Origin of the sequence: Amycolatopsis sp. NBRC 101858, from assembly GCF_030269325.1 — a bacterium.
Classification (GTDB): domain Bacteria; phylum Actinomycetota; class Actinomycetes; order Mycobacteriales; family Pseudonocardiaceae; genus Amycolatopsis; species Amycolatopsis ponsaeliensis.
On record NZ_BSTD01000002.1, the window covers coordinates 397384 to 452481 of the forward strand.

Below are 55098 nucleotides of genomic sequence, written 5' to 3' on the forward strand. Positions count from 1 at the left end.
GCGACCAGCGCGATCTTGAGCAGCAGGAACCGGCCGTAGGGCGTCTCCCACAGCTGGGCGGGCGAGCCGACGGACTTCCAGCCGAGCCAGAGGCCCGAGACGATCACGACGCCGACGCAGACCTCGGCCGCCACGCTGAAGCGCCGCCAGATCCGGCCCCAGACCGGCCCGGCCGCCTCGCTCAGCCGCGCGCGGGCCCCGGCGAGCAGGACCAGCGCGACGATGCCGCCCACCCACGTGCAGCCCGCGATCGGGTGCGCGTAGCTCAGCACGGTCATCGTCCACGTGTCGGCGGTCTGCCCGTCGAGCGTGCCGGGGATCGCGGTGACCAGCTGGGCCACGACCAGCAGCGGGAAGGTGACCGCGGCGATCGTCCCGGCGCGGTCACGCAGCGACCGCCGGAACAGCAGCATCGGCAGGATCGCCGACACCGCGAACAGCACGTACGTGACGAGCACCAGGAAGCCGGCGGAGACCCACACACCGTGCTTCCCGGGGGCCGTGAGGTACGCCCAGATCGCCGATGGCGAGAGCCCCTCACCGAAGGACATCCCGTCGGTCGCGCGGGCCGCCTTGCCCGCCAGCTGCGGGTAGAGCGCGACCAGCAGCACCAGCCCCGACCACGCCATGACCAGGGTGGATCGTCCGGTGAGGACGGACCGGTCGGCCGGGTCGGCGTCGCCCAGGGCGGGCCGGACCGCCGCCCAGTGGACGAGCGTCGACCCCATGACGGCGGCCAGCCCGGCGAAGTAGCCGAACTTCGTGACCAGGCGCCACAGCGGCGGGACGACGTCGGTGTCGACGGCCGCGGCGAGGATCGCGCTCATGCGCCCTCACCTCGACGGGCCGCGATCAGCTCACCGAAGAACTCGCGGACCACCGGGAGCACCGGCGACGCCTGGTGCGCGACCCCCGGAACGAGCACGAACCGCACCTCGACGCCGTGGGCGAGGAAGTCGCGTTCGAGCGTCCGCAGCCGCTCGACCCGGGTGGCGCCGGTCTTCTCGGCACCGTCCATCCAGTTCGGCTCGCCCGGGTTGGTGATCTCCCACGTCTCGACGTCGTCCTCACCGGCGACCATCAGGACCGGCACCCGCCGCAGCGCGTCGAGGTCGATCGCCCGGCCGAAGCGCTTCTCGAAGCCGGCCGTGCCCAGCCACCACGGCAGCGTGTCGTCGAGCCGCGTGATCCGCCCGGGCGCGCCGATGGACAGCCCGGCCAGCCGCTCCGGGTGCAGGTAGCCGAAACGGTGCGCGAACTGGCCGCCGCCGGAGAAGCCGTGCAGGTAGAACCGCTCGGGGTCGATCGGGTAGCGCTGCGCGACCTCCTCGGCCATCGCCAGCAGCACCCGGTCGAACCGGATGCCCCGGTACTCGAGGAACTTGAAGTTGTGCAGGTCGGCCGGATCGTCGATACCGGCCGGGAACAGCGGGGCGAGCACGAGGGCGCCGTGCTCGTCGGCGAAGGACCGGAGGTGGTCGCGGTAGAGCAGGAAGTTGCGTTCGGTCCCGTGCTGGACGACGACCAGCGGCGCCCGCGGGCCCAGGTCCTCCGGCACGTAGAGGCAGTAGCTGAAGCGCTGGTCGTACTGCGAGGCGAACACGGGCGTGCGGCCCCGGCTCCAGAAGGCGGCGGTGGATGGTCTGTCGGTGCTCATGCGAGCGCACTCCTCTGCTCGAAGGCGGCTCGCAGCTCGGCGACCCGCTCGGGCTGCCAGTCGGGCCCGGGAGCCGACGACAGCAGCATTTCGGTGTAGGGATGGCGGGGCCGGCGCAGGACCTCGGCGGTGTCGCCGTGCTCGACGGCCTCGCCCCGGTACATCACGAGCGTCCGGTCGGTCACCTCGGCGACGACGGCCAGGTCGTGGCTGACGAACACCAGGCTCACGCCCGAGTCACGGCGGATCTCGTTCAGCAGCGCCAGGATCTGCGCCTGAACGGAAACGTCCAAAGCGGACACGGCCTCGTCCAGGACCAGCACGGCCGGGTCGACGGCCAGTGCCTTGGCGATCGCGACCCGCTGCCGCTGGCCGCCGCTGAGCTGGTGCGGCCGCGAACCGGCCAGCTCGTCACCGAGCCCGACCCGCTCCAGCAGCCCCCGGACGCGCTCGGCCGTCGCGGCCCGCGGCATCCCCGGCCGGTGCCGGCGCACGACGTCCCGCAGGGCGTGCTCGACCGTCAGCCGGCGATCGAGTGAGCCGTACGGGTCCTGGAACACCATCTGCGCCTCGCGCGCCCGGGCCAGCCGCGCCTTGCCGCCGCGAGCCGTCCAGCTCCGGTCACGCCCCCCGAAGGTGACGGCGCCGGCGTCGGGACGCGCCAGGCCGACGATCATCCGGGCGAGCGTCGTCTTGCCCGACCCCGACTCGCCGACCAGCCCGAGCGAACTCCCCGCGGGCAGGGAGAACCCGATGTCCCGGACGGCCGCGACCGGCTTCCCGCCGCGGCGGGCCGGGAACGTCTTGGTGAGGCCGTTCACCACGAGTGCGTCAGGCATGGCCGTGCTCCCGTTCCGGCAGGCGCGGCGTCGCGTCGGCCAATGCCCTGGTGTAGGGGTTGGCGGGGTCGACGAACACCGTCTTCCCCGGCTGCTCGTCGACGATCGAGCCCTCCCGCATCACGTAGACGCGGTCGCAGCACGCGCCGGCGAGCAGCAGATCGTGCGTGATGAACAGGACGGCCAGCCCCCGCTCGCGCCGCAGCCGCCGCAGCAGGGCCAGCACCTCCGCCTGGGTCGTCACGTCCAGGGCGCTGGTCGCCTCGTCGGCCAGCAGCAGCCGCGGGTTCGTGCTCAGCGCCGCGGCGATCGAGACGCGCTGCAGCATCCCGCCGGAGAGCTGGTGCGGGTACTTGCGCAGCAGCAGGTCCGGCTCACGCAGGCCCACCTCGGCCATCAAGTCGAGCAGCCGCCGGCTCGCCTCGGCGCGGGCGATCCCGTGCACGTGGACCAGCCGTTCGGTCGCCGAGTCCCCGATCCGCCGGACCGGGTTCAGCGACGAGCGCGGGTCCTGGAAGATCATCGCCGCGTGCTCGGTGCGGATCGCCCGGACGTCGGCCGGGCCAGCGGGGGAGACGCCGCCGACGGAGATCGACCCCGTCGTGTGCGCGCCCTCGGGCACCAGCCGCAGTACCGCACGCGCGGTGGTCGACTTGCCGGATCCCGACTCGCCGACCAGGCCGACGGTTTCGCCGGCGTCGACGTCGAGCGAGACACCCCGCAGGATCCGGCGCGGGCCGTGGGGGAGCGGCACCGTGAGACCGAGGTCCCGGATGGACAGCAGCACGGCCTACCTCCTCACCGCGAGCTTGTCGGACAGCCGGACACCGACGACGTTGGTCGCCACCACGACGATCGCGATCGTCAGCCCCGGCACCAGCGCCGGCCCGAGCACGCCCTGGATCACGCCGGCGCGGCTCTCCTCGACCATCAGCCCCCAGTCCGACTTGGGCGGCTGCGAACCGAACCCGAGGAAGTTCAACGTCGCCAGGCTCATCAGGCCGTCGCCGAACAACACGACGAGGTAGCCGAGCAGCGTCGGCACCAGGTTCGGCAGCACGTACCGCAGGCACAGCTCGAACCCGCCCGCACCCTGCAGCCGGTAGGAGTCGACGTAGGGCCGCGCCAGCTCCTCCAGCGCGATGGCCCGGGTGAACTTCGCGATCACCGGCGCGTAGGCCAGGCCCATGCCGAGCACCGCGGTGACCGTCCCACTGTCGAACACCGCGATGATCATGATCACGAACAGCAGACCGGGGAACGCGAACATGACGTCGGTGACGCGGGCCAGCAGCACGTCGACCCAGCCGCGGTGCCAGGCCGCGGTCAGTCCGATGAGGACACCCAGCGCCGTGGCCAGCGCCAGCAGCGCGATGGCACCCAGCAACGTCGGGCGCGCACCGTCGATCACCCGCGAGAGCAGGTCCCGCCCGAGCTGGTCGGTGCCGAGCCAGTGCGCCGGCCCCGGCGGCACCCAGATCGCGTCGAAGCTCGTCGCGGCCGGGTCGTACGGCGTCACCCACGGCGAAAGCACCGCGGCCACGACCGCCAGCGCCAGGATCGCCAAGCAGGGGTAGAAGGCCCAGTCCCGGCGCCGGCGCGGCACCGCCAGAACGGGCGCGGCGAGCGTCATGCCGCCTCACTCCTCTCCCGCGTGCGCGGGTCGATCAGCGGGTACACGACGTCGACGACGATCGTCACGACCATGTACGCCAGCACCATGTAGAGCAGGATCGCCTGCACCACCGGGAAGTCGTGCGCGTTGATGGAGTCGACGAGCATGCTGCCGACACCGCTGAGGCCGAACACCGACTCGATCACCACGGTGCCCGCGAGCATGCTCGCGATGATCAGCCCGCACATCGTCACGACCGGGCCCAGCGAGTTGCGCAGCACGTGCCGCCGGACGACCTTGCGCCGCGGCAACCCGAAGCTGCGTGCCACCTCGACGTGCTCCAGGCTCTGCTGCTCCACCATCGTCTGCCGGGTCACCCGCGACACGACCGCGAGCGCCCCCAGCGCCAGCGCGATCGCCGGCAGCGTCAGGTGGTACAGCCGGTCGGCGAACCCGTCACCGCTGCCGGACACGTCGAACCAGCCCAGCTGCACCGCGAACACCGACACCAGCACCAGCGCGACCACGAAGTGCGGCACCGACGTGAGGAACGTCGTGACCCCGGTGATCACCGAGTCGGCCACACCGCCACGCCGCAGCGCCGACACCACCCCGAGCAGCACGCCGACCACCACGAACAGCAGCGCGGCCATCGCCACCAGCAGCACCGTGACCGGCAGCCGGCTGCTCATCAGGTCCGCCACCGGCTGCTTGTAGACGAACGACGTACCCAGGTCACCGTGCAGGACACCCTTCACCCACAGGAAGTACTGCTGCGGGAACGAGTCGTCCAGGTGATAGGCCGCCCGCACCGCCGCGATCCGGTCCGGCGTCCGGTCTTCGGGGTTCTTGATCAGGAAGGTCAGCGGATCACCCGGGGCGGCGAACATCCCCGCGAAGATCACGAACGAGCTGACGGCCAAGGTGAGCAGCAGGGCCCCGAGCCGCCGGGCCAGAGTCACCACGGCTCAGCCCTTCGTGCCCAGGTCGGCCGCCCACGGGTAGTAGCGGTACGCACCGGACGCCGGCACCCCGGTCACCTTCCCGGACAACGCCACCGTGCTGGGGCTGAGGATCGCGCTGATCCACGGCTTCGCGTCCGACCACCGCCGCGCGAGCTGGACGGCGATCTTCGCGCGCGCCGCGTCGTCGAGCGCGGCCCGGCCGTCGAGCACCAGCTGGTCGTAGGCCGGATCCTTGAACACCCACTGCACCTTCGAGCTCGAGGCACCGTTCTTGTAGAACCCCACCGGGTCGCTCTTGGACACGAAGTAGTCGTCCATGTAGACGTCGGCGCGGGCACGCAGGTCGGTGTTGTCGTAGAAGTCGCCGTACTGCACCGTCGGGATCTGCGTGATCGACGCCTGCAGCCCGATCCGCTGCGCCGCGGCGACCAGGGCGTTGGCCAGCGTGTCGCGGATCGACGACCCGTCACTGGCCACCACGATCGGCTGATGACTGCCTGCACCGAGCAGCTTCTTCGCCTCGGCGATGTCGGCGTCGGACGGCTTGGCGGGGGAGCCGGCCAGCTGGTCGTAGGCCGACTGGAACGCGGCCTTCTCATAACCCCACGCCCCCGAACCGACCGGTTCCTTCCACGGCTGCCCGAGCCCGGCGAAGGCCGCCCGGTTGACGCCGTCGCGGTCGACGGCCAGCGAGAGCGCTTTCCGGACCGCCGGATCGGCCAGCCCGCCGCGCCCGGTGACCAGGTAGCTCCACACGCGGGTGTCGGGACCCTGGCTCACGGTGATCCCCGGCGTCTTGACCAGCCGCGACGCCGAGGCGATGTTGTCGATGTAGGCGCCCTGCGCGGACCCCGTGACCAGCGAGTTGACGATCGCGTCGTCGGCCGCCCACTTGAACGTGACCTCTTCGACCTTCGACGCCCTCGCCGGATCCCAGTAGTGCTCGGCCCGGGTCAGCACGATGCTCGTGCCCGGCTTCCACTCCTTCAGCTGCAACGGCCCCGAGCACGCGTCCGGGCTCGACGGCGTCCCGAACGCCTTGCCCTGCGCCTCGACGACCTTGCGCTCCTGGATCAGCCCGGCGTCGCCGGCCAGCGCCTCCACGAACACGGCGTCGGGCTGCTTCATCGTGAAGGTCAGCTCGTGCGGCCCGGTCTGGGCGAAGGAGGCGACGTTCGGGAACTCGTCGGCCTCGGCGTTGCCGTCGGTGGCGTTGCGCCGCATGCTCCACACGACGTCGTCCATGGTCACCGGGGCACCGTCGTGGAAAGTGGCGTTGTCCCGGAGTGTGAAGACGAGCTGGGTCGGCGTCTTCCACTCGTACTTCGCCGCCAGGCCCGGACCGACGCTCATGTCCGGCCGCAGCTGGTTCAGCCGTTCGCAGACGTTCGCCATAACGAGGTCGGACTGGTCGTTGGCGTCCGCATTGGACAGATCGAGGTTGGTCGGTTCCTTGGCCACCAGCCAGGTGGCCCGGTCGAGCTGCCCGGCCGCGACCGGGGTCGCGTCGACCAGCTTCACGTTCGCCTTGGCGTCGGCGGCCGCGCCGGACGGACCGGAGCCACCGCACGCGGCGCAGAGCGCGGCGACCGCGCACAAGGCGGCAGCGGCCGGAATCCGGTGTCTGGGGGAGGATGCGGACATCGTGGTGCTCCTCATCGGTACAGGTTGAACGGAACGAGCTCGTACGGGTGCTCACAGGGGGAGCCCGGCGCGAGGTAGTAGTCGCCGGTGGTGAGGTCGACGCAGCTGGACAGGGTGGTCGACCACTGATCCAGCTCCGGGACCCGCTCGTCGGGGTGCGTGCAGACCGAGTCGGGCCGGCCGAGGTGGTCCGACATCGCCGTGTGGATCGCGGTGCGCACGTCCACCGACTTCTCCGCACCGGCCGCCTTCCGCAGGCCACGGCGAGCCCGGGGGACCCGCACGAGCGAGTCCGGCGACATCAGCCGGCGGTCCGCCTCGGGCGGGTCGATGGCCTCGTAGTGGTTGCCGTGCACCAGAAGCCCGTCCTCCGGGTACACCCAGCCGTGCCCCGCCGGGGTCGTCTCGACGTCGATCGAGAACCCGTCCCGATGGGTCAGCAGCGCGTTGCTGGGGATGTGGGCCTTGGTCCACGTGAGCGTCTTCAGCGCGTCGGCGATGGTGTCCGAATCGAGGACCGCGCGCCGGATCACGGTCTGGGGGACACCGATGGAATCGTCGATGCGGCCACCCAGCCCGTTGGCGTTCAGCGCGAGACCCCGCGAATTGGCGCCGTGGCGGCCGATCTGGCCGGCCTCCAGCTGCATGACCAGCGTCGGCTTGGGCGGCTGGACGACCTTCAGCACCACGACCGTGTCGCGGATGGCGTGGCGCCAGTCCCAGTTCTGCCCGGCGTAGACGTGACCGTCGCCGGCCGCGCCGTCGGTGAGGGAGAAGGAGGTACACCCGTCGACCTCCGGCCGAGCACCGGGCTGGGCGAACCAGTTGTCGTAGGCGATCTCACCGCGGCAGTTGAGGGCGACGACCTCGGCCAGGTCGACGCCCGCACCCTCGGCGACACCCGCCATCTCCTCGAGGATCTCGGGGAAGTCCCGCTCGATCAGCAGCTGCCACGGCGCGCTGTGCGCCAGCGCTTCGGGCCAGCTCAGGCCGGCCTGGCGGGCGAAGCTTGCGCGGTAATAGGCGATGGCGGCCGCGATGAGGTCGGCGGCCTCGGCACCGTACTGCTTGCCGCGGTCGAGCGCGGAGGCGCTCGAGACCTCGATGACTCTGGGACTCGGCATCGGCTTGCTCCTGGCGTGTAGATCCCGTTACGGAACGCGGTAATGATGTACGATTACGTTCGTGATGGAACGAGACCATACGTCAAGCGGGCCCGTTGTAACAGAGTTAACGCGAAATCAGGGCATCACCGATCTCCGCGCCCGCATCCGCGAACACTGGGACCACCTGTCCCCGGCAGCCCAAGAGGTCTGCCGCCTCCTCGGCGAAATGACCCCCGAACAGCTGCTCTACCGATCCGCCGTCGAACTGGGGACCGAAACCCGCACCAGCAACGCCACCGTCGTCCGCACCCTGCAAACCCTCGGCTACGCCGGCCTCGCCGAACTCAAATCCGCCATCGCCCGGCCCTTCACCGACCAGACCGCACCCGAAGTCCGCGCCCGCAGCCGCGTCGAAGCGACCAAGGGGGACCTGCCGAACGTCTGGGAGATGGTCACCGCCGAATGGCTCGACCGGATCAAGCTCATGCGGGACGGCTTCTCCGCGGACGCCTACCGCCAAGCCGTCGAACTCATGCTCGGCGCCCGCGAAATCGTGCCGTTCGGCTTCGGCGCGTCCTTCGTCGTCGCCGAACACCTCACCTTCAAGCTCCGCCGCCTCGGCCGCCGCGCCCGCACCATCCGCTCGTCCGGCTTCGGCCTGCCCGACGACCTGCTCGGTCTCGAACGCGGCGACGTCGTCATCGCCTTCGACCCCGGCCGGATGCTGATCGACCTCGACGTGCTCCTGGACCGCGTGCGCACGGTCGGCGCACAGTGCGTGCTCGTCACGGCCGAACTGGCCGACCAGCTCAAGGACGCGGTCTCGGTCGTGCTCATCGCGCCGCACTCACCGACAGGACTGACCGGTGACGCGGCGACGGCGATGGTGGTCGCGGACGCGCTCATCCAGGGGGTCGCGGTGTCGGACGTGGAGAGCACGGTCGAGTCCTCGCACACGCTCACGACCTTGCGTCAGCAGATGGGGTTCTGAGAGAGAGGCCGCCCAGCCGACTACTTGACATAATGTACATTATCGGCACTTCGGGACGTGCTGAGACAGAGAGCCAGGAGGGGTGCTGAAGGCAGGTTCCCGGGAGGTGCGTCGAGTTCGCCAGGACGGCTCCTGCTGAGGTTTTCACCCGGACGTTCTCCCGCATCGGGCCCCGGACGGCCCTGAGGGCGACCTCGGGAGGCCGCAGAAGCATCCCCTGAAGCCGCGGAGCCGATGCGCCGCCACCCGACCTCAAAACGTCACGGTGACGAAACTACGGAAGTCAGATACGGCGCAGTCAGGCGGCAGTCAGTGAAGTTGACTGTCTTGGCGACCTCCGGGCCGGCCCGCCTGAGGTGCCGCCTTAGGCAGCCTCGCGACGAGTCGAACATATGTGCGCATCCCCGCCGTGCGTGTCGGAAGGGCGGATCCGGGCTTGGAATCGTCTCCGAGAGAGTCCGGGATCCCCCGGGAGGTCGTTCCGGACTAAACCGACATTTCATGCATAATTGCCATTATGCATGAAATGTGAGGTGACCCGGAGGCCGAAACTGTCGGTGGTGTGCTGTACAAGATCCACATGAAGGTTTCCGAGGCCCAGCAAGCCTTCTTCGCGGCCCGCCGGCCCCGCAAGGACTCCCCGCACACCACCGACGCCTACCGCCGTGACCTCGCCGGGATCACCACTCTCCTGGTTTCGGAGCTCGGCCGCCCGGCCGAAGACCTGGAGGTCGCCGATCTGACCGGGCCGGCCCTGCGGTCGGTGTTCGGCGCGTTCGCCGACGGGCACGCGAAGAGCTCGGTGCTGCGGGCCTGGTCGACGTGGAACCAGTTCCTGACGTTCTGCGTGGCGGACGGGCTGCTGGAGGGCAACCCGATGGGTGCGGTGGCGCGGCCGCGAACGCCGGCGTTGACGCCGAAACCGTTGCGGGGTGAGGAAACCCCGGAGCAGTTGCTGTCGGCGGCGGCCGCGGGTTCGCGGCGCGCGCGGGATCCGTGGCCGGAGCGGGACGTGCTGGTGATCGCGCTGGGGCTGGTGGCGGGGTTGCGGGCGGCGGAGATGCGGGCGCTGACGGCGCGGTCGCTGGTGGGGCGCGCGGGTGAGCTGCGGTTGCACGTGAAGGGGAAGGGCAGCCGGGATCGGTCGATTCCGGTGCAGCCGGTGCTGGCGGAGCTGATCGAGCGGTACCGGGAGTCGTGCCGAGTGCGGTTTTCGAGTGTGCGGTTCTCCCCTGGTTCGCCGTTGCTGCTGGACCGGGCGGGTGAGCCGATCGGGCGGGGTGCGCTGGAGTACCTGGTGAAGTCGTGTTATCGGGGGGCGGGGTTGCACGACCGGGTGCCGGTGGGGGCGAATCTGCACGCGTTGCGGCACACGTTCGCGACGCGGTTGGCGGAGGACGGGGCGACGGCTTCGGAGATCATGGCGTTGCTGGGGCACGCGAGTTTGGCGACGAGCCAGAACTACATCGAGGCGACGGGGCGGGAGCAGCGGGCGGCGGCGGCGAGCAACCGGACTTACCGGGCGTTGGACGGGTTGGGTCCTGGGGGTGATCCGTCGAGGCCGGCGTAGATGGTGACGACGGGGTCGTCGGGTTGTTTGTAGCTGAGCCAGCTGAGCCGGCGGCCTCGGGTGAGGTCGGGTCCGGAGATCGCGGTGGCGAGGGCGTGGAAGCGGTCGGGGGCGATGCCGGAGATCTCCAGGAGGTCCAGGACGCGCGTGGCGGCTTCGGCGTCGTTGGCGACGTTCGGGTCGAGCGGGCAGTACAGGGTGGCGGAGGTGGGGTGGGGTCGGTTCCCCTGGAACGCCAGGCAGGTCATGGGGGCTTTCGCGAGGGTCGAGTCGCCGTAGACGCGGGTGAGGATCTTGGTGAAGAGGTCGGGCTGGTGGTCCTCGGCCAGGGCTGCGATCCGCTCGAGTTCGGCCGGTTCGCAGCCGGTGTGGCGGAGGTAGAGCTTCACCCTGGCTTCGGGTGACGCGCTGAGGTCGAGCGCGAAGACGGCGATCTCGCGGTGCGGCGAGGCGGACCAGCCGGTGCCCAGGTGTTCGTCGAGCTGGGCCCAGGGTTCGCTCAGCCCGAGGCGGTGCATGGCTTCTCCGACGGTCTGGTGCGGCTGTCCCCCGGCGGCGGGGTTCAGGTAGACCTTGAACAACGGCCCGGCCGGGCGGAACGCGGTCGCGCAGAACATCGAGAACAGGCCGCCTGCGGGCGCGAAGAGGTCCTCGATGAGGCGCAGCCTGGTCGTGTCGCCGGGGAGCCGCCGCACGAAGTGGTGTTCGGTCAGGCGCGCGGGGGTGTCCTGTGGTTCGAAGCCCATTCGCGGTTCCACGCCGGTTCGGGTCATCGCGAAGGAGAATTCGACGGGTGAGCCGTCGTTCGCGGCGAACGAGTGGTGGTCGTCGAACTCGGTGACGGGCCGGCTCGCCCAGTCGCCCATCAGGGAGGTCGCGAAGCCGGCGTGGTGCACGCCGAGGGCCTGGAGGTGCGCGGTGACGACGTCCCGGTAGGTGGGCGTGCCGGCATTGTCGACGCTCGCCCATGCCCTCGCGCGTTCCGCCATTCGCCTTCTCCCCCACGTTCAGCTCGTCAACGGACACCGAGCGTCAGGGTTTCAGGCGTGGGTGGCCGGGGGTGATCCTTTGCGTACAGGCAAGGTGACGGGGTGTGCAAGATCTGCACGAATGTGCTCGGTGGTGCCGGTCAGCGGAGCTGTTCGAGATCCTTCGCGGCGCGGGCGATTTCGGCGGCGAGTCCGCGCAGTTCGCGGGTGTCGGCGCCGTCGTCGGCCGCGGTGACGATGTCTTCGGCGGCGCACCGGAGCTGGAAGAGCCGGTCCTGGAGGGCGGCGACCTCGGTGTCGGACAGCACGACGGCGTCTTCGGGCAGGCCGCTGCGCTGCAGTGCGGTCCGTCGCTCGTAGGCGCGCTGGCGGCAGGACTGGCCGCAGTAGCGGCGCCGGCGGCCGACGTTGCCGCCTTCGGGGAGACGCCGGCCACACCAGCCGCAGTGGCGGGGCGCGCCGCGGCGTCCCGGAACGAGCTCTACCGGGGCGGGCTGGGTCAGTTCGGCGGCTTCCCTCACCCCGGAGACCCTAGCTGGCCATCGATTGCTCATGCCGGGGTCATGGCGGAAGGGCACACTTGGGGGATGCAGGCGTCGTTTCCGTACCTGGCCGATCCGCTCCCCCGTGCTTTCGCGCACCGGGGGTGGCACCTCGACGAGCTCGACGGGCTCGAGAACTCGCTGCCGGCGTTCCGGCGGGCGTGCGAGGAGGGGTACCGGTACCTCGAGACGGACGTGCACGCGACGGCGGACGGTGTGGTGGTCGTGCACCACGACGCGCGGTTGGACCGGACGACGGACGGGTCGGGGCCGATCGCGACGCAGACGTGGGAGCAGCTGAAGAACGTCAAGGTCGGCGGGAAGGCTCCGCTGTCGCGGCTGGAGGACGTGCTGGAGGAGCTGCCGAACGCGCGGTTCAACATCGATGTGAAGGCGGATCAGGCGGTGACGCCGTTCGTGGAGGTGCTGGAGCGGACGAAGGCGCACGACCGGGTGGCCGCGGCGGCGTTTTCGGACGCGCGGCTGGTGCGGTTGCGGAAGCTGGCGGGGCCGAAGCTGGTGACGGCGATGGGACCGCGGTCGGCGTTCGCGCTGTGGGCGCGGGGGAAGCTGCCGCTGCTCCCCCTCGGGCGGCTGGTGCTGGGGGCGATGGCGCAGGTGCCGGTGCGCCAGGGTGCGTTGCGGGTGGTGGACAAGGCGTTCCTGTCGATCGCCGGCCGGTCCGGGATCGAGGTGCACACGTGGACCATCGACGATCCGGCGGAGATGCGGATGTTGCTGGACCTGGGGGTGCACGGGATCGTGACGGACCGGCCGGACCTGCTGCGCGAGGTGCTGATCGAGCGTGGCTCCTGGCCGCGGTCGCAGGAGCCGTGAGGGTCAGCGGGGTGGTTTGCCGTTCCAGGCGGCGTCCCAGGTCTTGGGGCCGAGCAGGCCGCTGTCCTTGATGCCGTTGGCGCGCTGGAGGTCGAGGACCGCGGTGCGGGTCTTCTCGTAGTAGCAGCCGGTGCCGGTGAAGCCGTAGCCGAAGGCGTTCATGCGCAGCTGGAAGGTCTTGAGCGGGGCGGCGCAGTCGCCGTACTGGTAGACGACGCCGGGCCACGCCGGTTTGCCGCTCGGGGGCGGTGGGGTGGGTGCGGGGGAGGGTCCGCCGCCGATGTAGGCGGAGTCGGCGTAGGTGGGGACGCGCTTGCTGCGGGCGTCGGCGTCGCCGGCGAGCTTGAGCATGCCGGCGCACTGCCAGGGTTGCCAGCCGCGCATGCGGTAGAGGTAGAGGGCCCGGTAGTCCTGTTCGGACGGTGCGGCCTGGTCGGGACGGCCGGCGCCGCCGACGCTGCGCCAGGTGGGCAGGTCGAACTGGTAGGCGCCGTAGTAGCCGTTGCCGGTGTTGGTGGCGTAGCGGCCGCTCGACTCGCACATGCGGAGCTTGGCCCAGGCCGTGGTCGCGGGGTCCGCGGAGGCGACGGCGGGAACGGTGAGCTGCAGACCCAAGGCGGCGATGGCGAGAAGGACGATTCTCGCGGTGGTGCGTCTCCGGTTCTGGATCATGGGAGCACAGTAGGAGCGTGTCCCACTGACCACAAGGGACACACTGCCCGCCTGAGTCTCACACGAAACACTGTTCACACGAGTCAGCGACACGCGGTCACGCGCGGTCGGTGATTGCCCCGGAAGTGGCGGATGAGCACGAAGCGACAAAGCGGACACGGTTCGGGTGGTCTGGTCCCCCGGGTCGCGATGCCCCCAGTAGTCTCCGCGCTGACCTGCTGGTTTTCGAGGTGAAGGAGCCGTGGATGACGCTGGCCGGGACGCGCTCGAGCAAGCGCGAGCGGTGGGGCTGGTATTTCTACGACTGGGCTAATTCGCCGTTCTATTCGTCGACGACGACGGTGTTCGGCGCCCTCTCGATGAGCACGATCGCGGCCGCGGACGCGAAGTCGAACTTCACCCTTAACGGGGACCGCGCCTGCCTCGACGCGGCCGGCAAGACCGACACGCTCCACAACTGCGACGTGACGTTGTTCGGGCTGCACTTCCCCGCCGGTTCGGTGTGGGGTTACCTGCTGTCGGTGGCGACGGTGGTGCAGGTGCTGGTGCTGCCGATCGCGGGTGCGGTGGCCGACCGCAGCCACAACAAGCGCCGGATCCTGGCCGGGTTCGCGTTCCTGGGGGCGGCGGCCGCGGCGGCGATGTTCTTCTTCGCCGGTTCGGACTGGCAGCTGGGCGTGGTGCTGTTCATCATCGCGAACATCGGCTACGGCGGTTCGCTGGTCGTCTACTACTCGTTCCTGGTCGACATCGGCGGGCCGGACGAGCGGGACGACATCTCGGCGAAGGGCTGGGCGTTCGGGTACCTGGGCGGCGGGCTGGCGCTGGCGTTGCAGCTGGGGTTCTACCTCGGGCACGACACGTTCGGGGTCAGCAAGGACCTCGCGGTGCAGATCTGTTTCCTGACCTCGGGGTTGTGGTGGGCGTTGTTCACGGTGCCGGCGGTGCGGGCGCTCCCCCGCCGGCACACGCCGGTCGACGTCGCGCCGGGGGCGTCGGTGCTGCGCGCGGGTTTCACGGAGCTGCGGCAGACGATCGTGGCGGCGAAGGCGTACCCGTTGACGCTGGCGTTCCTGGGCAGCTACCTGGTCTTCACCGACGGGATCAACACCGTGGTCACGGTGTCGGCGCAGTACGGGAAGGACGAGCTGGGGTTCGGCAACGAGGTCCTGATCGTGACGATCCTGGTGATCCAGTTCGTGGCGTACTTGGGTGGCACGCTGCACGGGCTGGTGGCGCGGCGGGTCGGGGCGAAGCGGACGATCCTGGGCAGCCTGGTGCTGTGGGTGGTGGTGCTGGCCGGGGCGTACTTCGTGCAGCCGAAGCAGCTGGTGCAGTTCCTCGCGGTGGCGGTGGGGATCGGGCTGGTGCTGGGGGGAACGAACGCGTTGTCGCGGTCGTTGTTCAGCCAGATGATCCCGGCGGGCAAGGACGCGCAGTACTACTCGCTCTACGTCGTGGGCGAGCGGGGGACGTCGTGGCTGGGTCCGCTGCTGTTCGCCGGGGTCGGGCAGGCGACGGGGTCGTTCCGGCTGGCGATCATCGCGCTGGTGATCTTCTTCGCGGCGGGGCTGGTGCTGGTGTGGCTGGTGCCGGTGCGGCGGGCGATCGTGGCGGCGGGCAACACCCCGCCGGAGGTCCTGTGACGGCCTTCGTTCGACTGTCACGCGGAGTGCTGTGACAGTCTCACGCCGTGTTGTACCGGGCTGTCCTGGACGAGTGTCCAGTCACCGATAGGGTCGGGTGTCGTGACCTTGTTGAACGACCGGGCCGCCGGCCCCGATCCGACCGACGCCCTCTCGTCGGTTCCCGCGGCCGGCTCGCGCCGCGGGACACCGCCGGTGGGCAGATTGAAGTTCTGCTACGGGCCGATGGACTGCGGGAAGTCGACCCTGGCGCTGCAGATCGACCACAACCACGCGCGGCAGGGCAGACGCGGGCTGGTGCTGGTGCGGCACGACCGGTCGGGCGCGCCGCAGATCTCGAGCCGGATCGGGCTGAGCCGGCAGGCGGTGGAGGTCGGCGAGGACACGGACGTGCGGGACCTGGTGCGGCAGGAGTGGGCGCGCGGGCAGCACGTGGACTACGTCGTGGTGGACGAGGCGCAGTTCCTCTCCCCCGGGCAGGTCGACCAGCTGGCGGAGCTGGCCGACGAGGTCGAGATCGACGTGTACTGCTTCGGGATCGCGACGGACTTCCGGAGCCGGTTGTTCCCGGGGGCCGCTCGCCTGTTCGAACTGGCGGACGAGCTGCAGCCGGTTCAGGTGGAGGTGCTGTGCTGGTGCGGGCTGCCCGGACGGTTCAACGCGCGGGTGCTCGACGGCGAGGTCGTGCGGGAGGGCGACACCGTTGTGGTGGCAGATACCGAACAATCCGTAGTTGAATCTTCAGCTTTGGCCGGTTTTGAGGTCGAAAACGCTACTGTGCGTTATCAGGTATTGTGTCGCCGCCACTTTCGATCGGGTGACTTGGGGCCCGTTACTGGTCATCACGGTCAGTTACGGTTGACCTGACATGGGCGCCAGTAGCCCATCCGGGGGATATCAGCACTAAGAAGGCCGTATTGACGTCACGCCGAAGCGCGAAATGCCTCCTACTAGAGGAAGCTGATGCCGTTGGGTGACGCAGCTCATCGTGAGCAACGACATGGCATCCCGGGAATCCTCGGGGGCCCCAAGTCGTTGCATAGGGTGAGCATCACCCAGGCTCCACCCGGAGCTGACTGAAAGGACCCCCATCATGGCCGACCGTGTTCTTCGTGGAAGCCGGCTGGGAGCGGTCAGCTACGAGACCGACCGCAACCACGACCTCGCACCACGTCGCACCGTGCGCTACGCCTGCCCGAAGAACCACGAGTTCGAGGTGCCGTTCTCCGACGACGCCGAGATCCCGACGGTCTGGGAATGCCGCCTGCACGGCAGCGAGTCGGAGATCGTGGACGGCGGGCAGCCCGAGCAGAAGAAGGTCAAGCCGCCGCGCACGCATTGGGACATGCTGCTCGAGCGGCGCACGATCCCCGAGCTCGAGGACCTGTTGAACGAACGTCTCGCCGAGCTGAAGGGCAGGCGGACCTCCCGGTCCGCGTAAGCCCCGAGAGCGTCGGCCCGTAGCCACCGCTCCCACCACAACGGAAAGGCCCCCGCGACCTCCCCCCGCGGGGGCCTTTCGCATGCCCGGAGGGTCGGCCCACGTACCCAGGGAGTCGGCTCGCGTACCTGGAGGGTCGGCTCACGAACCGACCGTCCGGGTACGCGAGCCGACCCTCTGGGTACGGCCTAGTCCGCCGTCCTGCGGAACGGGCCGTGCAGGGCTGCCCACTGCAGGAGCATGATCGTCTTCGCGTCGGCTATCTCGCCGGTCTCGATCATCTTCAGGGCGTCGTCGAAGCGCAGCTCGAGCACCTCGATGTCCTCCCCCTCCTCGGCGATGCCGCCGCCCTCGCCGCGGTCGGCCGGGTCGTACGGCGCCGCGTAGCAGTGCAGGCGCTCGGTCACCGAGCCCGGGCTCGTGTACACGTCGAACACGTGCTCCAGCTCGCCGATGCGGACGCCGGTCTCCTCCTGTGCCTCGCGGCGGATCGCCGTCTCCGGGTCGTCGGCGTCCAGCAGGCCCGCGGCCGCCTCGATGAACATCCCGTCCGGGTGGTCGTTGACGTAGACCGGGTAGCGGAACTGGCGGGTCAGCAGCACCGTCCCGCCGGCCGCGTCGTAGAGCAGCACGGTCGCCCCGTTGCCGCGGTCGTAGGTCTCGCGCTGCTCGGTCGTCCAGCGGCCGTCGCCGTGCCGGTAGTCGAACGTCGTGCGGCGCAGCACGTACCAGGCCGACGACAGCAGCTCCACGTCGGTGACCCGGACACGCGGGTTGCGGGACAGGCTTGTCGAAGAGGTCATGACCCGACCATAATGTGCATGATTCGGCAGAAACAAGGAGGACTGTGCATGCTGGTCGGGGAACGTCGTGACCTGCTGCTCGCCCGGCTCGCGGCCGAGGGCAAGGTGCTGGCGAAGGACGTGGCGGCCGAGCTCGGCGTGTCGGAGGACAGCATCCGCCGCGACCTGCGCGACCTCGCCGCCGCCGGGCTCTGCCAGCGCGTCTACGGCGGCGCGCTGCCCGTCTCCCCCGCCGTCGCCGACTACGCGAGCCGCACGGCCATCGCCGTCGACGGCAAGGACCGGGTCGCCGCCATCGCCGCCGGCCTGGTCCGGCCCGGCTCGACGGTCATCCTCGACGGCGGCACCACCACCCTCGCCGTCGCCCACGCCCTGCCGAAAGACCTCGAGGCCACCGTCGTCACCCACAGCCCGACCGTCGCCGTCGCCCTGCTCGGCCACCCGGGAATCGAGGTCTTCCTGCTGGGCGGGCGGCTCTTCCGGCATTCCGCGGTCACCTGCGGTGCCGCCGCGGCCGAGGCCGCCCAGGCGATCAGCGCCGACGTCTTCCTGCTCGGCGTCACCGGCGTCCACCCCGACGCCGGGCTCACCACCGGCGACGCCGACGAAGCCGCCATGAAGCGCACCCTGGCCCGGCGCGCCGCCGACACCTACGTACTGGCCAGCGCCGAGAAGCTCGGGGCCGCCTCGCGGTTCACCGTGCTGCCGTTCGCCGACATCGCCGGGGTCATCACCGACGCGGACGACTCCGACCAGAACGTGCAGAAACTTGCAGCGCTCGGGATCGCGTTTCCGTGACCTCGACGTACCACTCGCGGCCCGCCACGAGCGCGAACACCGGCGCCGGCAGCCACACGAGCACCCGCAGCACCGCCGAGAACCGCCCGCTGCCGCGCACGTCGGACACGTGCGCGGCCAGCGCCGCCTGCTTGCGCCCGGCGAACCGCCGCACGTCGAACCGGTGGGTGATGGCCGAAGCCGGGCTGTAGAGCCGGCCGAAGGCAGCGTGGTCGTACCGGAACGGGATGCGCAGCGCGCGAACGACCCGGACGAGCCGGACGACGGTGTCGCGCGGCAGCGTGGCCTCCAGCAGCCGCGTCCCGGTCAGCCGGGCCGCCCGCCGGGCGACCTCGTGCACCTTGACGTGGTCGCGGTGGCCGTAGCCGCCGTTCGGGTCGTAGCCGAGCAGGAGATCCGCCTTCTCCTCGTGCAGCACCGCGGCGAGCCGGTGCGCGGCCTCCTCGGTGTCCGCGCGGGCGAAGCGCTGCCGGCCGGGTGGATCCGGGTACAGCTCGGGCCCGTGCCCGCTGTCGGCGTAACCGAGGTGCACGACGCGCCGGACGCCGAGGATGGCCGCGCTCGCCTCCAGCTCCCGCCAGCGCTGCGTCGGAACCGAGTCGTCCAGACCGTCGGTGGCCACGACGACCACCACCCGGTGCCCGTCGGCCGCCGCGCGGGCGAGGGTGCCGCCGCTCAGCAGGACGGGGTCGTCGGCGTGGGCGTGGAAGGCCACGATGGTCGTCATCGGCCCCATGATGGCCGATGACGGGAGAAGACGACGTGAATGAGCACCGGGTCCGGTTCGCGGCGCTGTTCGACGCCGAGGTCCGGCCGCACAACGAGCGGTTCCGCGCCGCGGCCGCCGTCCGGCCGGGCGAGGACGTCCTCGACGTCGGCTGCGGCACCGGCGAGTCCACCCGCGAAGCCGCTCAGGCGGGCGCGAACGCGCTGGGCGTCGACGTCTCGGAGCAGGCGATCGCCAAGGCCCGCGAGCTCGGCGGGGCGAGCTTCGAGGTCGCCGACGTGCAGGCCCGCGAGTTCCCGGCCGCGTCGTTCGACGTCGTGCTCAGCCGCTTCGGGGCGATGTTCTTCACCGACCCGCCCGCGGCGTTCGCCACCCTCGCCCGCGCGCTGCGGCCCGGCGGGCGCCTGGTGCTGCTGGTGTGGCAGGAGCGGACCCGCAACGAGTGGTACTCCGTGCTGCACGACGCCGTCGCGCCCGGCACCACCCCGCCACCGGCCGGGCCGCACTTCTCCCTCGGCGACCGGGACCACACCGACGCCCTGCTGCGGGCCGCGGGCTTCGGCGACGTCGAGTTCACCGAGCTGCGCGACCCCGTCTGCTACGGGCCCGACGCCGCGACGGCGTGCGAGTTCGCCCTCGGTCTCAAGGACGTCCAGGAGCTGCTGCCCACCGAAGAGGCCGCGAACCGCCTGCGGGAGGCGTTCGCGGCGTACGAGACCCCGGACGGCGTGCTGCTGGGCGCCCGGACGTGGATCGTGACCGCGCGGGTCAGCTCCGCTTGACCAGGCGGCGCAGCTGCTGCCAGCGGCGCTCGGCGCCCCACGTGGCCACCCGCAGGAACGCCTCGCGGATGATCGAGCCGCTCATCTTCGACTCGCCGATCTCGCGCTCGGTGAAGGTGATCGGCACCTCGACGATCTCGAACCCGGCGTCGGCCGTGCGGACGGTCAGGTCGATCTGGAAGCAGTAGCCGTGCGAGTTGACCTCGTCCAGGGCCAGCTTCTCCAGCACCGGGCGGCGGTAGGCGCGGAAGCCCGCGGTGATGTCGCGGGTGCGCATGCCCAGCGCGACCTGCGAGTAGATGTTGGCGCCGCGCGAGAGGATCTGGCGGTTGAGCGGCCAGTTCACCACCGCGCCACCCGGCACGTACCGCGACCCGATGGCCAGGTCGGCGTCGCCCACCGCGTCCAGCAGCCGGGGCAGATCCTCCGGCGCGTGCGAGCCGTCGGCGTCCATCTCGACGATCGTGTTGTACTCCCGCGCCAGGCCCCAGCGGAACCCGGCGATGTAGGCGGCGCCGAGGCCGGCCTTCTCGGTGCGGTGCAGCACGTGGATGTTCCCGTTCGCGGCCGCGCGCTCGTCGGCCAGCTCACCGGTGCCGTCCGGGCTGCCGTCGTCCACTACCAGTACGTGCACGTCCGGGAGTACCTTGTGCAGGCGATCCAGGATCGGGCCGAGGTTCTCCCGCTCGTTGTACGTCGGGATCACCACCAGCACCGGCTCGATTTCCCGGGCCCCCCGCGGCGCCTGCGACATCCGTGCTCCTCCGATATCCGCGGCGGTCAGTCCGCCGCTTCCCCTGCCGTGCCGACGCTGCCGCGCCGGGTGCGAAAACGGAGCACGAGCCCGCCGGCCACCCCGGCGATCGCCAGTGCCAGCAGCCCGTACTCCGTCCACGCACCGAGTCGATCCGACAGCGTAGTCTGCGTCCGCAGCGGGACGCGCCCGACCAGGGAATCGGCGGTGAAAAGGCCCGTTGAGCTGGTAACCGTCCCGTCGGGGGCGACGATCGCGCTCACTCCTGAGACGGCGGACACCACGACGGACCGGCCGTGCTCGACCGCCCGCAGCCGCGACATCGCCAGCTGCTGGACGCTCATCTCGCTCTCGCCGTACCAGGCGTTGTTGGTCGGCACGACGAGCAGCTCGGCGCCGTCGCGCACGGCGTCACGGGCCGGGTAGTCGAACGCGGCCTCGTAGCAGACGAACATGCCGACCTTGGTGCCGGCGACGGTCATGGTCTGGTTCTTGCCGTCGCCGGGGACCATGTCGACGGTCTCGGAGTCGAGGAACGGCGTGACGAGCTCGGCGAGCTTGCGGGCGGGCACGTACTCGCCGAAGGGCACCAGCTGCTGCTTCGCGTAGCGCTGCCCGGGCCCGGTGTGCGGGTCCCAGGCGATGACGGAGTTCTGCAGGTGCCGGTCGGGCAGCTCGTAGATCGCGCCGACCAGCGCGGGCACGCCGAAGTTCGCCACGAGCTGGTCGACCTGCGGATCCGGGCCGGTGACGGTCGTCGCGCTCTCCGGCCAGAGCACCAGGCCGGGCTTCGGGACCTTGCCGGCGTGGATGGCGTCGAGGAGCCGTTGGCTCTCGGCGATGGTGTTGTTGCGCAGCACGTCACGCTCGCCCTGCAGCGCCAGGCCGATGTCCGGCGCGTTGCCCTGGACGGTCGCGACGGTCAGCTCGCCGTCCTGCGCACCGGTGCCGACGGTGGGCCACAGCGCCAGGCCGGCCACCACGGGCAGCAGCGTGCCGGTGGCGGCGAAGACAGCCGGGCGGGTCCGCAGCGCCGTGGTGAGCGCCGCACGGCCGTCCCAGAGCCGTCCGAGGAGGGCGGCGAGGCAGAAACCGGTGAGGACGACGGCGAGGCCGACCAGTGGCGCGCCGCCGATCGAGGCGAGCGGCAGGAACGCGCCTTCGGGCTGGCTGAACGCGACGCGGCCCCACGGGAAGCCGCCGAAGGGGAACCACGCGCGGGGCGTCTCCAGCGCGATGAAGATCAACGCGCTCCACAGCGGCGCGAGCGGCAGGCGGGACACCCAGGTCATGAGGCCGCCCGCGAGGCCGTAGTAGAGCGCCAGCGCGAACGACAGGCCCAGCCACGGCCACGGCCCGAAGTCGGGGCCGAGGAAGTCCAGCAGCCACGTCAGCAGCGGCAGGAAGAAGACGAACCCGAACGCGAAGCCGTAGCCGAACGCGCCGCGGAAGCTGCGCCGGCCGCGCAGCACGAGCGCGAACCCGGCGAACGCCAGCGGCGCGAGCCACCACAGCGGGCGCGGGGCGAAGCTGAGGTAGTAGGCGAACCCGGACACCAGCGCGCCGGCCAGGCGCAGCAGCCAGGCTCGCGGGAACCGCCGGGTGCGGGCGGGTTGGTGCGGGGCGCCCGGTTCGGGGTCCGCCACGGTGACTGCCACGGGTGACAACTCTAGGTGATGGCGTCGTGGAGGACTTCACCCGCGCGGACGGTGCGCAGGCAGCGCGGCAGGGCGGCGTCCGGTTCGAGCCGCGGCAGCGGTGGCACGCCGGCGCGCGGGTCGGTGGACCAGCGCTGCACGCGGCTGTCCGGGGTCGCGACGACGAGGTCGGTGGCGTCCCAGATCGCGTAGTGCGCGGGTGCGCCCGGGACGAGGCTGCCGGTGACGCCGTCGTTGACACCGGCCGCGCGGTGCCCGGCGCGGGTGTGGGCGGTGAACGCGGCGCGCGGGGACAGGCCGGCGCCCGGGGTGCGGTGGTAGGCGGCGGCGCGGACGCTCGCCCACGGGTCGAGCGGGGTCACCGGCGCGTCGGAGCCGAAGGCCAGCAGGACGCCTTCGGCGGCCAGCGTCGAGAACGGGTTGAGCCCGGCGGCGCGGTCGGTGCCGAGGCGTTCGGCGTACATGCCGCCCTCACCACCCCAGAGCGCGTCGAACAGCGGCTGCACCGAAGCCACCGCGCCCCAGCCGGCCAGCAGCTTCGCCTGGTCGGCGGTGACCATCTCCAGGTGCTCGAGCCGGTGGTGGCGGGCCGCGAGGGCGCGCTGCCCGACCTCCTTCTCGGCGAGCCGGAAGCCTTCGACGACCTCGGCGACGGCGGCGTCGCCGATGACGTGGAACCCGGCCTGCAGCCCGGCCTCGGTGCAGGCGGCCAGGTGCTCGCCGATGCGGTGCGCGTCGAGGTAGAGCGTGCCGGAGCCGGCGTGGTCGGCGTAGGGCGTCGTCAGGGCGGCGGTGTGGGAGCCGAGGGCACCGTCGACGAACAGGTCGCCGGCCAGGCCGCGGGCGCCGAGCTCCCGGGCGGTGCCGACCGCGCCGGGCTCGCCCCAGTAGCCGACGACCTCGGGGGTGTCCGGGCCGGCGAGGGCGAGCAGGGCGGCGAAGTCGTCGCGGCCGGAGATGTCGGGGCCACCGCATTCGTGGACGCTGACGATGCCCTGGGCCGCGGCTTCGGCGAGGAACGCGCGCTGGGCGCGTTCGCGCTGCCCGGGCGTGATCGCGGCGCGCACGGCCGCACGCACGGCGTGGTGCGCGGCCCGGGTCAGCGGGCCGTCGGGTGACCAGCCGTCGGCGTCGCGGGCGGCCGGGGCCAGCTCGACCAGCGCGGTGGAGACCAGCGCGGAGTGGGCGTCGACGCGGCTGAGGTAGACGGGCGCGGTGCCGGCGGCGGCGTCGAGTTCGGCGCGGCTGGGCAGCCGGGCGTCGGTCCAGGCGCTTTCGTCCCAGCCGTGGGCGAGCAGGACCTGCCCGGGGACGGCGGCGTCGCGCACGTGGGCGAGCAGTTCGGTGCCGCTGCGGACGCCGGTGAGGTCGAGGCCGCTCAGGTGCAGGCCGGTGGCGGTGGCGTGGACGTGGGCGTCGACGAAGGCGGGCGCGACGAACGCGCCGTCGAGGTCGACGATCTCGGCGCCGGGGTGGAGGGTGCGGGCCGGGGCGTCCTGGCCGACCCAGACCACGGTGCCGCCGGTGATCGCCATGGCCGTGGCGTCCGGTCCGGCGGGGGTGTAGATGCGCCCGCCGAGCAGGAGCGTCGTGTGTTCGTCCGTCACGCCCTTGAGTCTGCCCCGGGGAGGCGGGGCCTTCGGCACCTGGGTGAAGGCACGCCAGCAGGCAGGAAGATTTACTCCGTGAGAACGTTATGACAGGATATTTTAACGCGTTCCCGACGACTAGGAGTACAAGTGACTGCGACCCAGGAACCTGTGACGCCTGCCGCCGCCTTCGACCAGCCCTACGAGTACGCCCGCGCCGAGCTCGTGGAACCCGACTGGCGCCGCTTCCCCGGCTGGCACGACGTGACCGAGGCCGAGTGGCGTGACGCCCAGTGGCAGCGGGTGCACTGCGTCCGCAACGCCAAGCAGCTGCGGGCCCTGATGGGCGACCTGCTGGAGGAGCGCTTCTACGACGACCTGCTCGCCGACCAGCGCGAGCTGGCGACGATGTCGATGCTGCTGCCGCCGCAGATGCTCAACACGATGGCGCCCACCGCGGGCACCGACCCGGCGAAAGTCACCGAGGCGTTCTACGCCGACCCGATCCGCCGCTACATGCTCCCGGTCAAGAGCGACCGCGACGCGACGTGGCCGAGCCACCCGCACTCGGAGCGCGACTCGCTGCACGAGGCCGAGATGTGGGTCGTGGAGGGCCTGACTCACCGCTACCCGACCAAGGTGCTGGCCGAGATGATCTCGACCTGCCCCCAGTACTGCGGCCACTGCACCCGGATGGACCTGGTCGGCAACTCGACCGAGACGGTCGAGAAGCACAAGCTGACGCTCAAGCCGGTCGACCGCCAGGACGCGATGATCGCGTACCTGAAGAAGACCCCGGGTGTGCGCGACGTGGTCGTTTCGGGCGGCGACGTGGCCAACGTGCCGTGGCCGCAGCTGGAGTCGTTCCTGATGCGCCTGATGGACATCGACACGGTCCGCGACATCCGCCTGGCGACGAAGGCCCTGGCGGCGCTGCCGCAGCACTGGATCCAGCCGAAGGTGGTCGAAGGCCTGGAGCGCGTCGCGGTGACGGCCCAGCGCCGCGGCGTCAACCTGGCGATCCACACCCACGTGAACCACGCCCAGTCGGTGACCCCGCTGGTGGCGGAGGCGGCCCAGACGGCGCTGAACGTGGGTGTGCGCGACGTCCGCAACCAGGGTGTCCTGATGCGCGGGGTCAACGCGACGCCGGCGCAGCTGCTGGACCTGTGCTTCGCGCTGCAGGGCGAGGCGAACATCCTGCCGTACTACTTCTACATGTGCGACATGATCCCGAACGCGGAGCACTGGCGGGTGTCGGTCCACGAGGCGCAGGAGCTGCAGCACTCGATCATGGGGTACCTGCCGGGGTACGCGACGCCGCGGATCGTGTGTGACGTGCCGTACGTCGGGAAGCGGTGGGTGCACCAGCTGGCCGAGTACGACCGGGAGCTCGGGATTTCGTACTGGACGAAGAACTACCGGACGGGGATCGAGCTGGAGGACCCCGAGGCGTTGCAGCGGCGGTACCCGTACTACGACCCGATCTCGACGCTGCCCGAGGCCGGGCAGACCTGGTGGGCCAACCAGCCCCGCTGACGCGTCACTGTCCAAGAGCGTGCGGAGGGGTGCCACGGAGCCTGATCCGGGCCGCAGGCACCCCTCCGGCCGTAAGGCCATGACAGTCGACGCGCTCCCCCGCCGGGTCACCACGGAACGGCCCGTCGGACGGGGAATCGCGCGCCTGTTCTTCGCCCTGGCCGTCGGAGTGCTGTTCCTCGTCGCGAGCCTGCCGGACAGCACCACGGCGCAGGGCGGCTGGCAATGGCTCGCCGAGCCGGCGCTCGCGAGTCAGTCTGTTCAAGGTCGGCGCGTTTCTGGCCGGCGTCGTTTCCGCGGTGCTCGGCTGCTTCTCGGACATCGGCCGTGTCATCGGCGAGTTCGTGGAGTTCGCGTTCGACAGCACGCTCTGGATCGGCCTGCTCGGCAGGTTGGCCGTGCTCGCCGTCATTCTGTTCTCCACAGCCAAAAAATGGCTCGGGGCGGCGCTGCTCGTACTGGTGGTCGTCGTCCGGCGTCCTCCGCAACCTGGTGCGCCTGAAGCCCGCACCGGACCTGGCCGAATTCCGGCGGTCGCTGGTCTACGCGATCATGGGCGCCATCGCGGCCACCGTGATCGGTTCCGTGGCGCACGCGGCGGAGCACTGATTCGGCTGAGCGCTCGAGTGCATGGCTTCCGTGGTCAGGGCTTCCGCCGGGCGCGGGCCAGTAGCTCGTCCGCCCAGGCGCTGGGGTCGCCGACGCGGTCGATCAGGCTGTCCTGGCGCTTGTCCAGGTGCTCGACGAGCCTGCGGTACTGCGTCTCGCGGCCATCCAGCACGTGGATCAGGGTGTTGATCTCCTCGTGGAAACGGTGGAACACCTCCTTGGCGCGCCACAGCAGGAACGACTGGTAGTACGCGAAGAGGACCGGCAGGTACCGGTGGATCCACGCGAACGCGCGGTCGAGGTCGTTGACCACGTCGGCGAGGACGTTCGCGCGCCGCTGGAGGTCGGCGAGGATCGGGACGGTCTCCGCCTGGTAGCGCCGGGCCTGGTCGACCGCCTCGTTCAGCGCGTCCTGGTACGCGGTCAGGTCGGCGATGTTCTCCGCCAGCGGCCGGTCCGGGGGCTGACGGCCCTCGATGACCTCGTCGGCCGCGGCCGACAACGCCGCGATCCGGTAGTCGGCGAGCATTTGCTCGCCGGTCGGGAACATCTCCAGCAGCGCCGCGCGGGCCTGGGGCACGACCTTGGCGAAATGCTCCGCGACCTTGTCCATCAGCAGATCGGTGATCTTGTTCGCCGACTCGGACACCCCGACGCGCGTGAATCCCTCGGCGAGCGGGTTCGCGGCGAAGAACCGGTTGATCCGGCCCGGCCCGCGGCCCGGATAGTCGGACAGATCGATGTTCTTCGCCAGCACGCGGTCGCCGCCGTGCGCCTCGGTGTCGTAGGAGAACGACACGCGCCCGACCACCTTGTCGCCCCGTGGCGGCACCTTGGGGGTGCTCGCCGGGCCGGCCACGGGTGCGGCGGCCGGGCCTCCACCGGAGGACGACCCGCCGCCCCGCAGGTGTGCTTCGAGCAGCTCGGTTTGCGGTGCGCCGGGCCGGATGCGGGCCGGTTCGCCGGTTCTCGACCGCGTGCGCGGCTGGAAGACGGGCAGCTGCGATCCCGGTTCGCCGGCCGGGCGGGGCCGGGCCAGGGTTTCCGCGGACTGCTGCCACTTGTTCTCGGGCAGTCCGGCGTCGATGGCGCTCTGCCGCAGGCTCGCCGCGGGCCGGTAGTGCCCGGACGCGTCGTCCCAGCGGGTGACCTGCCCGGTGTTCCGGCTGATGGTCACCGTGCCCGCCCACGTGACGCGGTGGCCCCGGGCCGCCTCCGTGTGCCCGGCCGGCCCGCCCTCGAGCGTGGTCCAGCTCCGCTTGACCGCGTAGATCCGCTCGTCCTGGACCACGAAGGCGTAGTTGCCGCTCGCGTGCGACGTCCGGCCGCGCGCATCGACCTCCCGCCACTTCCCGCGCACCAGCCTCAGCTCCACCCGGCGGACGGTGTCCGGCTCGTCCCGGGGAAGGTTCCCCAAGGTCGGCCGGTCCTCGAACCCCGGCCCCGCACCAGCGACGGGCAACGGCACCTTGCGGCCCTCGTCGCCGAAGCTCGGGATGTCGTAGGTCGCTCCCGCCGGGCCGGCTCGTTCGCGCGGCACGGGGCGCGCGGCGGCTCGGACCGTGACGGCGTCGCCCGCGGTGGTGGCGGTGCGGACGGCGCCGGTGATCGCGTCACGCACCACCGAGGTGAGCCGCCGCCGGTCGTCCGGCACCATGGACTCCGGCACGACGATGACGTCGGGCAAGTGGTAGCACCGTTTGACGGACCGGTTCACGTCACTCCCGCCTGCCCATTTCGCGTTCCCACTCCCGCACCACTTCTTCGGTCTCCGGAGCACCGGGCGGGTAGTGGTCGTGACCGTCCACCCCGGACCGCTCCGCGACCACTTCCTCGCCCTGGATCCCCTCCTTGTGCCGCGCCTTGAGCCAGTCCATGAACGCTCGCCGGTCGCGTTGCGCCGGAAGCCGCTTCTTCAGCCACCCGGAGTTCTCGAGCTCGGACTTGGTGGACGTACTGATGCGCTCGCCCGCCTTCTTGGCCACCCGGCGAGCCGGTCGCTGACGGTAGGGCTCGATGTGCGGTTTGCCGCCCTGCGCGATCTCCTCCCGCACGCTTTCGAACTCCGCTTGCGCCTCGGGATCGCCTGACTCCAGCCGCCGCCGCAGTTCGCCCGCGTTGCCGGTGACCTTGCCGTTCTTCTCCCATTCGGCGAGCTGCCTGCCGGGTGACGGCTGGTTCGCCGACATCGAGGTGACGCCCTTGCCTGCACCGGTACCGGGCTGGACCGTGCGCGCGGCCGGCAGCCGTTGCGCGGTCGCGGGGCCGGGCATGCCCGGTGGTGGCGGTTCGATGGGCCGTCCGAAGCCCGCGACCTTCGGGCTCAAGGTGTCGGCCTTCGGCACCGGTGCCGGGGCGTCCGGTGGCCGGAAGCCGATCAGGCGCTTGACCGGCGGCAACGGGACTTCCGGTACCGGCGGAGGGGGTGGCGGCTTGGGCAGTGCCGGTTCCGGCACCGGCGGGACCGGGATTCGGGCTTCCGCGCTCAACGCGGTGCCGACGACCTTTCCGGCACCCGCGAGGCTCAGCAGGTTGTTCAGCACCGTGACGAACAAGCGCACATCGCGGGCCTCGTCGGCGTAGGCCTGCGCGAAGACGATGAACATCCGGCGGCCCGAAGCGGTGTGCGGCGAGAAGCCGTACTTGCCGAAGTCGAACCCGATGGTGCCGAACAGGATGTTCTCCAGACCGCGCCGGTCGAAGGGGTCGCTGACGGCGTGCACCGCGTCCTTCGCCAGGTTCCGCACCTGCCACTCGAACTGCGCCACCAGCCAGGCGGCTTTGCCGTGGCCGTGGGTGGCGTCGTGGTAGAGCTGCTCGAACCGCCGCGGCTCCTTGAGAACCCGGTTGACCTCCTGTTCGTCGAACCCTTTTCTCGGGTCCGGAACCGGGACCAGCTTGTCGTACGGCAACGCGATGCCCTGGTCGAGGTAGGGACCGGAAACCGCCGGATCGGGGAACCCGGACAGGTCCTCCGGTGAACGCCTGGCCAGCCACACGGCTTCCTCGGCCTGCTGCCGCTGACGTCGTTCGCGCAGCTGGTCACGCTCCCGCTCGGAGAGCAAGGTGTACGTGCCGGGGTCGGATTCGTAGGCCGCCATCAGGTCGGCCAATACACCCTTGCCGCCGGCCTCGAGGTAGGCCCGGAAGACGCCGACCGCGTACGAAAGCCGCTCGGCGTCGTCGCGGAAGTGGGAGTGACGCAGGTTCGCGTCGGCGCGTGCCGGATCGGCCCGGTAGTCCGCCCTGCCCTCGAGCGCCTTCACACCCGGGTGGCTGGTGATCTTCCGGAGCAGCGCCTGGCGCTCGTCGCCGGACGTCCCGGAGGCCGGACGCAGCCGCACCGCGGAAGGCTCGCCGTTGTGCTGGTAGGACGGCACGGCGTACCGGCCGGCACTCTCCCGCCGCGGGTCGTAGGACTCGCGAACCTCCACCACCGCACCGGCGCCGACGCCGTGCCGGTCGGCGAGCAGGCGCTCGGCCTCGGCCAGGCGGGAGGCCACCGCACGGGTCAGCGCCCGCCCGAGTGCCGCCAGCTGGTCGTCGGACGGCACTCCGGAGATCCGCAGGGTGATCGGCACGTGGCAGTCGATCCGCATCAGGCCGGCCCGCTCAAGCGACGGAGAAGCCGAGCTGGACGGCGGACAGGCTGGTGAGCTGCGGCGACGAGACCTGCGTCGCGTTCGCGAGGATGAAGTAGCGGAACAGGCTGAGGTCGACCAGGCCGAACCGGCTGTCGACGGTCGCCGTGACGTCGTAGGAGGCGGGCAGGGTCTGGGTGTCGCTGCGGATCTCGGCCAGCTTGTCCGGCACCGGGGTGGCGACGGTCAGCTGCGCCCGGCCGAGGGTCAGGATGAGCCGGGTTGTGCCGCCGCCGAACTGGCCGATCGCGCGGAACGATGTCAGCCGGACGTGGTCGGGCAGCGTCAGGCCCATCACCGCGGTGCCGCCGGCGGTCCCGGCCTGGGGGTGTCCCGCGCCGTTCGCGTCGCAGTTCCACCCGTCGCGCTGGGGCGTCGGCGGGAAGTCCAGTGGCACGGTGAGCACCTGAGGACCCGTGGCGCCACCGGCGGCGAGGTCGAGCGCGGCGTCGACCTGGAGGACCACCGTGGACAGCTGCCGGAGGTCGCTGGTGATCGTGCCGAACCGCACGTTGAACCCGTTGGTGCCGCCCGCGGAGATGCGGTCGACGTTGTCCACCCAGTCGGTGTGCTGGAACTTGGGGTCATACCGTGGATCGGTCATGACGTCCTTTCCGAAAGTCAGGCCGGCGGGGCGAAGCCGAGGTGGACGGCCTGGATCTGCAGCCTGCCACTGGCCGTGCACTGGTAGGAGACGCTCACGAAGTACCGGAAGGTGCTGAGATCGACCAGGGCGACGTCGTCGCTCACCGGCGATTGGAGGTCGAAGTCGCCGACCGTGGTGAGGGACACGCCGCCCAGCTTCGTCGCGGAAGCCGTGGCGCCGAGCAGGGGAATGCGCATCACGGAAATGGCCGCGGTGTTGGTCCCCGACGCGTCGATCCCGCCGACGACCCGCACCGTGCTCAGCCGGGCGCGGTCGGGCGGCACGAAGTTCGCGACACCGGCACACGCTCCGAGCTGGGCATTGCTCAACCCGCTCTGGAAGCCCGCGTTGGTGGTTTCGAAGCCCAAAGCGGGCGGGACGTCGCGCAGCTGGGGGGTGAAGGTGATCCGCGCCGGCGCGTCCGGTGCGGACGTGCGGACCGTGCGGATCGCCGTGGCGATCTCGGTGACCACAGTGGACGCTTCAAGCAGGTCGCGCTCGATGGCGTTGAACCGGATGTTGAAGCCGTTCGGCCCGCTCGCCTCGGCCCGGTCCACCTTGTCCACCCACTCGGTGTGGTGGAACACCGGGGTGTAGCTCACATCGGCCATGGTGGCTCTTCTTTCTGGTCAGCTGGTCGAGTAGACGATCTGGAAGGTCGAGATCGTCACGGCTGCGACGAAGTTGTTCTCGCACCGCGCGTCGATGAAGTAGCGGAACGAGGCGGTCGTGGTCAGCGCCTGTGCGGGATCGACGTCCACGGTCACGTCGTACTGGGCCCCGCTCGCCGTGACGGTGGCCATCGCCTGCGGGAAGCTCCCGACGCCGAACAGCGCGCGGGACAGCTTGATCGCCGCGGTGACGTTGTTGGTGGTCTGGCCGATCGCCCGGAACGTGAGCAGCCGGACCCCCTCGGGAAGGAGCAGGTCCATCACCCCGGTGCACAGGCCGGGCGAGCTCACGAGCGCCCCGGTGGTGGTGACCTGCCAGCCGTGGGTGGCGTTGCCCGGTCCGGCCAGCTGCTGCGGCGGCAGCCAGAGCTCGCGGCGCGTGGGCCGGTTTTCGATCTGGTCGAGTTTGGCGTCGACCTTGGCGACCACGGTCGAGAACTGGACGAGATCGCTTTCGATGGTGGAGAACCGGGCGTTGAAGCCGTTGGGGTCCTTGGCCCGGACCCGGTCTTTGCCGTCGACCCAGTCGACGTGCTGGAACTGCGGCGTGAAGCGGATGTCACCCACCGGCCGGCCTCCTCACCTGACGCGGCAGGACACCGCGAACGCGGAACTTCGGATACGTGTAGTCCGGGTTGACCTGCTGCAGGTCGCCTTTGAGCTCGACCACGTGCTCCCGGATGGCGCTCGTGCCGACCTCGACCCCGACCGGGTGCAGCACGTTGAGGACGTTCATGATCAGGTCGTGCTGGTCCCGGGTGAGGACGGTGGCCGGTGTGTCCAGCGGCGGCCGCAGCCGCACCTGGAACGTGTACGGGGTGGGCGAAGTCCCGATCTGGTAGCTCGCCTGCACCCAGGCGGCGCCGGCCGAGCCGGCGGTCACCCGGGTGGTGGGCTGGGTGTTGGAGCCGAGGGTGACGCTCGCCTGGTCGAAGGTGCCGGACGCCCAGCCCAGTCTCGGATCCAGCCCCGGCAGCGGCCCCGGCAACCCGGCCGCGGTGAGCGCACCCGGCGCCGGGGTGACCGTGAAGTCCACAGTGGACCCTTCGGTCAGCTCGACGACCCCGCGCTGCTCGGTCCCGGCCGGGCCGCGGACGGCGACGAGCTGGCCCGGAGGCTGCCTGAGGACGAGGTCCGCACCCAGGTGCTGGAGGTGGGCGAAACCGACCGCGAACGCCGCCCCGGCCAGCGCTCCCGGGGTGAGTGTCTTGTGGCGAAGGGCGAGCCGTCGCCCTTCCTTGGCCGACAGGTCCCCCTGGGCGTTGAACGCCGCGGTGACCACGAGCCCGTCGGCGACCTTGCGGCGGGCGAGCTCGGCCAGCAACGCGTCGAGCAGTTCCGCCACGGCGGGCTGCATCAGGTGGTTGTCGGCCGCCGTGCCGTAGTCGACGCGCGCATCGGCGTGCCTGGCCAGGAACGCCGGGTGGAAGAAGACACCGGGTACGTCCACGACGGTGGGCGGGGTGCCGGGCGTGCCGTCCCCGGAAAGGGTGGCACCGTCCGCGAGGTCGGTGATGCCGACGCGCAGTGGCCGGGTCGCCGAGACCGTGCGCCTGCCGCGGATCACGTCGGCCTTCACCACCAGCCGGCCGGCCGCGGTCGCGGTGAGCTTGGCGGTCAGCTGCGCGGTACTCGGTCCGGTGTCCGGGACGAGCGTGCCGTGTCCCGCACCGCCCGGCACGAGGAACCAGCGGACGAGGGCGTCCGGCGGCGGCGCGGGGGTCACCGACAGCGCCACGGTGCTCCCGACGTCCAGCGCGGTCGGGCCGGTGCTCGCCGGCGCCGGCACGATCCCGAAGTAGTCACCGGGCGCCGCGGCCGCGTAGACCTGGGCGTCGCCCGCGCCGGAGCGGAAGCGGACGAAGTCGAAGCCCGCGCGGTGGGCCAGCGCCGCCAGGCGGCCGGGGCCGATCGTGCTGTGTCCCACCAGGACGGCCCGGCCGGTGGCCCGCAGGTCGCGCGCGCCCGGATCGAACGCCGCGCCGACGAGCAGCCGCCCCGGCTCGCCGCCCACCAGCGCGACGAGCCGGTCCAGCCGGTCGGCCACCCCGAGCTGGACGAGGTGCGGATCGGCCGCGCGTTCGCCGGGTCGCGGCGGACGGTCGGCCGCGCGGCCGAAGTCCACGTTCGCGCGGTCGTACCGGAGCAGGAAGTCCGGGTCGAAGGCCTCCTCCTGGGCCGCGGTACCCACCGCGGCCGCTTCGTCGGCCCGGCGACGACCGGCCGAGTCGATGCTCTCGCCCGGCAGCAGCGCGACCGGCCGGATGTGGACCAGCCGGGTGCCCCGGACCAGCTGCGCGTTGGCGTCGTCCACGATCAGCGGGTCCGGCTGGCCGCCCACCGGGCCGACCACCTCGTTGAGGATCGACTGCAGCTTCGCCGGGGTCGGCAGGCTCCATCGCCGGAACGGCCGGAGCCGGCGCCGGTAGTGCTCGTCGTCCTCGCCGAGCACCGGTGCGAAACCCTTGCGGGCGACGGAGCTGATCCGGACTTCGTCCACCACACCGCGGAAGCCGCCCGCCGCGGCACCGATGCGCAGGGCGGCGGTGGTGACGATCGCGCCGAGCGTCGCGACCGGCTTGGCGGCCACCGCGACCCCGTCGAGCAGGAGCCGCACCTCGCCGGCGGCCCGGTCCAGCACCCCGGCGACGTGGGTGAACGCGTCGACCGGCAAAGCCGTGTCCGCGAACACCTCCACGGCCCGCGTGCCGTCGCTGAACGTCAGCCGCACGCTGCCGGCGACGCCTCTGCCGAACTCGCCGACCGCGAGCACCCAGCCCGCACCGGCCCCGCCGGGCAGCGGGTGCCTGCTGAGCACCGGGCCGTCCGCGCCGGGATCGGGACGCACGAAGCATTCCACCGTCGCGCCGGCCGCGGCCGCGATGTCGAACGCGGTCCCGGTGGCGACGTCGACCGATCCCCCGGCGGTGCGGAACCCGAACGCCTTGCCGTACCGCCCGGCCGCGCCCAGCTCGACGGCACCGACGACCGTGCCCGGATTCCCCGCGCGGCCCGGGAAGCCGGTGGTGGCGTCGGCCACCACCTTCGTCCCGGGTTCCTCGTCGAGGTGGTACAGCGCGACGGTGTCCGGGTCGAAGCCGGCCGGCAGGGGCGGGAAGCGCGGCACACCGAGGTCGAAGCCGATCAGGTCGAGGCTCAAGCCCACGGCGTCGCGCAGGTGCCGCTGAGCGGCCGTCCGCCCGGCGTGGCGGCGCAGCTGGTCGCGTTCGGCGCCGAGCACCCACAGCAGCTTGGCGATGGTGCCGAGCAGCGCGGTCAGCGTGAGGGACAGGTCCGGGCGGTTGTCCTTCGGCGCCGGCACCATCTTCACGGTGGTGATCCGGCCGGTCGCCGACACCGGCAGCGCGATCGGGAACGACGTGCCGGCCGGTGTGCCCGCCGGCAGCGGGACGGTCACGGTGTTCGTCGTGCCCTGGTCGGCGAAAGTCACCGTCACCGTCGCGCCGTCGTCGACGTCACGGGCGACGCCGAGCACGTACCGGGGTTCGGGCGCCCTGCCGAAGCGCGCGGAATGCTCGGCGAAGTCGTAACCGTCCACGGTGCCGTCGGTGCCCGTGAAGGACATCCGGAGCCGCAGGGTGTCCGCGCCCCGGTCGAACGGCACCGTCAGCCGGCCGGCCATCCGGGTCGCGGCGAGCACGGCGTCGCCGGTCAGGAGCGGGCTCATCCGGTCACCAGCGTCACCTCGAGTGCTTCACCGCTGGCCGCGAAGATGGCCAGTTCGGTCGGTCCCATCACCAGGTTCTCCCCCACCGCGGCCTCCGCCAGCACCTGCTGGAAACCGACGTCGCCGAACGTGATCCGCCCGAACGCGGCGGGCGAGCGGCGCAGGTGCAGGCCCTGGACGTCCAGCACTCCCGGCTGCTCGACGAAGGCCCGGACCACCTGCGAGTACCGGACGTCGCCGCCGAGCCGCAGGCCGCCGATGTCGCCGGCCAGCCGCTGCCGGACCGAGGCGAGCAGCGCGGCCCCGTCGGAACCGGGCTGCACCACCACCGTGGCGCGCAGGCCGACTTCGATGTGGTCGGCTTCCACGATGTTGGCGTGCACGCCGATCGGGCGGACCTGGTCGACGGCCGCGGTCACCCGCTCGAAAACGCCCTGCACCGGGCCGATCGTGCGCCACGGCGCGCGGAACTCGTGCGCCACCACGACGGTGAAGAAGTACGGCTCGCCGACGCGGCGTTCACTGCTGAACGCGCGCTGGTCGAAGGTGAACAGGTCGAAGTAGCTCTGCGAGACGTCCACGCCGCCCAGCGGGTCGGACAACACCACGTCGACGACCCCGCTGACCCGCAACGCCGCCTGCGCCACCGCCTCCGGGGTCCACAGGTTGCGGGGCAGCCCGAGCAGCCGTGCGCGGTACGGGCCGTCCGCCTCGAGTGCGGCACCACCGGTCGTCGGCCCGGGATTGGTCACCGTCAGCTTCGCGGTGCCGAAATCGGCCAGGAACGTCGCGCGGTAGGTCGGGTCGACGTCGACGATCTTGCCCGCGAGGACATCACCGAGGGGGCCGGGCTCGAACGCCACGACCGGGGCGGTGACCGGTGCTGTGTCGATGGTGACCGAGGCGGTCGTGCCGTACGCGCGCACCGGGTCCGTCCCGGTGACGACGATGGTGCCCTCGGGCAGCACGTACCGGCGGCCCGGCGCCGCATTCGCCAGGGTGAACCGCACGGTGCCGGTGCTGGCCAGCGATGCCCTGGGCACGCCGACGTCCTCGCCGAGCTGGGTGAGGTCGTCGCCGACCGCGGTGGACACGAAGTTCCCGTAGTACAGGTCCTCCAGCCGCTTCCACAGCTCGCCGTCCTCGGCCGCGGTGGTCTCCAGCAGCTTCCGCAGCACGCTCGTGCTGGTCAGGTCCGCGTCACCGAAGACGGCGTTCGCACGAGCCAGCGACTCGCTCAAAATCACGTCGACGGGCTTGACGACAAACCCGTCCGGGGTCACTCCGAAGTCGGCCACGGCCGTCATACCTCCACGTTCACCGGCAGGGTCAGCGCGGTGCCGTCCACCGTCACCAGGTCGACCTCGACCGTCCAATTGCGACGGTGGGTGGCTTCGCGGGCCGACGCCGCCAGCTCCGGGTGCGCGGCGAGCCGGTCGGGGTCGTCGTCGAAGACGACCTGCCGGACCTCCCGGACCCGCGGATCGCCGCTCAGCGTGCTGACCAGGTTGAGCTTGATGAGTTCCTTGACCATCCGGATGCCGCTCGGTTCCGCGAACACCTGGGCCAGGTCCAGGCCGTAACCGGTGTTGAAGCGGTCGGACCCGAACGGCGTCAGCACGCGCAGGGTCAGCGCTTGGACGAGGTTGGCGACGCCTTCGACCTCGCGCAGGCGGCGGCCGTCGAAGACCAGATCTCCGTCGTCGAGCAGCAGCCCGCGCCCGAACGGGCCTGCCGGCGTCATGTCGCCTCCAGCTTCGTCTGGCCGGCGGACGTGACGTGCCACGGCGTCGGCGGGGTTCCGTCGGTGGTGCCGAACGCGGTCGCCAGCGCCGCCTGCTCGTCGCGGATCCGCAGCGTGCCGGCCAGTCCGGCGTCGATGGACCCGACCTTGGTGCAGGGCTTGATCCCCGGCCCGGAGGCCGTGCAGGCGAAGGTCGCGCCGAGCAGGTCGGCGCCGACCAGCACCGCGGCGCCGTCCACGGTCACCAGGGCCGCGCCGGGGGTCGCCAGCATGGCGAACCCGTGCGGGCACACCAGTTTCGACGCTGCGGTCAGGACGGCCGGCATCACGACACCGCCACCGCGGCGCCGTCGAGCTTGAGGCTCACCGAACCGTTGGTCATGGTGATCGGCTTGCCGTCGGTGGTGACGGTGACCCCGCCGTCGGCGCCGACGGTGATCGTCGTGCCGCTGGCGTGCTCGATGGTGATCGTGTCGTCCTCCGGGGGCTCGGGGCGCTCGCCCACCTCGGGCAGCGCGCCCGCGCCGACCACGATGTGCAGGCCGGTCGCCTGGATCACCCGGCGGCCGCCGGCGTCGATGAGGTCGTTGGCGCCGCGGCCGGCGGGCAGCCCGTCTTCGTCGAGCCCGGTGGGCAGCGCCAGCCAGTAGTCGCCCGGCTGGTTGGCCGGGCGCCGCAGCGCGGGGTTGTCGGCCCACACGAACCCGGTCACCACGGCGTCGTTGACCAGCCCGCGGTTGTGCGCCAGCAGCGCGCGCATCTTCGGGTAGACCGGCGTCATCAACCCGGTCCGGTCGAAGGCGAACGGTGACGCGATCGGCTTGTCGTGCAGGCCCACGGTGGGGTCGATCGGGTCGGCGACGCTGGGCGAGTCCGACACGACGTTCTGTCCGTAGTGGAGGGTCGTGACGTGCCTCCCGTCGGCCACGTAGCCGGTGACCTCGCCCATGTCGACGGCCGGGTTGTCGCCCCTGGCCCGGTCGGTCACGTCGCGCAGCCGGTTCACCGCGCCCTGCACGCCGGTGGTGAGCTGGGCCCGCTGCCCGGCTTCGGCCGAGATGAGCGCGAGCTCGACGGTGTAGCCGCCGCCCGTGCTGAACTGGTGGATCGCCCTGCTGATGCGCAGCGTCCCCGCCGGGACCCCGGCCAGGCCGGTGACCTCGGCGACCTGGCCGACGCGCAGTCCCGGGTGCCCCAGCACGGTCAGGTTCATCGTGGTCCGCACCGGCGGGGCCGGTTCGGCGGCGGAATCCTCGCCGTCGGTGGTGTCCAGCGCGACGATGTTGGTGTCCGGGTCGAACGCCATCGGGGCGACGTCGTCGGCCGCGCCGACCGCCGCGCCGGTGAACACTTTCCCGTCCCGCACCACGAGCGCGACGTCGGCCCGGTCGGCCAGCCGCCGCAATGCGTCCAAAATGGACCCGGCGCGGGTGGTGAAGCCGGTCAGCTCGCCGGGCAGCGTGGAGCCCTTGGCGAGTTCCACCTGCGGGGACCGCAGCAGCTCGCCGGCGAAGTCCTGGGCGGGGGTCCGGTCGGGCACGCTGATCGCGGCCAGCTTCGTGCGCAGCAGGTAGCCCGCCTCCTCCTGCCCGTAGAGCGTCGTGCGGGCCAGCCCGTCCTGGCCGACGAAGCCGGTCACGCGGGTGATCCGCCCGGACAGCACGAGGCCGCCGTCGCCGGTGCGCGTGACCGGTTCGTCGAAGTAGCCCAGGTGCACCGAGACGCTCAACGGGGCGTTGGCCCGCACGGCCCGGATCAGCTCGGTTGTCCTGGTCGGCAGGTTGATCAGGGTGATCTCGAAGGTGTCCGCCGACGCGCCCTCGGTCATCACGACCTTGATGTCGGCGTCGAGCACCACGGACCCGGCGAGGACGTCGTTGGAGACGGTGATCGGCAGCCCGAGGCCGGTGACCGACGCCGCCACGTCCGCGAGGCCGGCCGACGCCGCTTGACCGATCTCGACCTTGTACCAGATGACGAAGCTCATCGCAGGGCCACCCCGCCGACCACTTCGGACCCGAACGAGCCGAAACCGTTGAGGTTGCGCAGATCCAGCCGCATCGTGCGGAAGACCAGCGCCAGCTCGGCCGCGTGGTACTCCACGTCCGGCACCAGCTTGCGGCGCAGCAGCGGCACCAGCCCGGCCGGCTCTTCCCTGCCCACTTCCACCACGAGGAACGCCCCCTTGACCGGCAACTCCAGCTGCCCGGCGCCGCCGACCAGCTCTTCCGCCACGTTCGCGTGCAACCGGAACCGGTACGAACGACCGGCCACGGCGAGCCGGAACGCCTGAGGGAATCCCTCCGCCGGGTCGATCGGCAGCCGCCGGAAACTCAACGCCGTCATTCCTGCCTTTCCGTCAGATGAAGGAGCCCAGTGAGCGGGCGATCGGGTTGGCCGCCGGCCCGGACGGCACGGCGGCGGTGGCGGCGGCCAGGCTGAGATCCGCCACCTCGCCGAGCACCGCGCTCAGGCTCGAGCGAGGTACCTGCTGCAGGGTGATCGACACGTCGAGCGCCTCGCGCTTGGCCACGCTCTGGGTGAAGCGCAGGTCGGTGATCTGCATGTCCAGGCTGATCGTGAGACCGGAGACGACCGGGATCCCCGACGCGGCGAGCGTCGGCGCCACCGCGGCGACGAGCAGCCGCGAGACCAGCGCCAGCGCCTCCAGCTCCTTCTTCTGCGTCAGCCGCTGCGGGCCGAGCAGCACCGCTTCGAGCACGATCGTCTTGTTCGTCGGCTGGGTGGCCTGCGAGAACCGGCTGCCCATGATGCGCTCGATCCGGTACCCCTCGGTCACGGTCATGCTCTGCACGTACCGCAGCTGGACCGGCCCGACGAGCACGGGCACGTTCGTCGCCATCACGTTCCTCCCCCGAAGCGGCTACAGCCGCGTCGCCAGTTCCCGGTCCAGCTCGCCGAAGACGTACTCGGCGACCCTGCGGACCTCGTCGTCCGGCAACGTCCCGACGACCTCGACCCGGACCGGGAAGTAGTAGTTGACGACCGCGTCGTGCTCCGGTCCCGGTGAGATGAGCGCTTCGCTGCCCGGCTGGGGCACGATGTACTCGCCCTCGTGCACGAGGGCGATCCCGGTGCGGTCCACCCGCCCGCCCGCGGCGAAGCCGGGCACCTCGAACTCGTCGTCCACGGTGCTACGCCTCGATGCCGACGGAGAGCGACATGCAGGTGAAGCTCGCCTGGGGCACCCCGTCGACCACGACGTTGCTCGGGTTCGCCGAGGTGGCGACGCACCGCGCGAACTTCATGGCGTTGAAGGCCCAGTCCGTGCCCTTCTTCTCGGCCACCACGATCTGGAACTCGGTGCCGTCGACGGCGAGCTTCGTCAGGTCGGCGACCGCGGCGGCCACCGCGGGCACGCCCATCGTGAAGGTGAAGGTGAAGGGCTGGCGCACGAAGCCGACGTTGTCGGCCTCGATGCTGTGCAGCACGGTGTGCGGCACGTTGAAGGTCGGCGTGAACGTCGAGATCGGAGTGATCGTGGCGTCCCCGAGCCGGACTTCGAGCCGCGTGTTCCAGTCGGCCATCGGCTAACCTCTCCTACTCGAATTTCAGCGTGATGGAGATCCGGTGCATGGCGCCGGCGTAGCGCACCGCGGCCAGCACCTGGACCAGACGCTGGACATTGGCGGTGTGAATCCGGTTGAGCTCGTCCGCGGTCAGCGTCGCCGGATCCTTGTCCAGCAGGACGAGCAGCGGGACGATCAGCTCGAAACCGTCGAGCACCTCGGCGCTCACCAGCGGGCCGAGCACCGCTTCCATCTGCGCCACCAGCGCGCGCAGGCCGGACCGGCTGATCCGCAGGTTGCCGATGCTCTTGATCAGCTGCGCCTTCAGCCGGAAGGACACGTCGTCGACCGTGCGGACGATGTCGATGAACTTCTTGCCCGCCGGGTCACCGGTGTAGCCCTCACCCAGGAACACGCCTTGCCCGGGGATCAGCGACGGTGACGTGAGCCAGTTGATGCCCTGCCCGCCCGGGCCACCGGCGTCGAGGTTCTCCGAGCCGTTGATCAGGTCGATCTGGGCCGCGGTGAAAGGGGCGTTGTTGACCCGGACCGGTTTGAGCAGCAGGGAAACGTGCGGCTCGTAGCCGGCGATGGCCCCGGTGACCGCGGCGGCCACGTCCTGGTCGCTCTGGTGCGCGACGTAGACCATGCGCTCGTTCGCGAGCGCTTTCGGGACGTCGGCGACGGTGGTCGAGCCCTTGGTGAGCATGGCCACCCCCATCCGCTCCTGGCCGTCGCCACCGGTGGTGGACACCGACACGACGTGGTCGACCAGCAGCGCCAGCGGGCCGCCCGCGGTGGTCGCGGCCGCGGTGACCGGGGTGTTGGCGAGCATCACGAGCTGGACGTTCAGCGCGGCGACGGCCCGCAGCGCGGCGGCGAAGTCGGGCGTCGCGGAGTTCACCGCGACGCCGTACACCAGCGTCGGCCCCGGTGTCTGGCCGAACGCGAGCGCGATCGCCTCGCCCAGTTCGCCGGGTGCGCGGCGGCGTGCTTCGCTGGGGTCGGTGAACGCGACCGGCACCCCGGCCACGAGCGGGTCGGGCGGTGGATTGGTTGCCGGCAGGGTGAACCGGCCCACGATCGCGACGTCGCCGAACGCGCGCACGGCCGGTGCGAACAGGTTGACCTGTGGTTTGACACGGATGTACCGGACGGTCATCGGCCCCTCCTTCAGTGGTATTTGCGAACGAGCCGGGCGCGCAGGAGCTCGAGCGCCTCGGGGTCGAGCTCCGCGGTTTCCGGGCGTTCCTCGGTGGGAGCGGTGGTGGGCGGCTCGGGATCTTCGCGCCGCTCGCGGTCCGGTTTGGTCGGCATCGGGGTTCCTCACTCCGCGGTCAGGACCAGGCTGGCTACGCCTTGGGCGGCGTAGACCTGTTCCACATCAGTGGCTTCGAGCCCGGCGGCGCCGAGCGCGGCGGCGGACAGGATCACCGCCGTCGCGTAGGCGGCGATGGGCTCGGCCGGGATTTGCGCCGGGGTCGGACCGGTCAGGTCCTTCGCGGCGTCCTGGACCAGGCGCACCGCGCGCAGCCCGTCGGCCAGGCTGAACGGGTCCGCCACCACCGCCGCCAGGGTGACCGGCAGGGTGTGCGTACTGGCCGGATCGGCCGGGTCGAACGGCCCCGGTTCGCGGAGCCGGATCTCGGTCACGACGTAGTCGAAGGCTTCTCGCAGCTCCTCCACCGTGGTGATGTGGTGGCGGGCCATGAACTCGTCCAGGTCGATGAAGGCGAACCGCGCGCGGAACTCGTCGAGCGTGCGGAACGTGGCGAAACCCTTGGCCAGCACCGCTTCGGCACCACCGGGATCGACTTCGGCGGCCACGGTCACCGTCAGGTGGGCGAGCAGGTCGACCCAGACCGGGTTCGCCGGTGCGGGCACGTCCAAGGTCAGGTCGGTGCGGCTGAAGGTGGGGACGGTCTGCGACCAGCCTCCGGTCCGGCGGCCCACCGGGAACAGCGGGTGCTCGAGTTCGACCGACTCCGCCGTGACCCCGCGCACCTGGTCGATCCGGGCCGCCGACAGGTCGTAGCTCGCACCCAGCATCGTCCGGATGCCGGCTGCGGTGGTGTCGGCGGGTGGGAGCAGCGCCGCGGCGAGCCTGGTCGCGTCGCTCAGTTCGAGCAGCACCCGGTCCCTGAACGAAGCCATCCCACCCGCCCTGCCACCCCGGTTTCGCCGACCGCGTCACCCTGACAGGGGCCGTCGACAATCCGTCGACAGTCCGCCGACAGGCGTTGCGGGGGCGAGCAGCGTCAGCGGGTGAGTGGCAGGGCTGCCATCCCGCGCAAGGCCGGGTTCGGGCGTCGCCGCACCTCGCCCGCGATCCGCAATCCCGGGAAGCGCTTACCCAGCTGTTCGAGCAGCACGGTCATCTCCAGCCGGGCCACTGCCGCGCCGAGGCACAGGTGCAGGCCGTGCCCGAAGAACAAGCCCCGGCCGGCGCTGCGGGTGATGTCGAACCGGTCCGGGTCCGCGAAGCGCGCCGGGTCCCGGTTCGCCGCTCCGATGAGCACCACCACCAAGTCGCCGGCCGCGATTTCCACCCCGTCGACAACCGCCGGCCGGACGGCCGCGCGCTGGCTCATCTGGGCGGCTCCGTCCCACCGCAGCATTTCCTCGGCCGCCCCGGCCGCGAGACCGGGATCCCCTGCGAGCAGGGCGAACTGCTCCGGCCGGGTCACCAGGGCGTGGATCCCGAGCCCCAGTGCACCAGCGGTGGTTTCGTAGCCGCCGCCGAACAACACGAGCAGCGAGTTGAGCACGTCCTCGGCGGACATCAGCTCCGCGTCCGGGGTGGGCCGGGCCAGCAGCGCGGACGTGAGGTCGTCCCGCGGTTCCGCGCGCCGCCGCGCGATCAGGTCGACGAAGTAGGCGCGGAACTCGACGGCGGCCGCGTCGACCTCCGCGCGCAGGTCCGCCGACATCGCCGGATCGACCTGCTTGCCGATCAGGTCGGTGACGCGGCGGAGCCGGTCGTGGTCGGCGTCGGGCACGCCGACGAGGTCGCCGATCACCGCCATCCCGAGCGGGTAGAGCACCGTGCCGACGAAGTCCGCCGCGGTCCCGTCCGCCGTGGCGTCGGCGAAGTCGTCCAAGACTCGGTCGACGGCCCGGCGGACCGCGGGCTCCAGCGCCTGGACGCGCCGGACGGTGAAGTCCCGCATGAGCAAGCGGCGCTCGCGCGTGTGTTCCGGCGGGTTCTTCCACGGCAGGAGATCGGCCAGCAGCACCATCGCCGGGTTGTCGCGCCAGCCCGGCCGGTGCCGGTCGCGCCACTGCGCGTCCAGCACCAGGAACGTCTCGCCGTCGGCGAGCACCTGCTGGCAGTCGGCGAACCGGCTGAGCACCCAGCCCTCGAAGGCCGCGCTGCGGAAGATCGGCGTTTCTTCGCGCAGCTTCGCGTAAACCGGGTACGGGTCGGCGAGGCCGGCGGGCGTGGACAGGGACAGCAGGGCATCGTCGGCGGACATGGTGCTCCCCTCGGGTGGCGAACCGGTGCCCGCAGTCTTCTCCCGGCTCCCGCGCCGGGGCAGGGCCCGGCCGCGGCTTCACCCGGATGGCAGGACCCGCGGACCGGTCACCGGATCGGCAGGAAGGCCGCGACGTCGGCGAGCGCGTCCAAGGTGGCGCGGTCGACGTGCCCGGTGGCGGTGTCGGCCTCGGCGACGACCATGCCGGGACCGTCCGGGCGGGATTCGTAGTGCAGCCCGGTCATCCGCACCCCGGTGATCCCGAGGACGGCCGCGATCTCCAGCGGCCGCACGTCGCCGCTGCCCTGCACCGCCTCGACCCGCTCGAACGCCTTCGCCTGCTCCTTCGACCGGAAACCGACTCGCACCACCGAGATCACCGCGGCGTTGCCGTGCCCGTCCCCGACCGCCAGCAGCATCCGGTCCAGCGCCGTGCACGGCGTCCCGGCCAGGAAGTCCCGCACCTTGCCCGACGCCGCCGCGACGCAGTCGCCCTCGCGCTCCAGCCGCCGGACCACGCGCTTGAGCTCCTTGACCTTGAGCCGGCTCCACGCCTCCTGCGGTTTCCCGCGTTTGGCGGACTCGCGAGCTTCGGCGCGGCGCGTCGTGAGCGAGCGGCCCGGCAGTGCGTCGACGACGTCGCCGGCGCTGTCCCGGCCAGCGCCTCCGGGGCCGCCCCGCCCGCCGCACCGCCGAAGGCCCCGGCCCCGCCCGCGCCCCCGGCGATCGCGGCGGCGGCGACCGCCGCGACGACCACGCCCGTCCCCTTGTCGCGGATATAGATCCGCTTGCCGTCCTTCGTGATCCAACGCCCCATGCGATCCCCCTCGACAGCATCATCGAGGCGATCACCGCGGCCGGGGGCGGGTGGCCGGAGACTGACCGGGATCTGTCAGGTCCGGGACTTCGCCGGCGGGTCGGTGTAGAGCGTGGCCCAGACGATGTCGGTGAGGACTTCGATGACGGTGGCGTCGCGGGCCGGGTCGGCTCCGCGCACCAGCTGGTAGCCCGCCCGCTCGACCATCCACGTGAGGACCGCCGCCGTCTCGGCCGGGTGGACCGGCCGCATCACCTCGGCGGCCTGGCCGCGTTCGATCGCTTCCCGGGTGGCGTCGATGATCGACTGCATCAGCGTGCGCAGCTCGTCGGCGACCGACGGGTCGTAGGCCGCCGTCTCGGTGATGATCGTGAAGGCCGCCGCCCGGTGGCGGTAGACGGCCACGATCGCCGTGATGGCCGTGGTCAGCCCCGCGCGGCCGGCGTGCTCCGCCGTCTCCCACCAGGCACCGGTCACGTCGCGCAGCTCGCTCAGCACGGTGGTGGCGAGCCGCCGGACCAGGTCGCCCTTGTCTTCGAAGTGGACGTAGAACGTCGAGCGGGAGATGCCGGCCGCCGCGGCCAGGCGCTCGACGCTCAGCTCGGTGAAGCTCGCGCCCGCGCCGACCAGCTCCTCGGTGGCCGCGAACAGGCGGCGCTCCAGCTCGTCCCGGCGGTCCTGGCGCTTGCCGGCGGCGGGCCGGGTGACTGAAGGCATCGGTTACTCCACATCGGCGATCCAGATCACCCGCATCCTAGCCGGACGCCAAGTCCGGACACAGTGTCCAGACATTGCGTCTTGACGCCGTGTCCGATTGCGGCGCATCCTGGGCCGACCGAGTCCGGGAGGCGCTATGCCGGTGTTGTGGGTTCTGTGGGGAATCGCCGTACTGAACGTCGTGGCGTTGGCGGTGAGCTTGGTGGTGTACCTGATCCGAGCTCGCGTCATGACCACTGTGGGCCCGGCGTTTCTCGCGACTCTGTTGGCGATATTCGCCATGGGGACGACGTTCGTCGGCGGCTTCAGCGGCCTGCTGCTCATCCTGCTGACCGACGCCGGCGTCGTCCTGATCGCGAGCACGGCCGTCCTGCTGGCCGGGGCCGCGTTCGTCGCGTCCCTCGTTCTCAAGCACAGGTGGCTGTTCCGGCGGGAATCCCGCGCCCGCACCCGAATCCTCTCCCGCAAGGAGGTGCTCGAGCTGATCCGGGCCGGGCTGGTGCACTCGCTCTCGCGCCGCGACGGCGTCCTGGAGGTGGACCTCAAGCTCGCCGCGGCCGCGGAGCCGGCGCTGCGGACCCGGCGCGCCCGCCCCCGCGACTACCTCGCGTTCGTGGCCGCCGCGGACGAACTCCTCGCCTCAGGCCGCAAAATCAGCTACGAGGACGAGACCGGCGAAGGCCCGTCGTCGACCGACCGCCGGTGGATCTCCGTCGAAGAGGCCGCCCGGCTGCTGGGGACCGGCGAGGTCAAGACCTTCGCCTGCGGCGGGGACGAGCGTTCCGCCGACGGCCGGCCGAGGACGTTCCGCGGGACCCCCACCGGGATCAAGCTGACCGACCGCGGCTGGGCGCGCCACCTGGCGATCGTCCCGGAAATGGCGAAGACCCTGCTGCCCCTCGCCCGCGTCGCCCGGGCGCGGTGGGGACGTCCGCACATCTCGATCGACGGCCGCTACGAACGGTAGGGGCGGAAGAAGTCCCTCAGCTCCTGGGCGTAGATCTCCGGTTCCTCGAACGCCGCGAAGTGCCCGCCCCGCTCCGGCTCGGTCACGCGGACCGTGTTCGCCATCCGGTCGAGCCACGCCCGCGGCGGCAGGACGATGTCGCCCGCGAAGAGCGCGAACCCCGAGGGCACTTCGACGCGGCGGGCCAGCTGGGCCGGCGGGATCGCCGCGTTCGCCCGGTACATTCGCATCGACGAGCCGATCGTCTGGGTCAGCCAGTAGATCGTGACGTTCGTGAGGATCTCGTCCTGGGTGAAGCGGAAGCCGTCGCTCCAGGACTGCATCTTCTCGACGATCCAGGCCGCCAGGCCGGCGGGCGAGTCGTTCAGGGCGGCCGCCGCCGTCTGGGGCTTGGTGCGGTGCATCGCCGCGTACGCGCCTTCGGCCGCGCCCCAGGTCGTCACCTCGGCCATCCAGTCGCGCTCTTCCGGCGTGAGGTCCGCCGGGTCGCCCGTGAAGATCGGGAGGCCCGCGTCCGTGCGGTGGACCGCCACCACCCGGTCGGGGTGGTCGAGCGCCAGGTAGCGGCTGACGTGACTGCCGATGTCGCCGCCCGCGGCGCCGAAGCGCGGGTAGCCGAGTTCCGTCATGAGCTCGGCCCACAGGCCGGCGACGGCGATGGAGTTCAGCGGCGTGCCGGGGCGCGAGGAGTACCCGAAGCCGGGCACGTCCGGGACGATCACGTCGAAGGCGTCGGCCGGGTCGCCGCCGTGCGCGCCGGGGTCGGTGAGCAGCGGGATCACCTTGGTGTAGCGCCAGAACGAGTCCGGCCAGCCGTGGGTGAGGACCAGCGGCAGCGCCGGCCCGGCCGCGCGGGCGTGCGCGTAGTGGAGGTCGTGGCCGCCCACGGAGATCTTGAACCGCGGGATGGCGTTCAGCTCGGCTTCGCGGGCGGGCCAGTCGAAGCCGTCCGCCCAGTACGCGACGAGCTCACGCAGGTACCCGACGTCGGTGCCGGCCGACCACCCGGCGTCCTCGGGCGCGTCCGGCCAGCGGGTGGCGCGCAGCCGCGTGCGGAGGTCTTCCAGGACCGCGGGGTCGGTCCGCGGGGCGAACGGGCGAGGCGTCATGTCACGACCTTAAGAGGTGAGCAAACCGATTACCGCGGCCGACTTCGCGTCGTCCAGGAAGCGCAGGCCCATGAAGTGGTCTCCGGTGGTGAAGCCGGGCAACGCCCAGAGTGCTTCGTAGGGCAGCCCGAGCGGCCGGTAGCGCCGCAGGCTGTAGACGTTGCTGAAGAGGCACTTGCCCGGGTCCGGGTTCCACAGGCGCCGCGCGAAGGCGGGGTTGCGGAAGCCGTGCCCGACTTCGGCGGTGGCTTGGACGTGCTTGCGGCCGGTGAACAGGACGACGTCGCCCGTGCGCACGGTGTCCATCCGGCGGTCGTACTTGTCCTTGGCGCCCCAGAACCGCGCCCGGCCGTTCGCGTGAAGTGCGGTCAGGCGGGCGAGGTCGGCCGGGTCGAGGAGGTCGGCGTACGCGCGGAAGTCCGCGGTGTTCTCGAGCGATTCCGCCCCGTACCGGCGGGCGTCGGCGGTGCCGTAGGCGGGCTGGATGAAGACCTGGACCACGGCACCACGCTAGTTCAGCCGCCGTGGGTGCTCTCGCTCTGGTAGGTCGTGTACGTGTACGGGTTGTCGAGGATCTTCGCCTCCGGGACGTCCGGGTTCATCCCCTTCGCCCACGCCTCCTCGCCCAGCTGCCCGCGCAGGTGGTCGACTGTCGACTCCACCTGGCGGCGGACCGCCGGGAGGTCCACGTCCACCAGCCGGCCGTCGCGCTTGACGATGCGGCCGCCGACCAGGACCGTGTGGACGTCGCCGCGCTGGGCCTGGAACGCCACGTGGCCGTACGGGTTCAGCAGCGGGAACGACACCGGCGAGTGCTCGTTCTTCAGCAGCACGACGTCCGCCTTCTTGCCGACCTCGAGGCTGCCGATGTCCGAGCGTCCCAACGCCGCCGCGCCGCCGCGGGTGGCCCACTCGACCACCTGCTCCGCACGCAACGCCGCGTGCGTCACCGTCTCGCCCTTCGCGTGGGCCTCCAGGTGCTCGCGGGAGCGGTCCGCGCCCAGGGTCGTGCGCATCGCCGAGAACAGGTCGCCGCTCCACCAGACCGAGGTGTCCATCGACAGCGACACCGGGATCCCGTACTGCCGCAGCGCCCACGTGGACGGGTAGCCCTGGCCCGCGCTCTGCTCGCTCTCCGTCGAGACCGACGCCGATCCGCCGGTCGCCGCGATCCGGTGGTAGGAGTCCGCCGACAGGGACGCGCTGTGCACGTAGATCGTCTCCGGGGTCATGAACCCGTGGTCGTGCATCAGCCGGATGCCGTCGTCGCCGGTCGCGCCCCAGACGCCCGCGTGCGTGGTCACCGGCACGCCCAGCTCGCGCGCCACCTCGAACGCCGGCTTCTCCGGGAACGCCGGGTCGCCCGTGACGTCGAACGCGAGCTGGAAGCCCAGGTCGCCGCCCGTGCGCCGGGAGACGAAGTCGCGGAAGTCGGGCGTGGCCGTCCACGTCGCCGGGGCGTCCTGGATGTTGCCGTAGGCCAGCACGAACCGGCCGGGCACCGATTCGAGCGCGTCGGCCGCCGCGTCGGCGTGCTGGGTGGTCTGCAGGCCGTGTGACCAGTCCACTGTGGTCGTGACGCCCGCTTCGAGTGCTTCCCACGCGCCGAGCACGTTGCCCGCGTGGATGTCCTCGGGGCGGAACACCTTGCCCCATTCGAGGTAGTACCAGACGAAGTACTGCGTGAGCGTCCAGTCGGCGCCGTAACCGCGCATCGCGGTCTGCCAGAGGTGCCGGTGGGTGTCGATCATCCCCGGCATGACGATGCCGCCCGCGGCGTCGATCTCGGTCGTGCCCGCCGGGACTTCGAGCGCGGGCCCGATCGCGGCGATCTCGCCGCCGGTGACCAGGACGTCTTCGCCGGGCAGCACCCGGTGGGCGTCGTCGAGGGTCAGCACCGCGCCGCCCCGCAGGACGATCGATCCGGTCATCACTGCCTCCGATTGCGTACACTCGTCCGCTCTACGGACACTCAGCGGGTGACGTCACCTTTGCCCAGCGCCGCGCCGCTGTCAATCCCCGGCGCTACGCTGCGGGGCAGGACTGCAGAGGGAGGTCGTGCATGCCACGCGAGGGAACGGGTCCCGACTTCATCGAAGCGCTGGCGCGCGGGCTCGAGGTGATCACGGCGTTCGGGCCGCACCGGCCGGAGATGACCCTGGCCGAGGTGGCGACGGCCACCGGCCTGGCCCGCCCGACCGCACGCCGGATCCTGCTCACCCTGGAGGAGCTGGGCTACGTCCGCGCCGGCGGCCGCGGCTACGCCCTGACCCCGCGCGTGCTCGACCTCGGCGTCGCCTACGTCCACTCGATGGGCCTGTGGGACATCGCCCGGCCGCACCTGGAACGCCTGGTCGCGCGGACGAACGAGTCGTGTTCGATCGCCCAGCTCGACGGGTCCGACATCGTCTACGTCGCCCGGGTCGCGGTGCCGAAGATCGTCGGGCTCACCGTGCAGATCGGCACCCGCTTCCCCGCCCTGCCGACGTCGCTGGGCAAGGTCCAGCTCGCCGCGCTGGCCCCCGCCGAGCTGGACGCGGTGCTGGCCCAGCCGACCCGCTCCGGGCTCGTCCCGCGCTGGCAGCCGGACCGGGCCGAGCGCGACGCCGAGCTGCGCGAGGTCCGCGCCCGCGGCTGGGCGCTCACCGACGAGCAGCTCGCGCTGGGGATCCGCTCGGTGGCCGCGCCGCTGCGGGACGGCTCGGGCCGGGTGATCGCCGGGGTCAACGTCAACTGCCACGCCGCCGAGACGCCGGTGGAGCGGCTCCTGGAGCACCACCTGCCGCTGCTGCTGCAGACCGCCGGGGAGATCAGCGCCGACTTCGCGCGGCTGCACGACGTCCCGCACGTGACGGTGCCCGCGGTGTCTTGACCTCCACGACGCCGGCGAGCAGACTGCGGACAAGCGTCCGTTAGACGGACAGGAAGGGGATCCGGGTGGGAAACAGCGCTGCCGGCCCGCTGTCCGGGCTGCTGGTCGCGGACTTCTCCCGGGTGCTCGCCGGGCCCTACGCCACGATGCTGCTCGCGGACATGGGCGCGGAGGTCGTGAAGGTCGAAGGGCCACAGGGCGACGAGACACGCACGTGGATGCCGCCGGTGCGCGGTGCCGTCTCGACCTACTACCTCGGGGTGAACCGGGGGAAGCGGTCGATCGCGCTCGACCTGCGCGAAGAGGCCGACGCCACCGTCGCCCGCGAGCTGGCGGCGCGCGCGGACGTGGTGATCGAGAACTTCAAGCCCGGCGGCCTGGCCAAGTACGGCCTGGACTACGACGCCGTCAGCGAAGCCAACCCCGGCAGCGTCTACGCCTCCATCAGCGGTTTCGGCTCGGGCGAAGGCCGGCACGTCCCCGGCTACGACCTGATGGTGCAGGCGATCTCGGGCCTGATGAGCCTGACCGGCGACCCGGACGGACCGCCGTACCGGGCCGGGATCTCGGTGTTCGACGTGATGGCGGGCAACCACGCGGTGATCGGCATCCTCGCCGCGCTGCGCCACCGCGACGCGACCGGCGAAGGCCAGCACGTCGAGGTCAACCTGCTGTCCTCGGCGCTGACCGGGCTGGTCAACCACAGCTCGGCCTACGCCGCGGGCGGGGTGGTGCCGTACCGGATGGGCAACGCCCACCCCAGCGTCTTCCCCTACGAGCCGCTGCCCACCGCCGACCACGACCTGATCGTCGCCGCGGCCAACGACGGGCAGTTCCGCCGCCTGTGCGAGGTGCTGGACCTGCCGGAGGTCCCCGACGACCCGCGGTTCGCCCGCAACGCCGACCGCACGAAGAACCGCGAAGAGCTGCGGCCGATCCTGGTCGAGCGGCTCGCGAAGAAGAGCGCGGTGGAGTGGTTCGACGCGCTGACCGACGTCGGTGTCCCGTGTGGACCGATCAACACCATCGACGGCGGGTTCGCGATGGCCGAGCGCTTCGGCCTCGACCCGATCGTCGAGGTCGGCGACGGCGACCGCGCGGTCCCCACGACCCGGCACCCGATCCGCTTCTCCGCGACCCCGGCCGCCTACCGGCTGCCGCCGCCGGAGCTCGACGAACACGGCGCCGAGCTGCGCGCCTGGCTCACGGAGACCACGGATGACTGACCCCGTCTACGAAACCGCGCTCGGATCGTCCACGAAGGACAAGATCACCCTCCTCGGCCAGGACCTCGCCGAAGACGTCATGGGGACCGTCGGGTTCGGCGAGCTGGCCTTCTGGCTGGCCACGCAACGGCGTCCGTCCCCCGGGGAGAGCCGGGTTTTCGAGGCGGTGCTGGCGGCGCTGGCCGACCACGGCTTCACCCCGACCGCGATCGTCACCCGGCTGACGTACCTGTCCGCGCCCGACTCGGTCCAGGGCGCGCTGGCCGCCGGGCTGCTCGGCGGCGGGTCGCGCTTCCTCGGCGTCACCGAGGACTGCGGCCGGTTCCTGCACGAGGTCCTCGCGGGCGCCGAAACACCGGCCGACGAGGCGGGCTGGGACGCCTTGGCCCTGAAGACCGTCGAGAAGACCCGTGCGGAGAAGAAGTTCGTCCCCGGGCTCGGGCACCACGTGCACAAGGACGGCGACCCGCGGACCCGGCGGCTGTTCGAGATCGCCGACGAGGAAGGCCTGCGCGGCCCGCACCTGGAGCTGTTCGCCGCCATCGGCCGGGTCCACCCGCAGGTGCTCGGCAAGACCCTGCCGCTCAACGGCGCCGGCGTCTGCGGTGCCGCGCTGGCCGACCTCGGGCTGCCGCTGGAGCTGCTGCGCGGGTTCGCGCTGCTGGCCCGGACCGCCGGGCTGATCGGCCAGCTCGCCGAAGAGCTGCGCCACCCGGTCGCGAACGACATCTTCCTGTCGGTAGACCTGAACAACCGGCCGGTCCCGCCGGACCCGCAACGCTGAGAGGAACGCCGATGCAGCTCGTCACCGAGGACAACATCACCGAGCTCGCCGCGCAGCGCTGGGCGAGCGCGCACGACCCGCGCACGGCGGAGGTCATGGCCGCCCTCGTCCGGCACCTGCACGCCTTCGCCCGTGAGGTGCGGCTGAGCGAGACCGAGTGGATGGCCGCCATGCGGTGGCTCACCGAAACCGGGCAGATCAGCGACGAGAAGCGCGAAGAGTTCATCCTCGCCTCCGACGTGCTCGGCCTGAGCATGCTGGTGGTGCAGATGAACCACGCCTTCGACGCCAAGGCGACCCCGGCCACCGTGCTCGGCCCGTTCCACATCGACGGCTCGCCGGAGAAGGAGTTCGGCGGCGACATGTCCGACGGCCTGCCCGGCACGCCGCTCTACGTCACCGGCACCGTCACCGGGCTCGACGGCTCCCCTGTCGCCGGCGCGGTCCTCGACGTCTGGCAGGCCGACGAAGAAGGCGCCTACGAGTCGCAGATCCCGGACATCGACGAAGCCCGGCTGCGTGCGAAGTACACCGCGCGCGCCGACGGGACCTACTGCCTGCGCACCATCGCGCCGAAGGGCTACTCGATCCCGATGGACGGCCCGGTCGGCGAGCTCATCGGCGGCACCGACATCAGCCACTTCCGCCCGGCCCACGTGCACTTCCTGATCAACGCGGCCGGCTACGAGCCGCTGATCACGCACCTGTTCCAGGAGGGCGCCGAGTACCTCGACAGCGACGTCGTGTTCGGCACCAAGCAGGAGCTGGTCGTCACCTTCGAGTCCCGCGACCCGGGGCCGACGCCCGACGGCGGCGAGTCCGCCGAGCCGTGGCTCGAGGCGCGCTACGACTTCGTCCTCCAGCCCGTCTGACGCCGGTGCGCGCGGCGGAGATCCGGGCGGCCGGCGGTCCCCCGGTGGTGGCCGACCGGCCGGTGCCCGAACCCGGGACCGGCGAGGTGGCGGTGAGCGTGACCGCCGCGCCGATCACCCCGCTCGACCTGCTCTGCGCGTCCGGCACGTCCTACTTCGGCGCGCCTGAGACGCCGTACGTGCCGGGGGTCCAGGGGGTGGGGGTGCTGACGCGCCCGACGCCGACCGAGGCGGCCGGGACCGCGGTCTGGTTCGCCACGACCGCGGGCATGCGGCCCGGCGACGGCAGCATGGCCGAGCACGCCGTCGCCGCGCCGGGCGACCTGGTGGTCCTGCCGCCGGGCGCCGACCACGCCCTCGTGGCGGCGCTCGGCCTGTCGGCGGTGGCGGCGTGGATGTGCTTGACCGGGAAGGGAACCCTCGTCCCGGGCGAGACCGTGCTCGTGCTCGGCGCCGGCGGGGTGGTCGGCCAGTCGGCGGTGCAGCTGGCGCGGGTGGCCGGGGCCGGGCACGTCGTCGCGTGCGCGCGCTCGGACGCCGCGCTGGAGCGGGCCCGGCGGCTCGGCGCGGACACCGTCGTGCGGCTGGAGGAGAACGACGACGTCGAAAGCCTGGCGCGCCGGCTCGGCGAGGTCCCGGTGGACCTGGTGATCGATCCGGTGTCCGGGATCCCGGCCGCGGCGGCGCTGCGGGCCCTGCGCCCGGGCGGGCGGCTGGTGAACCTCGGCGGTGCGGCCGGCGACGAGAGCCCGCTGTCCTCGGCCGTGCTGCGCAGCAAGTCGCTGCACATCCACGGCTACACGAACAACGAGCTCGACGCCGGCCGCCGCCGCGAAGCACTCCTCACGGTGGTGGGGCACGCGATGGCCGGGGCGCTCACCGTCGACTACGAGCGCGTCCCGCTGCGCGACGCGGGTGCGGTGTGGACGCGCCCCGGCCGGGTCGTGCTGGCGCCCTAGCGGAGGTAGCCGTTCTCGACCAGCCGCTTGCCGATCAGGTCGAAGACGGCCGGGTCCTCCGGCACGACCGTGGCCAGGCCGTCGACGTACCGGTTGAACATGCAGAACGCGGCCGCGATCAGGACCGTGTCGTGCAGCTCGGTGTCGGTCGCCCCTTCCGCGCGGGCGGCGGCGACCAGTTCTTCGGTGACCGCGCGGCCCGTCTCGCGCACGGCGAGCGCGATCCGCAGCAGCGCCTTGAGCTTCGCCGACACGGGGGCGTCGTCGATCCCGCCGCGCGTGGCGTCGACGACGGCCTGGCCGCCGTCGATGGTCTGGGCCGCCACGGCGGCGTGGCTGCCGGTGCAGAACCGGCACTCGTTGCCCTGGGACACGACGGTCGCGATCAGCTCGCGTTCCCCGACGGTGAGGGTGCTGGGGCCGCGCAGCAGGACCTCGCCCAGCGCGCCGAGCGGCGTGGCGGTCTCCGGCCGGTAGGCGAAGAGCGCCGAAATGCCCGGCAGCTGCGGGTCGAGCGGGATGTGCGGCATCAGGTCCTCCTCGCGGGGGCGAACGTTCTCCTCGTGAGTCTTTCGGCCGGCGGCGGCCCGGCCAACCTCCGCGTTGCCCAACCGGGCCGCCGCCGAAAGGATCAACCGAGGATCAGCTGACGGTGAAATCGTCGGCGTAGAGGGCACTTTGGCCGTACCAGCCGTGGACGTACACCGTCACCGCGCCGGACGCGCCGGTCGTGAACGGCACCGACAGCTGGGTCCAGCCGCTGCTCGAGGTCCACGTGCTGGCGGTCGCGCCGCCCCGGACCCCGACGTAGGCGTAGCTGCCCTGCACCCACGCCTTGAGCGTGTAGGCGTGGTTCGGCGCGAGCGTGACGTTCTGCGCCGCTTCCCCGGTGGCCGAGGAGGTGGGCACCACCTGCAGCGCGTGGGTCCCGGAGTGGGCCGGGGTGGCGACGATCGCGTCACCCGCGGCGCTCCACGGGCTCAGCGCACCGGTCTCGAACCCGCCGTTGACGACCGAGCCGCCCGGGGCGGTGCCGTTGACCGTGAGGGTGAAGGTGGCGCTGTGGCTGCCGGCGGTCCCGGCGCCGGTCACGGTGAGCGGGTACACCCCGGGGACGGCGGCGGCGGTCGTGGCGACCGAGAGGGTCGCGCTGCCGCCCGCGGTCACCGAGCCCGGGCTGACCGACGCGGTGACGCCGGCCGGGGCACCGGTGACCGAGAGCGTCACCGGCTGGGCGGAGCCGGAGGTCACGGCGGTGCTGATCGTCGCCGAGGCCGAGGCACCCGGGTTCACCGCGGCCGAGGCCGGGTTCGCCGAGACGGAGAAGTCGTTGCCCGGCACGGTGGTGCCGCCGGTGAACGGCTCGAAGGCGTGGCTGAAGAACCACGTGTCCTGGGCGATGCCGGAGCAGTTGTCGGCGGCGGCACCGCCGGGGCAGCTGCCGTTGTCGCGTTGCAGGGCCCAGAACGACAGCTCGTTGATGCCCTTCGAGACCGCCCAGTTGTAGACGGTGGCCGCGTCGGCGGTCGTGAACGTCTCGGCCGGGCCGAAGTCGTCGACGCCGATCATCTCGGTGATCCCGACGCTCGCCCACAGCTGTGCCTGG

General features: G+C 71.7%; 57 protein-coding genes (2 of these 57 cut by a window edge). 15 read left to right on the top strand and 42 right to left on the bottom strand.

Annotated features, from left to right (window positions below):
- The 8 genes in view from QSK39_RS15040 to QSK39_RS15075 are tightly spaced (at most 11 nt apart) and all read right to left on the bottom strand, a layout consistent with a single transcriptional unit that may run on beyond the window.
- Positions 1-827 carry the 5' portion of a CopD family protein gene (locus QSK39_RS15040; RefSeq protein WP_285478356.1) on the bottom strand. The gene continues 334 nt to the left of window position 1, outside the view, so the window shows 827 of its 1161 coding nt (coding positions 1-827); the start codon lies at positions 825-827; its stop codon lies off the left edge, out of view.
- Entirely contained in the window at positions 824-1657 is an 834-nt protein-coding gene (locus QSK39_RS15045; protein ID WP_285478357.1) for an alpha/beta hydrolase family protein, read from the bottom strand. Before QSK39_RS15045 ends, QSK39_RS15040 begins: the two co-directional genes overlap by 4 nt.
- Positions 1654-2496 carry an ABC transporter ATP-binding protein gene (locus QSK39_RS15050; protein ID WP_285478358.1) on the bottom strand — a complete coding sequence of 281 codons (843 nt, stop codon included), beginning with the start codon at positions 2494-2496 and terminating at the stop codon, positions 1654-1656. The genes QSK39_RS15045 and QSK39_RS15050 overlap by 4 nt, the downstream gene beginning before the upstream one ends.
- Entirely contained in the window at positions 2489-3283 is a 795-nt protein-coding gene (locus QSK39_RS15055; protein ID WP_285478359.1) for an ABC transporter ATP-binding protein, read from the bottom strand. Before QSK39_RS15055 ends, QSK39_RS15050 begins: the two co-directional genes overlap by 8 nt.
- Positions 3284-3286: 3 nt before the next feature.
- Complete coding sequence (locus QSK39_RS15060; RefSeq protein ID WP_285478360.1) at positions 3287-4129, bottom strand: ABC transporter permease; 843 nt, start codon at positions 4127-4129, stop codon at positions 3287-3289.
- Positions 4126-5076, bottom strand: coding sequence for an ABC transporter permease (locus tag QSK39_RS15065; protein ID WP_285478361.1), 951 nt, complete (start codon positions 5074-5076; stop codon positions 4126-4128). Before QSK39_RS15065 ends, QSK39_RS15060 begins: the two co-directional genes overlap by 4 nt.
- A gap of 3 nt (positions 5077-5079) precedes the next feature.
- Positions 5080-6720 carry an ABC transporter substrate-binding protein gene (locus QSK39_RS15070; RefSeq protein WP_285478362.1) on the bottom strand — a complete coding sequence of 547 codons (1641 nt, stop codon included), beginning with the start codon at positions 6718-6720 and terminating at the stop codon, positions 5080-5082.
- An 11-nt stretch (positions 6721-6731) separates the two neighbouring features.
- Positions 6732-7844 carry a C45 family autoproteolytic acyltransferase/hydrolase gene (locus tag QSK39_RS15075; RefSeq protein ID WP_285478363.1) on the bottom strand — a complete coding sequence of 371 codons (1113 nt, stop codon included), beginning with the start codon at positions 7842-7844 and terminating at the stop codon, positions 6732-6734.
- A gap of 208 nt (positions 7845-8052) precedes the next feature.
- Here QSK39_RS15075 and QSK39_RS15080 point away from each other — a divergent pair, with 208 nt between their 5' ends.
- Positions 8053-8817, top strand: coding sequence for a MurR/RpiR family transcriptional regulator (locus tag QSK39_RS15080; protein ID WP_285478364.1), 765 nt, complete (start codon positions 8053-8055; stop codon positions 8815-8817).
- Between the two features lie 562 nt (positions 8818-9379).
- Positions 9380-10387 (top strand): tyrosine-type recombinase/integrase, encoded by a 1008-nt coding sequence (locus QSK39_RS15085; RefSeq protein WP_285478365.1) that lies wholly within the window; start codon positions 9380-9382, stop codon positions 10385-10387.
- Here the strand turns inward: QSK39_RS15085 and QSK39_RS15090 are convergent.
- Positions 10333-11376 (bottom strand): tryptophan dimethylallyltransferase family protein, encoded by a 1044-nt coding sequence (locus QSK39_RS15090; protein WP_285478366.1) that lies wholly within the window; start codon positions 11374-11376, stop codon positions 10333-10335. The genes QSK39_RS15085 and QSK39_RS15090 overlap by 55 nt on opposite strands.
- 140 nt (positions 11377-11516) lie before the next feature.
- The gene (locus QSK39_RS15095) at positions 11517-11897 is read right to left on the bottom strand and encodes a hypothetical protein (RefSeq protein ID WP_285478367.1); all 381 of its coding nucleotides are present in this window, start codon (positions 11895-11897) and stop codon (positions 11517-11519) included.
- Between the two features lie 66 nt (positions 11898-11963).
- On the opposite strand from QSK39_RS15095, the gene QSK39_RS15100 reads away from it, so the two are divergent.
- Positions 11964-12755: a glycerophosphodiester phosphodiesterase family protein gene (locus tag QSK39_RS15100; RefSeq protein WP_285478368.1), complete on the top strand. Its 792-nt coding sequence runs from the start codon at positions 11964-11966 to the stop codon at positions 12753-12755.
- Between the two features lie 3 nt (positions 12756-12758).
- Here QSK39_RS15100 and QSK39_RS15105 read toward each other — a convergent pair whose 3' ends face one another.
- Positions 12759-13427, bottom strand: coding sequence for a transglycosylase family protein (locus QSK39_RS15105; RefSeq protein WP_285478369.1), 669 nt, complete (start codon positions 13425-13427; stop codon positions 12759-12761).
- Between the two features lie 245 nt (positions 13428-13672).
- Here QSK39_RS15105 and QSK39_RS15110 point away from each other — a divergent pair, with 245 nt between their 5' ends.
- The 3 genes from QSK39_RS15110 (at position 13673) to QSK39_RS15120 (ending at position 16514) form a co-directional block, all read left to right on the top strand.
- On the top strand, positions 13673-15073 hold the full coding sequence (locus QSK39_RS15110) for an MFS transporter (RefSeq protein ID WP_285478370.1): 1401 nt from the start codon (positions 13673-13675) through the stop codon (positions 15071-15073).
- A 102-nt stretch (positions 15074-15175) separates the two neighbouring features.
- Positions 15176-15940 (top strand): thymidine kinase, encoded by a 765-nt coding sequence (locus QSK39_RS15115; protein ID WP_285478371.1) that lies wholly within the window; start codon positions 15176-15178, stop codon positions 15938-15940.
- 226 nt (positions 15941-16166) lie between these two features.
- A complete protein-coding gene (locus QSK39_RS15120) occupies positions 16167-16514 on the top strand; it encodes an RNA polymerase-binding protein RbpA (protein WP_003081521.1) in 348 nt (115 codons plus the stop codon).
- A 188-nt stretch (positions 16515-16702) separates the two neighbouring features.
- Here the strand turns inward: QSK39_RS15120 and QSK39_RS15125 are convergent, their stop codons facing one another.
- The gene (locus tag QSK39_RS15125; protein WP_285478372.1) at positions 16703-17317 is read right to left on the bottom strand and encodes an NUDIX domain-containing protein; all 615 of its coding nucleotides are present in this window, start codon (positions 17315-17317) and stop codon (positions 16703-16705) included.
- A 48-nt stretch (positions 17318-17365) separates the two neighbouring features.
- Between QSK39_RS15125 and QSK39_RS15130 the strand changes: the two genes are divergently transcribed.
- A complete protein-coding gene (locus tag QSK39_RS15130; RefSeq protein WP_285478373.1) occupies positions 17366-18115 on the top strand; it encodes a DeoR/GlpR family DNA-binding transcription regulator in 750 nt (249 codons plus the stop codon).
- Here QSK39_RS15130 and QSK39_RS15135 read toward each other — a convergent pair.
- The gene (locus QSK39_RS15135; protein ID WP_285478374.1) at positions 18048-18842 is read right to left on the bottom strand and encodes a PIG-L deacetylase family protein; all 795 of its coding nucleotides are present in this window, start codon (positions 18840-18842) and stop codon (positions 18048-18050) included. The two genes, QSK39_RS15130 and QSK39_RS15135, sit on opposite strands and share 68 nt — an antisense overlap.
- A gap of 35 nt (positions 18843-18877) precedes the next feature.
- Between QSK39_RS15135 and QSK39_RS15140 the strand changes: the two genes are divergently transcribed.
- A complete protein-coding gene (locus QSK39_RS15140) occupies positions 18878-19624 on the top strand; it encodes a class I SAM-dependent methyltransferase (RefSeq protein WP_285478375.1) in 747 nt (248 codons plus the stop codon).
- Here QSK39_RS15140 and QSK39_RS15145 read toward each other — a convergent pair.
- Genes QSK39_RS15145 through QSK39_RS15155 form a run of 3 tightly spaced genes read right to left on the bottom strand, consistent with a single transcriptional unit; the run spans position 19611 to position 23643 of the window.
- On the bottom strand, positions 19611-20378 hold the full coding sequence (locus QSK39_RS15145; protein ID WP_285478376.1) for a polyprenol monophosphomannose synthase: 768 nt from the start codon (positions 20376-20378) through the stop codon (positions 19611-19613). The genes QSK39_RS15140 and QSK39_RS15145 overlap by 14 nt on opposite strands.
- A 26-nt stretch (positions 20379-20404) precedes the next feature.
- Positions 20405-22036 (bottom strand): apolipoprotein N-acyltransferase, encoded by a 1632-nt coding sequence (gene lnt, locus QSK39_RS15150; RefSeq protein ID WP_285478377.1) that lies wholly within the window; start codon positions 22034-22036, stop codon positions 20405-20407.
- An 11-nt stretch (positions 22037-22047) separates the two neighbouring features.
- Positions 22048-23643 carry an amidohydrolase gene (locus QSK39_RS15155; RefSeq protein WP_285478378.1) on the bottom strand — a complete coding sequence of 532 codons (1596 nt, stop codon included), beginning with the start codon at positions 23641-23643 and terminating at the stop codon, positions 22048-22050.
- 132 nt (positions 23644-23775) lie between these two features.
- Between QSK39_RS15155 and QSK39_RS15160 the strand changes: the two genes are divergently transcribed.
- Positions 23776-25164 (top strand): KamA family radical SAM protein, encoded by a 1389-nt coding sequence (locus tag QSK39_RS15160; protein WP_285478379.1) that lies wholly within the window; start codon positions 23776-23778, stop codon positions 25162-25164.
- 4 nt (positions 25165-25168) lie between these two features.
- Here QSK39_RS15160 and QSK39_RS15165 read toward each other — a convergent pair whose 3' ends face one another.
- The 21 genes from QSK39_RS15165 to QSK39_RS15265 form a co-directional block, all read right to left on the bottom strand.
- Positions 25169-25576 carry a hypothetical protein gene (locus tag QSK39_RS15165; RefSeq protein WP_285478380.1) on the bottom strand — a complete coding sequence of 136 codons (408 nt, stop codon included), beginning with the start codon at positions 25574-25576 and terminating at the stop codon, positions 25169-25171.
- 231 nt (positions 25577-25807) lie between these two features.
- The gene (locus QSK39_RS15170) at positions 25808-27460 is read right to left on the bottom strand and encodes a hypothetical protein (RefSeq protein ID WP_285478381.1); all 1653 of its coding nucleotides are present in this window, start codon (positions 27458-27460) and stop codon (positions 25808-25810) included.
- A 31-nt stretch (positions 27461-27491) separates the two neighbouring features.
- Positions 27492-29372, bottom strand: a complete 1881-nt coding sequence (locus QSK39_RS15175) for a hypothetical protein (RefSeq protein ID WP_285478382.1) — start codon at positions 29370-29372, stop codon at positions 27492-27494.
- 13 nt (positions 29373-29385) lie between these two features.
- Positions 29386-30018: a hypothetical protein gene (locus QSK39_RS15180; RefSeq protein WP_285478383.1), complete on the bottom strand. Its 633-nt coding sequence runs from the start codon at positions 30016-30018 to the stop codon at positions 29386-29388.
- A gap of 17 nt (positions 30019-30035) precedes the next feature.
- The gene (locus tag QSK39_RS15185; RefSeq protein WP_285478384.1) at positions 30036-30671 is read right to left on the bottom strand and encodes a hypothetical protein; all 636 of its coding nucleotides are present in this window, start codon (positions 30669-30671) and stop codon (positions 30036-30038) included.
- Positions 30672-30689: 18 nt separating this feature from the next.
- Positions 30690-31298 carry a hypothetical protein gene (locus QSK39_RS15190; RefSeq protein ID WP_285478385.1) on the bottom strand — a complete coding sequence of 203 codons (609 nt, stop codon included), beginning with the start codon at positions 31296-31298 and terminating at the stop codon, positions 30690-30692.
- Complete coding sequence (locus QSK39_RS15195) at positions 31291-34419, bottom strand: LamG domain-containing protein (RefSeq protein WP_285478386.1); 3129 nt, start codon at positions 34417-34419, stop codon at positions 31291-31293. Before QSK39_RS15195 ends, QSK39_RS15190 begins: the two co-directional genes overlap by 8 nt.
- Positions 34416-35726, bottom strand: a complete 1311-nt coding sequence (locus QSK39_RS15200; protein WP_285478387.1) for a baseplate J/gp47 family protein — start codon at positions 35724-35726, stop codon at positions 34416-34418. The genes QSK39_RS15195 and QSK39_RS15200 overlap by 4 nt, the downstream gene beginning before the upstream one ends.
- Positions 35723-36163 (bottom strand): GPW/gp25 family protein, encoded by a 441-nt coding sequence (locus tag QSK39_RS15205; RefSeq protein WP_285478388.1) that lies wholly within the window; start codon positions 36161-36163, stop codon positions 35723-35725. Before QSK39_RS15205 ends, QSK39_RS15200 begins: the two co-directional genes overlap by 4 nt.
- The gene (locus QSK39_RS15210) at positions 36160-36489 is read right to left on the bottom strand and encodes a hypothetical protein (RefSeq protein WP_285478389.1); all 330 of its coding nucleotides are present in this window, start codon (positions 36487-36489) and stop codon (positions 36160-36162) included. The genes QSK39_RS15205 and QSK39_RS15210 overlap by 4 nt, the downstream gene beginning before the upstream one ends.
- Entirely contained in the window at positions 36489-38150 is a 1662-nt protein-coding gene (locus QSK39_RS15215) for a hypothetical protein (RefSeq protein WP_285478390.1), read from the bottom strand. Before QSK39_RS15215 ends, QSK39_RS15210 begins: the two co-directional genes overlap by 1 nt.
- The gene (locus QSK39_RS15220; RefSeq protein WP_285478391.1) at positions 38147-38509 is read right to left on the bottom strand and encodes a hypothetical protein; all 363 of its coding nucleotides are present in this window, start codon (positions 38507-38509) and stop codon (positions 38147-38149) included. The genes QSK39_RS15215 and QSK39_RS15220 overlap by 4 nt, the downstream gene beginning before the upstream one ends.
- Before the next feature lie 13 nt (positions 38510-38522).
- Entirely contained in the window at positions 38523-39026 is a 504-nt protein-coding gene (locus tag QSK39_RS15225) for a hypothetical protein (RefSeq protein WP_285478392.1), read from the bottom strand.
- Between the two features lie 21 nt (positions 39027-39047).
- A complete protein-coding gene (locus QSK39_RS15230) occupies positions 39048-39314 on the bottom strand; it encodes a hypothetical protein (protein ID WP_285478393.1) in 267 nt (88 codons plus the stop codon).
- 4 nt (positions 39315-39318) lie between these two features.
- Entirely contained in the window at positions 39319-39711 is a 393-nt protein-coding gene (locus tag QSK39_RS15235; protein WP_284744930.1) for a hypothetical protein, read from the bottom strand.
- A gap of 13 nt (positions 39712-39724) precedes the next feature.
- Positions 39725-40855, bottom strand: a complete 1131-nt coding sequence (locus tag QSK39_RS15240) for a hypothetical protein (RefSeq protein ID WP_285478394.1) — start codon at positions 40853-40855, stop codon at positions 39725-39727.
- Between the two features lie 11 nt (positions 40856-40866).
- Positions 40867-41010 (bottom strand): hypothetical protein, encoded by a 144-nt coding sequence (locus QSK39_RS15245; protein WP_285478395.1) that lies wholly within the window; start codon positions 41008-41010, stop codon positions 40867-40869.
- A 9-nt stretch (positions 41011-41019) separates the two neighbouring features.
- Entirely contained in the window at positions 41020-41847 is an 828-nt protein-coding gene (locus QSK39_RS15250) for a hypothetical protein (RefSeq protein WP_285478396.1), read from the bottom strand.
- Positions 41848-41951: 104 nt separating this feature from the next.
- Positions 41952-43169, bottom strand: coding sequence for a cytochrome P450 (locus tag QSK39_RS15255; RefSeq protein WP_285478397.1), 1218 nt, complete (start codon positions 43167-43169; stop codon positions 41952-41954).
- Positions 43170-43276: 107 nt separating this feature from the next.
- Entirely contained in the window at positions 43277-43687 is a 411-nt protein-coding gene (locus QSK39_RS15260) for a hypothetical protein (RefSeq protein ID WP_285478398.1), read from the bottom strand.
- A 374-nt stretch (positions 43688-44061) separates the two neighbouring features.
- A complete protein-coding gene (locus QSK39_RS15265; protein WP_285478399.1) occupies positions 44062-44703 on the bottom strand; it encodes a TetR/AcrR family transcriptional regulator in 642 nt (213 codons plus the stop codon).
- Positions 44704-44983: 280 nt separating this feature from the next.
- Here QSK39_RS15265 and QSK39_RS15270 point away from each other — a divergent pair, with 280 nt between their 5' ends.
- Positions 44984-45670, top strand: coding sequence for a hypothetical protein (locus QSK39_RS15270; protein WP_285478400.1), 687 nt, complete (start codon positions 44984-44986; stop codon positions 45668-45670).
- On the opposite strand, the gene QSK39_RS15275 is transcribed toward QSK39_RS15270, so the two are convergent.
- Genes QSK39_RS15275 through QSK39_RS15285 form a run of 3 tightly spaced genes read right to left on the bottom strand, consistent with a single transcriptional unit; the run spans position 45658 to position 48710 of the window.
- A complete protein-coding gene (locus QSK39_RS15275) occupies positions 45658-46779 on the bottom strand; it encodes an epoxide hydrolase family protein (RefSeq protein WP_285478401.1) in 1122 nt (373 codons plus the stop codon). The genes QSK39_RS15270 and QSK39_RS15275 overlap by 13 nt on opposite strands.
- A gap of 9 nt (positions 46780-46788) precedes the next feature.
- A complete protein-coding gene (locus QSK39_RS15280) occupies positions 46789-47280 on the bottom strand; it encodes a hypothetical protein (RefSeq protein WP_285478402.1) in 492 nt (163 codons plus the stop codon).
- Positions 47281-47294: 14 nt separating this feature from the next.
- Positions 47295-48710 carry an amidohydrolase family protein gene (locus tag QSK39_RS15285; RefSeq protein ID WP_285478403.1) on the bottom strand — a complete coding sequence of 472 codons (1416 nt, stop codon included), beginning with the start codon at positions 48708-48710 and terminating at the stop codon, positions 47295-47297.
- 131 nt (positions 48711-48841) lie between these two features.
- Between QSK39_RS15285 and QSK39_RS15290 the strand changes: the two genes are divergently transcribed.
- From QSK39_RS15290 to QSK39_RS15310, 5 genes are all read left to right on the top strand, one after another.
- A complete protein-coding gene (locus QSK39_RS15290) occupies positions 48842-49651 on the top strand; it encodes an IclR family transcriptional regulator domain-containing protein (protein ID WP_285478404.1) in 810 nt (269 codons plus the stop codon).
- A gap of 65 nt (positions 49652-49716) precedes the next feature.
- A complete protein-coding gene (locus QSK39_RS15295; RefSeq protein WP_285478405.1) occupies positions 49717-50877 on the top strand; it encodes a CaiB/BaiF CoA transferase family protein in 1161 nt (386 codons plus the stop codon).
- Complete coding sequence (locus tag QSK39_RS15300) at positions 50870-51661, top strand: citryl-CoA lyase (RefSeq protein WP_285478406.1); 792 nt, start codon at positions 50870-50872, stop codon at positions 51659-51661. The genes QSK39_RS15295 and QSK39_RS15300 overlap by 8 nt, the downstream gene beginning before the upstream one ends.
- A gap of 11 nt (positions 51662-51672) precedes the next feature.
- Positions 51673-52533 carry a dioxygenase family protein gene (locus tag QSK39_RS15305; RefSeq protein WP_285478407.1) on the top strand — a complete coding sequence of 287 codons (861 nt, stop codon included), beginning with the start codon at positions 51673-51675 and terminating at the stop codon, positions 52531-52533.
- 5 nt (positions 52534-52538) lie between these two features.
- On the top strand, positions 52539-53492 hold the full coding sequence (locus QSK39_RS15310) for a quinone oxidoreductase family protein (RefSeq protein WP_285478408.1): 954 nt from the start codon (positions 52539-52541) through the stop codon (positions 53490-53492).
- Here QSK39_RS15310 and QSK39_RS15315 read toward each other — a convergent pair.
- On the bottom strand, positions 53489-54022 hold the full coding sequence (locus QSK39_RS15315) for a carboxymuconolactone decarboxylase family protein (RefSeq protein ID WP_285478409.1): 534 nt from the start codon (positions 54020-54022) through the stop codon (positions 53489-53491). The two genes, QSK39_RS15310 and QSK39_RS15315, sit on opposite strands and share 4 nt — an antisense overlap.
- A 112-nt stretch (positions 54023-54134) precedes the next feature.
- A protein-coding gene (locus QSK39_RS15320) for a glycosyl hydrolase family 18 protein (protein WP_285478410.1) crosses the window boundary here: on the bottom strand, positions 54135-55098 show its 3' portion. 752 nt of this gene lie beyond the right edge of the window; the window shows 964 of its 1716 coding nt (coding positions 753-1716); its start codon lies off the right edge, out of view; it ends in the stop codon at positions 54135-54137.

Bases quoted from the DNA above. Each gene is read 5' to 3' on its own strand.
- QSK39_RS15045 (WP_285478357.1), bottom strand. From the start codon at position 1,657: ATGAGCACCGACAGACCATCCACCGCCGCCTTCTGGAGCCGGGGCCGC.
- QSK39_RS15050 (WP_285478358.1), bottom strand. From the start codon at position 2,496: ATGCCTGACGCACTCGTGGTGAACGGCCTCACCAAGACGTTCCCGGCC.
- QSK39_RS15060 (WP_285478360.1), bottom strand. From the start codon at position 4,129: ATGACGCTCGCCGCGCCCGTTCTGGCGGTGCCGCGCCGGCGCCGGGAC.
- QSK39_RS15070 (WP_285478362.1), bottom strand. From the start codon at position 6,720: ATGTCCGCATCCTCCCCCAGACACCGGATTCCGGCCGCTGCCGCCTTG.
- QSK39_RS15075 (WP_285478363.1), bottom strand. From the start codon at position 7,844: ATGCCGAGTCCCAGAGTCATCGAGGTCTCGAGCGCCTCCGCGCTCGAC.
- QSK39_RS15080 (WP_285478364.1), top strand. From the start codon at position 8,053: ATGACCCCCGAACAGCTGCTCTACCGATCCGCCGTCGAACTGGGGACC.
- QSK39_RS15090 (WP_285478366.1), bottom strand. From the start codon at position 11,376: ATGGCGGAACGCGCGAGGGCATGGGCGAGCGTCGACAATGCCGGCACG.
- QSK39_RS15100 (WP_285478368.1), top strand. From the start codon at position 11,964: ATGCAGGCGTCGTTTCCGTACCTGGCCGATCCGCTCCCCCGTGCTTTC.
- QSK39_RS15105 (WP_285478369.1), bottom strand. From the start codon at position 13,427: ATGATCCAGAACCGGAGACGCACCACCGCGAGAATCGTCCTTCTCGCC.
- QSK39_RS15110 (WP_285478370.1), top strand. From the start codon at position 13,673: ATGACGCTGGCCGGGACGCGCTCGAGCAAGCGCGAGCGGTGGGGCTGG.
- QSK39_RS15120 (WP_003081521.1), top strand. From the start codon at position 16,167: ATGGCCGACCGTGTTCTTCGTGGAAGCCGGCTGGGAGCGGTCAGCTAC.
- QSK39_RS15125 (WP_285478372.1), bottom strand. From the start codon at position 17,317: ATGACCTCTTCGACAAGCCTGTCCCGCAACCCGCGTGTCCGGGTCACC.
- QSK39_RS15130 (WP_285478373.1), top strand. From the start codon at position 17,366: ATGCTGGTCGGGGAACGTCGTGACCTGCTGCTCGCCCGGCTCGCGGCC.
- QSK39_RS15135 (WP_285478374.1), bottom strand. From the start codon at position 18,842: ATGACGACCATCGTGGCCTTCCACGCCCACGCCGACGACCCCGTCCTG.
- QSK39_RS15145 (WP_285478376.1), bottom strand. From the start codon at position 20,378: ATGTCGCAGGCGCCGCGGGGGGCCCGGGAAATCGAGCCGGTGCTGGTG.
- QSK39_RS15165 (WP_285478380.1), bottom strand. From the start codon at position 25,576: ATGACGGCGAGCACGGCCAACCTGCCGAGCAGGCCGATCCAGAGCGTG.
- QSK39_RS15175 (WP_285478382.1), bottom strand. From the start codon at position 29,372: ATGCGGATCGACTGCCACGTGCCGATCACCCTGCGGATCTCCGGAGTG.
- QSK39_RS15180 (WP_285478383.1), bottom strand. From the start codon at position 30,018: ATGACCGATCCACGGTATGACCCCAAGTTCCAGCACACCGACTGGGTG.
- QSK39_RS15185 (WP_285478384.1), bottom strand. From the start codon at position 30,671: ATGGCCGATGTGAGCTACACCCCGGTGTTCCACCACACCGAGTGGGTG.
- QSK39_RS15195 (WP_285478386.1), bottom strand. From the start codon at position 34,419: ATGAGCCCGCTCCTGACCGGCGACGCCGTGCTCGCCGCGACCCGGATG.
- QSK39_RS15200 (WP_285478387.1), bottom strand. From the start codon at position 35,726: ATGACGGCCGTGGCCGACTTCGGAGTGACCCCGGACGGGTTTGTCGTC.
- QSK39_RS15205 (WP_285478388.1), bottom strand. From the start codon at position 36,163: ATGACGCCGGCAGGCCCGTTCGGGCGCGGGCTGCTGCTCGACGACGGA.
- QSK39_RS15210 (WP_285478389.1), bottom strand. From the start codon at position 36,489: ATGCCGGCCGTCCTGACCGCAGCGTCGAAACTGGTGTGCCCGCACGGG.
- QSK39_RS15215 (WP_285478390.1), bottom strand. From the start codon at position 38,150: ATGAGCTTCGTCATCTGGTACAAGGTCGAGATCGGTCAAGCGGCGTCG.
- QSK39_RS15220 (WP_285478391.1), bottom strand. From the start codon at position 38,509: ATGACGGCGTTGAGTTTCCGGCGGCTGCCGATCGACCCGGCGGAGGGA.
- QSK39_RS15225 (WP_285478392.1), bottom strand. From the start codon at position 39,026: ATGGCGACGAACGTGCCCGTGCTCGTCGGGCCGGTCCAGCTGCGGTAC.
- QSK39_RS15235 (WP_284744930.1), bottom strand. From the start codon at position 39,711: ATGGCCGACTGGAACACGCGGCTCGAAGTCCGGCTCGGGGACGCCACG.
- QSK39_RS15240 (WP_285478394.1), bottom strand. From the start codon at position 40,855: ATGACCGTCCGGTACATCCGTGTCAAACCACAGGTCAACCTGTTCGCA.
- QSK39_RS15245 (WP_285478395.1), bottom strand. From the start codon at position 41,010: ATGCCGACCAAACCGGACCGCGAGCGGCGCGAAGATCCCGAGCCGCCC.
- QSK39_RS15250 (WP_285478396.1), bottom strand. From the start codon at position 41,847: ATGGCTTCGTTCAGGGACCGGGTGCTGCTCGAACTGAGCGACGCGACC.
- QSK39_RS15255 (WP_285478397.1), bottom strand. From the start codon at position 43,169: ATGTCCGCCGACGATGCCCTGCTGTCCCTGTCCACGCCCGCCGGCCTC.
- QSK39_RS15265 (WP_285478399.1), bottom strand. From the start codon at position 44,703: ATGCCTTCAGTCACCCGGCCCGCCGCCGGCAAGCGCCAGGACCGCCGG.
- QSK39_RS15270 (WP_285478400.1), top strand. From the start codon at position 44,984: ATGGGGACGACGTTCGTCGGCGGCTTCAGCGGCCTGCTGCTCATCCTG.
- QSK39_RS15275 (WP_285478401.1), bottom strand. From the start codon at position 46,779: ATGACGCCTCGCCCGTTCGCCCCGCGGACCGACCCCGCGGTCCTGGAA.
- QSK39_RS15285 (WP_285478403.1), bottom strand. From the start codon at position 48,710: ATGACCGGATCGATCGTCCTGCGGGGCGGCGCGGTGCTGACCCTCGAC.
- QSK39_RS15290 (WP_285478404.1), top strand. From the start codon at position 48,842: ATGCCACGCGAGGGAACGGGTCCCGACTTCATCGAAGCGCTGGCGCGC.
- QSK39_RS15300 (WP_285478406.1), top strand. From the start codon at position 50,870: ATGACTGACCCCGTCTACGAAACCGCGCTCGGATCGTCCACGAAGGAC.
- QSK39_RS15305 (WP_285478407.1), top strand. From the start codon at position 51,673: ATGCAGCTCGTCACCGAGGACAACATCACCGAGCTCGCCGCGCAGCGC.
- QSK39_RS15315 (WP_285478409.1), bottom strand. From the start codon at position 54,022: ATGCCGCACATCCCGCTCGACCCGCAGCTGCCGGGCATTTCGGCGCTC.